The following is a 57,671-nucleotide window of genomic DNA, read 5'->3' on the forward strand; positions in this document are numbered from 1 at the left end:
GTGGGGTCTCGTCTTTCTCGCATTCCCACAGGAGTCTACGTGTATTCAGTCTGCTGAGTACATCTTCTCCCATTTTTTTACGTAAAAAACAACAAACTTTGAGAAAACAGCCTTCCAAAAAAAGGGCGGTCCATCGTTACAATTAAACGATAATCTGCCCTCTTTTTTATGTATTTAACTGGAATTGATTTGCGCAGTTTTCCAATGATTCCACAAGCTGCGCTAATTTTATGCTGACGTCCGCATACGTTTTAACTTCTTCCTGCTGAAGTTCAGCAATTGTTGTCATTTCATCAGAGCTTGCTAAAGTTTGTTGGCTAATGGAGGTTAAATGCAGCGAGGAATTCTCCATTTTAGGTAGAAGTGATTGCAGTTCCAGCAGCTTCTCCTGATTATCTACAATCCCATTATTTACGGTTGTTATTCCTTGTAATAAATGATCTATCGACTGACTGCTTTTTTCGGAAATATTCTCACAGCTTGTAAATTCTTTTTGAATTTTTTCTATATCCTTTGACGCATTTTCAGCAATCAAATCCATCTCTGCCGTAAATGCTTGTATCTCCTCTGTAGCATCTGATGATAACATCGCTAAATTTCTTACTTCCTTTGCAACAACAGCAAATCCACGGCCATTTTCACCTGCTCTAGCAGCTTCTATTGAAGCATTTAATGCTAATAATTTAGTTTGTTCCGCTAAACCGCGAATCAAGTCTACGATTGCCCCAATGGATTGGGAATGTTTTTTTACGTTTAAAATCGTATTTGTAATATGTATAAATTCAGCCTGTAAGGAATCCAATGAGTGAAATAAACTCTTCATATTTTGCTCCCCTTTTTGTGCTGCTCCATTCATCGCCTCTGTTTTATGATTCATTTCATTCATACTCAAATCAATTTGTTCAATCGTATGTTTCATTTCCTGAAATATTTGTATGGCTGTTTCTGAACTGCCTGCTGTTTCATCTGCCCCTTTTTTTACAACCGTAATAATTTCTGATAGGGTCGAATTTCTTTCCATAATAAATCCAGACTGTTCTTGTAACACATTACCTGTGTTGCTTAAATGATTACTTGTCGATTTCATTTCCGTTAAAACCATTTTCATTCTGTCAATCATAGTCGTATAGCTGCGCACTAATGATTTTATTTCAGGAACAGATGTTTTTATGGTTGGATGAATAAATAAATTGCCTTCCCTTACTTCCTTCATCTGGTTTCTTAATACATTTAATGGCTTTACAATACTTCTTACAAAATAAACAATAATAATCAATGTAACGAAAATACTTATAATAGATACCATAATAATTAAATTTTGTATGTCCTGCACCTTTTGTAAGAAATCTTCTTGAGGAACAGCAATAACATAAATGCCTTTTAATTCTTGAATCTTTTGAAAAGCAATGGAATATCGCTGCTGCCCTATCGTTTTTTGGAGTACACCAAATTCTTTTTGTTTTATTTCCTGTATCGTATTAGCAGATATTTTTAATGTTGTCGTCTTATTGACTTGAAAAAGCGGATCTACTTGATCAGTAACTAAATAAAATTGTGCATCTATATTATCTTTTAAAAAATTTGCATCTTGATCACGAACTACTTGGTTCATTTTCTTTTGAAATTTGTCTTCATTTCCTATATATGTAAGCATCATATTTTGTGCCATCACATAAGTTGTTTTTACTTCTTGTTCCAGTCGTTGATGCATCAGCTCAATCGCCATTTCTTTTGATTTTTTTACAGCAACATATGAAACTGTTGAAACCGTTGCTATTAGAAGTGTCATCATAAGCAACAACAGTCTTTTCTGAATGGTAAATTCAATGGATATAAATTTTTTTATTCTCATTAAAGTCATCCTTTCTCTACGTTTATATTTTGGCAAAAATATATTAAGCCTTTGTAAAGGAAAGGTTAATTTTTCATAAAACTACATCTTTTTCCCTATCCCTTTTTTCCTATATGCTTCACCTTTGATTTTTTGAATAATTAGTAACTCAAACTTCGCAGTTATAAATTCCTCTTCATGTATTGCCATAACTTGGTTTAGAGCAATTAGAAAAGAGTGATTGTATAGTCTTTTAGGGTGTTTTTTTTGCAAACATTATTCCTTACAAATAGGGGCTTGCTTTCCGTTTCAGGATGCTCGCTTTCCGTGGGGCGTGCGATGAGCCTCCTCGGCGCTTGCGCCTGCGGGGTCTCATCTAACCCGCTAATCCCACAGGAGTCTCGCACCTTCCACTTCAATCAAGCCGTTTTATCAATTAGTTGCTGTCGCTGAACTGGTGAAAACACCCACCTTATAGAAATAGACTCAAGCGGCACATTTTGGTAGAACAACGTTGAATGATAACATGAAAAAAATCAACGCTACTATTGTTTAGCAATAATACCTTGTAATAAAATTCGAAAACAAGAACTTATTTTAAAACAAGTTGCTTGTAACGGAGGGTGCGAAGACTCCTGCGGGAAATGTGGGAAGGCTGAGACCCCGCAAGGCAAAGCCGAGGAGGCTCAGCTCCCACCCCGCGGAAAGCGAAGCAACCCGTAGTGGAAAGCAACCTCAACAATAAAAAACAAGCCTTACTTTTTATTGTTCTAAACCAAGTCTTATCAAGATTTGCAAACGAATTCGAAGGTGCGAAGTTTGAATTAGTAAATAATCAGGTATAAGAACAATTGGACAAGCATATGCATGTAACAAATCACCCTATTTCTAATCAATTACATAGGAGGCATACTATGAAAAGGCTCTTTACCATCTTTCTTGTCCTTATAACCATTTATGTTATTTATTTTGATTTAAACCATGGTACTCTTACCTCTCCCCAAGAGCCTGTAATAGAAGTAGCTGGTGCTCCAAACCAATCCATTCCAGCATTTCAGCAAAAAGTAAAAACCGGTGATACCGTCCTTCTGATTGTGGAAAGGGAATTGCATAAAAATTTGCCCGTCAGCATTGACCAACTAATAGCCGATTTTAAAAAATTAAATGATAATTTATCACCTGAAGATATTCAGGTCGGCAAAATCTATCATTTCCCTGATTATCAACAAGTTCCATAAGAAAAGCGCAGGCGCCTTGCTCAGCCCCGAAGAAAAATGTTCTCTTGACTCAAAAAGTGTTTTTTACTTTTAGAGGCAAGAGGTTATCTTTCACAGGGGCTAGGCGCCGAAGCTAGACACTAAACTAGTTCGAAATTTTATACTTTCTTATCTTTGAACAAAAGTGCAGGCGCCTTGCTCAGCCCCGAAGAAAAATGTCTGTTCCTATTTCCTAACGCACATTTTTTCCAAATAGGATTATGTAAAATAAAACAGACTGTAAAAATCAGCAAGTTCCTTGTCAATCTTTATGATTCATTGTTACAATAAGAAAGTAGTTTGACTACTATATATTTGGCGTGTCCAATGTTTAAAGGAGCGAATCACCATTGAGTGAAATAATACATCGTACTAAAACCCGTCCAATTAAAGTTGGCAATTTAACAATTGGGGGAAATAATGAACTTGTTATTCAAAGTATGACAACAACTAAAACACATGATGTTGAAGCTACTGTTGCAGAAATAAAACGTTTAGAAGAAGCAGGCTGTCAAATTGTTCGTGTTGCGTGTCCAGATGAACGTGCAGCAAATGCAATTGCGGACATAAAAAAACAAATTAATATTCCCCTTGTTGTCGATATTCATTTTGATTATCGCCTAGCTCTTAAAGCAATTGAAGGCGGTGCCGATAAAATCAGAATTAACCCTGGTAATATTGGCAAAAGAGAAAAAGTGGAAGCTGTTGTAACAGCTGCTAAAGAAAAAGGAATTCCTATTCGAATTGGTGTTAATGCTGGTTCACTTGAAAAAAGAATTCTTGAAAAATATGGGTATCCAACAGCGGACGGAATGGTTGAAAGTGCACTTCATCATATTAAAATTTTGGAGGATTTAGACTTCCATAATATTATCGTATCTATGAAAGCTTCTGATGTGAATTTAGCTATAGAAGCATATGAAAAAGCAGCAAAAGCATTTGATTATCCATTACATCTTGGGATTACAGAATCTGGAACGCTATTTGCCGGTACGGTGAAAAGTGCTGCTGGATTGGGAGCCATTCTAAGTAAAGGAATTGGAAACACTCTTCGTATTTCTTTAAGCGCGGACCCTGTAGAGGAAGTAAAAGTAGCACGTGAATTGCTAAAATCATTTGGATTGTCGTCCAATGCAGCTACCCTTATTTCATGCCCAACTTGTGGCAGAATTGAAATTGATTTAATTTCCATTGCAAATGAAGTGGAAGAATATATCTCGACAATAAAAGCTCCAATTAAAGTTGCCGTACTTGGTTGTGCTGTTAACGGTCCAGGTGAAGCAAGAGAAGCAGATATTGGAATCGCAGGTGCTCGTGGTGAAGGATTATTATTCCGCAAAGGAAAAATTGTTCGAAAAGTTCCAGAAGAAACAATGGTAGAAGAATTGAAAAAAGAAATAGATATCATTGCCGAAGAATATTTTGCAAAAAAAGCGGCAGAAGAAGAAGCGGAAAAAATAAATCAATAAAGAACAAAAGCGCAAGCGCCTTGAACAGCTCTGAAGAAAAATGTTCACATGCCTCTAAAAGTGCTTTTTACTTTTAGAGGCATGTGAACATTTTTCTTCAGAGCTAGGCGCTGGAGCTAGATGCGGACACAACCGCCGAGTTATCCACAATCCCATTTCGTTTATAATTTCCTAGACGATTAGAAAAGCGGAAGCGTCTTGTTCCGCCCCGAAGAAAAATGTTCTCTTGGCTCAAAAAGTGCCCTTTACTTTTTAGAGACAAGAGGTTATCTTTTACAGGAGCTAGGCGTTGAAGCTAGACACTCGTCTATCTTCAGAAAATCTATACCTTATTTCCTATTAAGAAAAACCGTCTAAAAGCTTAAGCCTTTAGACGGTTTTTTCATTATCTAAAAGAACGGAGCAATAAAAATTCCAATAATTACAGCGATTGCCCCTAGCGAAATAGCCCAAGTGCCAAGGGTTGCTGCTCCTCTTCTTCTAGCAACAAACCCTAATACTATACTTACTGCTCCTAATATAATCGGCCATACAAATAAAGAGATGATGGATAAGATTAACGCAGTTATGCCTATCCCTCTCCCACCATCTACTCTTTCCTTCCGGCGATCATTATCGTAAGTAATAGGGCCTGCAAATTCAGCTGAAGTTTCTTCTAAATAATCTTCTCTTTTAATATCTTCTTGCTCTCTATCTCGAAGATCGTATCCTTCATTGCCTAGATTATTTGCCATGATGAATCCCTCGCTTTCATTAATAGGAGCATTTATTATCATCACCGATTTCCCTTTTTTTATTAATGTTAATGTTTTACTGTATTAACATTTTTTCTTGGTCCTGTATATAACCACATTACTAGTAGTAAACGACTTTCACGTAAACAGTGGGGATTTACAGACAAACAAGTAAACAATAAATTGTTATAGCTGTTTTCTCAAAGTTTGTTGTTTTTTACATAAAAAAACATTTGAAAAGTGTTTCTTAGCAGCCTGAATACACGTAGACTCCTGTGGGAATGAGTGAAAGACGAGACCCCACAGGAGCGTATGCGACGAGGAGGCTCGACGCTCGCTAAACGGACGAAGTGTATTCAGGCTGCGCGTTTAAAAGCAACAATCTATACGAAAACAGCCATTGTTATAAACGAAAACCTTTCGATATGGATGTTATTTTGTTAAGCTTATAAATAGGATACATAGTTCCTATAATAATGTTTGAATGATCATACCGTTTACAAATAAGCTACCATTAACAAAGGAGTACAAGATGAAGAAATTACGATTTGGAATTGATATTGATGGTACTGTTACTTGCCCTTCCACATTTGTACCATATTTAAATGAAAGTTTTCAGTTAAATATTACGTTAGAGAATATTAAAGAATATGATTTATACCCACTTGTAAGTGTGTCAAAAGAAGAATTTAACCAATGGTTTATTGATAATGAATCACGTATTTATGCAGCTTCCCCACTTGCTGAAGGCGCTAATGAAGTATTAATAAAATGGGCGCAAGAGTTTGAATTATACTTTATTAGTGCAAGAAGTACGCATCTTATGGAAGTGACAAAAAAATGGTTTTCTGAAAATGGACTTTCCTTTGATCATATCGACTTAATTGGTTCCCATCATAAAATTGCGGCAGCAAAAAATTACGAAGTCGATATATTCTTTGAAGATAAACACGATAATGCTGTTATGATTCATGAAGAATGCGGCATTCCTGTGATTTTATTTGATACGCCATATAATAGAGACCCTATTCCAGACGGAGTAATAAGAGTCGCTAATTGGAGTGATGCGTATAAATGGGTTAACAATTGGGCTAAATCTTCCTTAATATCGAAGTAATAAGAAAAGCGAAAGCGCTTGGTTCAGCAAGGCGCTTCCGCTTTTCTTTTTTACTGAATACAATCAGGACATCTTCCATAAATTTCGAATTTATGTCCAGAAACATCATATCCTTTTAAATTATCTGTTAATTCTTCCATTGGGCATGTGATGATTTCTTTTGTTTTTCCGCATTCTAAACAAATAAAATGATGGTGATGCTGTTGATGAGGGCATGTAAATCGGAAGTGTTTTTCTCCATTTAACTCTGTCATTTCAAAAATATTCAATTGAGCAAATAAGGATAAATTGCGGTAAATAGTGTCAAAACTTAAACCAGGATAATCATGTTTTAATCGATCCAGCACTTCTTTGGCTGTTATATATTTGTTGCTATGTGCAAATAATTCCAGCATTTCTTCTCTTTTTCCAGTATGTTTGTACCCTTTTTCTTTTAAAATTTCTAAAGCTTGCTGTACATTCAATTCTCCCATCTCCAATTTTTTCTATATTTAGCTTTACGGATGCTCCTTGCCAGTATTTTTAAAATTTAGTAATGGTTACGATTTATCTAAAATAGTATACAAGAAGAGTTTATAGAAAGCAAGTTGCACTTCTTTTCAAAAAAGTTAGCACAATTCACCCATTTTGTTCATATGTTAGAGTGGGGAGTGATGAAATGAAAATTTTTGAAAATATTATCAACCATAAAATAAGCAACATAACTTCAACTGAGTTATTAAAGTATAGTAAACAATTTAAAGTTGCTATTTCGGACGATGAAGCGGTAAAGTTAGCAAAATATTTAAATGGAAAAAAAATCAATATCTTTAATCCAGCGGAAAGAGCGGACCTTATAAGAGAAATTTCCAAAATTACCAGTCCCACAACAGCTAAAGAAGTGAATCAACTGTTTACTCTTTTTGCAAAATAACTGAATTTTCGCCTGTTGAACATATAGATAACCAAAATACATGTTGATTTTTGTGCCTTCTGTTCTAACAAACCTTTTTGTTTTCGGTAGTTTACTTATTCCATTTAACCAAAATAAGGACCTTCTGAATCTGAAGGTCCTTATTTTACGAATGTTCCAAACTGATTAAACTATTTATCCCATTAATATTTCGTCTAATAAATTGCTATTAAATGTTTGTTTTTTGAACATGTCAATTTCATGCTTATATGGTGCTTTTTTATTTTTTTTATCTTCTCCAACATATGGTGTTTCTAAGATTTTTACAACATCCATTAGCTGCGGGTGATGAACAATATGATTTAATGCAGCAAAACCAATATGGCCGTATCCGATATTTTCGTGACGGTCCTTTCTCATACCTTGAGCGTTTTTACTGTCATTAATGTGTAGAACCTTTAGCTTTTCTATCCCAATAACACGATCAAATTCATTTAATACACCGTCAAAATCTTCGACAATAGGATAACCTGCATCATGTGTATGACATGTATCAAAACATACGGATAGTTTTTCATTATACGTTACACCATCCATAATCATTGCTAGTTCTTCAAATGTTTTTCCACATTCTGATCCTTTTCCAGCCATCGTTTCTAATGCTATTTGAAGATTTTCTTTTCCGGTTAAAACTTCATTTAATCCTTCGATAATTTTTTTTATGCCGACTTCCGTTCCAGCTCCAACATGAGCCCCTGGATGCAACACAATTTGTTTCGCTCCTAAACTTTCTGTTCGTTCAATCTCAGAACGCAAGAAATTGACACCAAGTTCAAAGGTCGCTGGATTGGTTGTATTCGCAATATTGATGATATATGGAGCATGAACAACTATCTCAGCAATCCCATTTTCCTCCATATGAAGATGACCTGCTTCAATATTTAATTCTTCGATTTTTTTTCTTCTTGTATTTTGCGGTGCACCTGTATAAATCATAAACGTATTGGCACCATATGAAACAGCCTCTTCACTTGCCGCTAAAAGCATTTTTTTGCCGCTCATGGAAACATGTGAACCAATTTTTAACAACCTAATCTCTCCTCTTCTATGATGCAGCTTTATTTTCTTTTACTTTTCATTCGTCTTTCTCTCTTTTTAATACTTTCTACTTCACGCTGCATTTTCTTTTTATAGCCTGGTTTTACTTTTTTCGGTTTTTTAACTAACGATTTTGCTTTTGCATCTACTTCATCCGCTTGTTTTTGACGTTTTTTACGACGATTTCTATCTTCAATAGAGATCCATTCTCCATTTTTTAAATCCATGTTTTTAAATTCAATACCCTTTTTTTCAAGCTGATTTAACGCATCTTCATCTGATGTTTCATAAATGGTTAAAGCAATGCCTGAATAGCCTGCACGAGCGGTTCTTCCTACTCGGTGAACATAAAAATCTAAATCAGAAGGAAGTTCATAATTAATAACATGACTAATTCCTTTAATATCAATTCCTCTTGCTGCAAGATCGGTTGCGATAATGTATTGAAATTCTAAGTCCAATATTTGTTTCATTACTTTTTTTCTTTCTCTAGGACTTAAACCGCCATGCAGTCTTGCTACCTTTAACCCTTTGTTAGCAAGGCCCATTGCCACTTCTTCACACATCTGTTTTGTATTTGTGAAAACAATCGCCAAATAAGGATTAAAACTTTTCAGTGCTTCATAAACTGTTGTTACTTTATCCCGATGTCTTGATGGGATAAGTACATGGTCAATTTTAGCTGCTGTCAGCTGTTTTGGCTCAATATGAATAAAAGTTGGATTCTCTAAATATTTTTTTAAAAACGGCTTCAATTTTTCTGGAATGGTTGCAGAAAAAACAAACATATTTAAATCTTTTGGCATTCTTGCTGCAATTTGATCCACATCCTCAATAAAGCCCATATCTAACATGAGATCCGCTTCATCCACAATTAAAGTTGATGCAGTAAATACCATTAATGCTTGTTCTTGTACTAAGTCGTTTATTCTTCCTGGTGTTCCAACAACAATATGCGGCTGTGCTTTTAATTTTTCGATGGTTCTTTGCTTATCTGTTCCCCCTATAAATAATCGGGACGTAATAGCATCAGCATGTTTTGTTATTTTTACAATTTCTTGATGGATTTGCGCTGCTAGTTCTCTTGTTGGTGCTGTAATAACAGCTTGTACTTCTTGTTTTTCCGGGACAATTTTTTGCAAGATAGGCAATAAATAAGAATGGGTTTTTCCCGTACCTGTTTGGGATTGCCCAATCGCACTTTCGCCTTTTAATATTAACGGCATTACTTTCGCTTGTATTTCTGTTGGTTCATAAAAACCTAATTCTTCAACAGCTTTTATAATAAACGGTTTTAAATTGTATTGATTAAATTTTGTTTCACTCATTTTTATAACTCCTTCATAGTAATGCAAATGATAGATATCCAAACAGAACTATTGTCAGACAAATCAAGAGGGTTAAGATAAAGCCTGAATCATCCTGTTTATTCATTTATTCGCTTACTTGTTCATCATGTTATTATAATAAAGATTTGCACAAAAGACCACTTATATATTTATTAGTTTAAACGTTATAGCTGATTTTTAGTATGTCTTCCTTTTATGAAATTAGCTTTTTGATTTTACTTTCTTCCGCATAATTCCTAAACAAAAATCTTGCTTCTGCATACGCTATACAGTAGCAAATGTGAAAGGAGGCAAAAAAATGCCACCAAGACCACGCATTCCTTACCAAAGAGGCATGATGGGAGGGAGAATGATGCAGCAAGTCCCCCCTAATTTCCGAAATCCGATGATGGGCAGAGGAGGAGCTCCAACCAGAAATGGTGGTGGAGGCATTCTTTCTAAATTACTTGGCAGAAACAATAGAGGTGCAGCAGCAAATGCTGCAGGAAATGTCGCAAATGCTGGTGCAAGAAGTGCTAGTTCTGGCGGTGGGATTCTAAAAGCAATCACAAATCCAGCTTCCATTAATGGATTTCTTGCTAACTCACAAAAGTTTCTGAATACTGCGAGTCAAATAGGTCCAATGATAAACCAATACGGTCCAATGGTTCGCAACATTCCTGCGATGTGGAAATTATATAGAGGATTAAAAAATGCTGATTTCTCTAATGAAGATACTTCCAATGCAAAAGATACACCTACTAAAAAAGAAAAAACTCCTAAAAAAACTACTTCCAAACATATATCTGTTGACGATACAGGAATTGAAGAATGGGAAACAACAGATGCTCCAGAAAGAACAAAAGGTCCTTCTGTACCAAAAATGTATATATAATAAGAAAAGTGGAAGTACCCTTGCTCATCGACGGAAAAAGCTGGACTGAATCGAGTGAGATAAAGGAAACACGAAGAGCGAAGCGATTCGATGTTGACTTATCGTAGACGAGGTGAGGGAAGTGTTGATGTCGATAGGGTGCTGGAGCTAGACACTCGTCTAAGTTCAAATTTTTTTACTTTCTTTAATTTTGATAAAGCTTCAGTCTGATCAAAAGCATTAATTGATAACCTGAAGCTTTTACTATTTTTTAATTCTTTGTCATCTGTACATAAGTTATATATAATAGAAATATTGCATGATTTACATTCATATAGTCAGATTATTTTTTAGCTGACCAATGAATAATAAAGAGAAGAAGTGCGTGGCGGGAGGAATAAAAATGAAAGTAATTAAAATTGCCCCAAGGGGTTATTGTTATGGGGTAGTTGATGCAATGGTTATTGCCCGAAATGCGGCTTTAGATAAAACATTACCACGACCAATTTATATTCTAGGCATGATTGTTCATAATAAACATGTAACTGATGCCTTTGAAGAAGATGGTATTATCACATTAGATGGACAAAACCGAAAAGAAATATTGGAAAAAGTAGAAAAAGGGACTGTCATATTTACTGCACATGGTGTTTCTCCTGAAATAAGGGAAATCGCCAAACAAAAAGGTCTTGTCACATTAGATGCAACATGCCCTGATGTCACAAAAACCCATGATTTAATAAAAGAAAAAGAAAAAGAAGGCTATTTTATTATATATATTGGAAAGAAAGGACATCCAGAACCAGAGGGTGCGGTTGGAGTTGCTCCACATGCTGTTTCGTTAGTGGAGACAATTGATGATGTAGAAAAATTAGAAATTAACCAAACAAAAATCCTTGTCACCAATCAAACGACCATGAGTCAATGGGATGTCGCGGATTTAATGGAAGCTATTAAAACTAAGTTTCCTCATGCAGAATTTCATAAAGAAATTTGTTTGGCAACACAAGTTCGTCAAGAAGCAGTTGCAGAACAAGCGGGTTCTGCAGATGTCTTAATTGTAGTAGGAGATCCCAAAAGCAACAACTCTAATCGATTAGCACAAGTTTCAGAAGAAATTGCGCATACTACAGCATATCGTATTGCCGATATTTCTGAACTAGAGCTTGATTGGATTAAAGATGCTAATGTAGTGGCAGTTACAGCTGGCGCTTCCACCCCTACACCAATTACAAAAGAAGTAATAAACTTTCTTGAACAATATGATCCTGCAGATGAAAGCACATGGAATCGAGAGAAAAAAGTTCCATTGCATAAAATCCTGCCTAAAGTTAAAAGGTAAAAAGAAGATCAAAAAGCACCCTTTCAAGGTGCTTTTTGCTTTTTTACGCGTATCAGAATTTATAGGTTTCAAGTTTGATTACTATCTAGCTCCTGCGCCTAGCCCCTGTGAAAAATAACCCTTTGCCTCTAAAAGTAAAAAGCACTTTTCGAGTCAAATGAACATTTTTCTTCGGGGCTGTTCAAGGCGCCTCCGCTTTTCTATATTACACAAACTGAAATGGATCAGTATGAATTTCAGACGGGAAAATATGGACATCATAACCTTTTTGACTACACATCGTGGTTAATACATGTGCAACGCCTTTTTTCATTACTTTTTCAACATTATGTCCTGGATCGATTATATTTAATCCCAGTGCTTTTGCATCATGTGCAACATGATAATACATATCACCTGTTATATACACATCTGCGCCTTTAAAAAGAGCATGGGAATAATATTTATTTCCATCTCCACCTAAAACGGCAACTTTTTTTATTTTTGCCTGTAAATCTCCTACTACTCGAACAGCATCTACTTCTAACGCTTTTTTAACATGATTGGCAAACTCAGAAAGTGTCATTTCTTCTACCTTTCCAATTCTACCTAATCCTAATTGTGCTCCTTTAAGTTGGAGTTCATATATATCATACGCAACCTCTTCGTATGGATGTGCCTTTAGCATTGCTTTTATTATTTTTTTTTCTAATGATGCAGGAAAAACAGTTTCTATTTTTATTTCGTCTACTACTTCTAATTGATTAGCTTCTCCGATATATGGATTTGTTTCTTCGCCTGGTTTAAATTGACCTTTTCCCTCTGTTGCAAACAGGCAATGTGTATAGTTTCCAATCGCACCAGCTCCAGCATTACCTAAAGCAGCTTTGACTTCATCAGCACTTTCCCCCGGCACATAAACCACTAATTTTTTTAATTTATCTTCATACGTTGGTACAAGCACTTCGGCATTTTTTAATCCCAACGTCTCACTTAATAAATCATTTACCCCACCTTTTGCTACATCTAAGTTTGTGTGGGCTGCATAAACGGATATATCGTGTTTAATTAATTTTTGCATTAATTGTCCAGATGGATTATCACTTGTAATTTTCGATAAAGGACGAAATATTGGTGGATGATGCGCAATAATTAAATCTACCTTTTTAGCAATCGCTTCTTCCACTACTTCATCCAACACATCTAATGCAACCATGACATTTTTTACCGGCCGGCTAAGGTCCCCCACTTGCAGGCCGATTTTATCCCCTTCCATCGCATATGCTTTTGGAGAATATTGTTCAAATAAAGAAATGATCTCATATCCGTTTATTTGTTTCATCTGCCAATACCTCCTTCACCATATTTATTTTTGATTCTAATTCCTGCTTTTTTGTTTGATTTTCCTTTGAATCAGGTGCGGATGAAAGCTGTGCCATAATTCTCTCCCAGTTTTTTCGCTCAGCTAACCATTTTTTTTGAAAAGCTTTATTTTTCTCTTTCATAAGAATAGGACCTAATAATAATTCAGTATCTATATTAGCTGTATACGGATCTTTTGCTATTCCTTGTTCTGCTACTAATATTTCATAAATCTTTCCATCTTCTTCAATAATTTCTTCCTCTATTAATTTCCAGCCATTTTCAAGCAGCCATAGGCGAATAGAAAATGCATGAATATTTGGCTGAAGCACTAATCTTTTTACAGTAGAAAGCTTGTGCTTGCCTTGTTCAAGAATGGTAGCAATAAGTGAACCACCCATTCCTGCAATTGTAATACAATCGACTTCTCCCAGGTTAATTACTTCTAATCCATTTCCTTTTCTTACAGCTATAACGGATGCTAACCCTTCTTGTCTTACTTGTTTACAAGCAGATTGAAATGGTCCTTCTACAACTTCACCTGCTATTGCGAAGGAAGCTTTCTCTTTTTTCAGCATATAACAAGGTAAGTAAGCATGATCTGAACCAATATCTGCAAATTTAGATCCAACTGGTATATATTTTGCCACCGCTTCTAATCGTTGCGATAATTTATCTGTATTCATTTTACCCCCACATTTCATTTTATCTTTTTTATATTTATATCTGCCTTATCAACTACTAGTATAATTTTTGTTGAATCAGGATGCAAAAAACCATGTGATTCTTTTTATACTATTTTCATTAAGAATAACCAACATAATAACACGAATCCTACAACCGAAGAAATTGTAAAATATAATAACTTATATCTTTTTCCAACAATAAACCAACAAACACAATTTATACTTAAGACAATAGATAAAAATAATAAATTATTTGAAAAAAAATATAAAACAACGTACGTACTTGTAATTAAAACAATTAATGCTGCCACCGCAGCTGGAATATGAACGGAGCTGTTTTTATTTTTATAAAAATACATACTAATGATACAAAAAGTTAGAAAAATTAGGGAAATAGCTATTTGCAAAATGAAAGACAATTCAGTAAAATATAATAAAACTACTGTTAAAGGAATGAACAATAAAAAAAGACTACTGGACATAACCGATGTTTTTTTCGTTGTTTCTTCTACTGGTTGGTTTCCTTCCGTATATAGTGATAACAAATAATCACAATAATGCTCTGGAAGCATACGACTTTTCTTCCAATAGATGATTTCTTTAACAATTACTTTTTTTCTATTTTCATCCATTTTTTTCACATCCTTATGTATAACAAAAACATATAAGGAGACTCATACCTCGTCTCCTTCATCTAACAAGGAAAAGGCAGTTTTTAACCTAATAAAGGTGGTGTGAACGGAGCTACTCTTTTTCTCATAGGAATAAGCAACAACATACAAAGCACCATCGTTCGTGTATTTCTATATAAAACGGCGCAGTTCCGCCCCTTTTCAAAAAAAAGAAATAGCTACTTCCAATGTAAGAAGTAAACTATTTCTTTACAATCCGTTCTTTCACGTTGCGAACAATTTTCTTACTCTAAGAAATCTTTTAATCGTTTGCTTCTGCTTGGATGTCTTAGCTTTCTTAATGCTTTTGCTTCAATTTGACGAATGCGCTCACGTGTTACACCAAACACTTTACCTACTTCTTCCAAAGTACGTGTACGACCGTCATCAAGACCGAAGCGTAATCTTAACACGTTTTCTTCACGATCTGTTAAAGTATCGAGAACATCCTCTAATTGTTCTTTTAACAGCTCATATGCTGCATGCTCTGATGGTGAGGTTGCATCTTGGTCTTCAATGAAGTCGCCTAAATGCGAATCATCTTCTTCCCCAATTGGTGTTTCTAATGACACTGGCTCTTGAGCAATTTTAAGAATTTCTCTTACTTTATCAGGAGTTAAGTCCATATCCTCGCCAATTTCTTCAGGAGTTGGTTCACGTCCTAAATCTTGAAGAAGTTGTCGCTGCACACGAATTAATTTATTTATCGTTTCAACCATGTGAACGGGTATACGAATCGTTCTTGCCTGATCTGCTATTGCTCTTGTAATAGCTTGACGAATCCACCAAGTAGCATACGTACTAAACTTATATCCTTTAATATAATCAAATTTTTCTACTGCTTTAATTAAGCCCATATTTCCTTCTTGAATAAGATCAAGGAACATCATTCCACGTCCAACATATCTTTTTGCAATACTTACAACTAAACGTAAGTTTGCTTCTGCGAGACGTCGTTTTGCTTCTTCATCGCCTTCTTCAATTCGTTTAGCTAAATTAATTTCTTCTTCAGCAGATAATAAATCCACTCTGCCAATTTCTTTTAAATACATTCTAACTGGATCATTTATTTTAACGCCAGGAGGAACACTTAAATCATTTAAATCGAATTCTTCCTCCCCTTTAGCTAGTTCTTGAACATTAGGAGCTTCGTCTTCTGTATCCCCAATAAGTTCTACACCTTGGTCTCCTAAAAACTCATAAAACTCATCCATTTGATGGGAGTCTAATTCAAAACTGGATAATTTTTCAGCAATATCATCATATGCTAAAACACCTGTTTTTTTACCTACTTCTGTTATTTGTTCCTTTACCTGATCAAGGGTCAATTCCGTTTCAACCTCTTTTGAACGGGCTGACTTTTCAGCCATATGTCCCCCTCCTTCCAAAAAATCAAGACAAATCCATTTTTATTATTTCAGCGCTTTTTCTAACTCCAGAACTTCCATGCCAATTTGCGCTGCCCTACCAAAGTCCTGTTGCCTTTCGGCGTCTTTTTGTAATGCCTTTTTTTCTTTTATCACTTGCAGCTTTTCATAATTTAATAGTTGTTTCAAGTAGTCCAATAATTCTTGATCACTTATTTCATCGTTAATATCCATCATTTCAATATCTACTACCATCCGCTTTAGTTCATGATCATCAACGAAATTAATAAATGAACTTGTATCAGAGCTTTGCCCCTTTTCATAATAAGCTAACAGGTACGTAAAAATCGCCTGATGTTCATCAATATTAAAGGTTTTCCCTTGCAAATTATCCTGCACTTTAAAAGCGGTATCTTCACTTTTAAGCATATGCGCAAGCAGCCTTCTTTCTGCTGTATGAAATGCGGGTAATAAATTTTTCACTTGTTTTCTTACACTATATTGCTTAACTGGTGTAGTAATGCTTTTATTTGAATCATTTCTTTTTATTGATTCTGCAACTTGTTTCTCTTGCTGCAGAAGCGCTTCTAAAGAGATAGAAAATTCAGAAGCTAGCTGTCTTATATAGAAGTCTTTTTCAACTGCTTTCTCAAGCTTAGCAACTTCTCCTATTACTTCTTCTATATACGTTAGCTTATCTCCTTCATTTTGAAGATTTTTCCCTCTACGATAATAAAGTAATTTAAAACTCATAAAAGGAATACTGCTATGAAGGATTTCATGTTGCAATTTTTCTTCGCCAAATTTGCTGACAACATCATCTGGATCCATTCCATCTGGTAATAAAGCCACTTTAACGGTGCAGTTTGCTTTTATTAAAAGCTCTCCTGCTCGATTTGCCGCTTCAATTCCAGCAGAATCTGAATCATAACAAATGGTTACGGTTTGAGCATTTCTTTTTAGAATACCAATATGCTCGTTTGTTAAAGACGTACCCATAGTTGCAATACCATTTTCTATCCCTGACCTAAAAGCCGCGATACAATCGGCAAACCCTTCAAAAAGAACGGCATGTTGTAACTTCCGAATGTTTGGCCTCGCCATATGAAAATTATAAAGTGTACTACTTTTATTAAAAATTGGAGTTTCAGGGCTGTTCAAATATTTGGGATGGGACTCCCCTAGTGTACGCCCTGAAAAAGCAATTGTATGACCATTACGATCCGTAATTGGAAAGATAATTCGATCCCTAAAACGGTCAAAATACTTATTTTCCTTTTCACTTTTAATAATTAGTCCTGCTTTTTCCATCAATGGAACATCATATTTTCTTTTTCCTAAAAACTTTACTGCCAAATCCCATGTTTCCATAGCATATCCTATTTGAAATTTTTCAATAACAGGAAGAGTAAAGCCTCTATTTAGTAAATATTCTAAAGCATGTTGACCATCCTTTGTATTTACTAATAAATGATGATAAAATTTTGTTAACAAATCATGAGCGTCAAGCATTTGCTGTAAATCATTAGGAATGCTTTTTTTCTTTTCTGTATCGGTCCATTCCGAACCAATCTCAATATTCGCCCTTTTTGCTAACTTTGCAGCAACTTCTTGAAAGGAAAATCCTTCTAAATCCATTAAAAAAGAAAATACATTGCCACCTGCATTGCAGCCAAAACAGTGAAAAATTTGCTTTTCAGGAGAAACGGAAAATGATGGCGTTTTTTCTCCGTGAAACGGACATAATCCTAAAAAATTACGACCTTGTTTTGTTAATTGAACATGTTCGCCAATAACATCCACAATGTCAACTGCTTGTTTTATTTGATTAATTTTTTCTTCAGGAATAAGCCCAGCCATTTAAGACATCTCCCCTACTAACTTGCCTAAGTGAGGTATTCGACATTAATTGTTAAACTCCTTCAATTTTCGACAAAATCCTCATTAAATTTTTCCTAAATCTTTGACGGTCGTCATCAATAAAAGGTTTTGGCCCCTTTCCATATACACCTCTTCTTCTTGCTTTTGCAGATAAATAGCGCATATGTAACGCTGTATGGATATCCTTCTCTTCTATTACAATTCCCCTGGGAGAAAGAACATACACTTCTTTTAACAAAAGAGTAGAGGCTAAGCCTATATCTTGCGTGATGACAATATCCTGTTTTTTTACTTTATTCATAATAAATAAATCAACTGCTTCTTTGCTATTATCAACATATTTCCAATTCATGTTCTCCTGCTCTTTTTTCATATGAGCATAAGAAGCGACGAAAAGTGTTTCTACACAATAGCTTTTAGCAATTTCGACAATTTCCTGCTTAACTGGACAAGAATCAGCGTCAATATAGATGGTTTGATTCCCTATTGTACTACTTATTCTACATCACTCCACATATTCCTTCTTCTAAAAAGGTTTTCATTGAAAGAAATATTGTCGAAAATTATTTATCCTTTATTCTTGACTTCTAACAATAAATAGTTTATTCGTTAACAGTCAACTCTAAACCTAAAATATAATACTTTTTTATCACAATTTTTTATTATAGTACAGAAACAAAGGAATTTCCATTGTTTTTTTTAGAAGCAAACTAAATTTAAAAGCGCAGGCGCCTTGCTGAACCCCAAAGAAAAAATGTTCTCTTAGCTCAAAAAAGTATTTTTTACTTTTAGAGACTAGAGGTTATTTTTCACAGGGGCTAAGCGTTGGAACTAGACAGTTATATAACTTGAGACAAATAAAATTCTGATATTATTATAAGCGCTGTTTTCTCAAAGTTTGTTGTTTTTTACGAAAAAAAATGGAAGAAGAAGTACTCAGCAGCCTGAATACACGTAGACTCCTGTGGGAATGCGAGAAAGACGAGACCCCACAGGAGCGTATGCGACGAGGAGGCTCGACGCTCGCTAAACGGACGAAGTGTATTCAGGCTGCGCGTTTAAAAGCAACAATTTATACGAAAACAGCCTATTAAAATAAGTATAAGTCCAAAGATCTTCTACTACATATAGGAAGACTTTGTCATCAAATAGACAAAGCCTATTTTTTATCTTATGATTAAATTAAGAAGGATGTTTTGTTCGATAATAGAGATTAAAAATAATATTAGCTGTTTCTTCTACTGCTTTATTTGTTACATCAATAACAGGACACCCAATTTTACTAACAATTCGATCAAAATATTCAATTTCCTCTTGAATCCTCTCAATGCGTGCATAACTTGCACTATCACTTAATCCTAAAGAAATTAAGCGTTCTTTTCGAATATTATTCAATTTTTGTGGACTGATTTTTAATCCAAAACATTTGTTTGCGGGCTGTTGAAATAGCTCTTTTGGAGGATCTACTTCAGGGACAATCGGAACATTTGCAACCTTTACTCTTTTATGTGCAAGAAATTGAGAAAGCGGTGTTTTAGAAGTTCTTGATACACCAATTAAAATAATATCTGCTTTCTCTAACCCTCTTGGATCCCTGCCATCATCATATTTAACGGCAAATTCAATTGCCTCAACTTTTTTAAAATAATCTTCATCTAATTTTCGAACAAGTCCTGGTTCAAATAAAGGCGTTTTTCCCCAGAGCATTTGAAACTGATCAATCATTGGACCAATAATATCACAAGCATATACACCTACTTCTCTTGCCAATTCACTCATATATTTTCTCATTTCGGGCTTTACTAGTGTATATGCAATCATTCCGTGTTCTATCTTAGCTTGAAGAACGACTTCATGTATATTTGATCTATCCTCAACGAACGGAAATCTTTTTATCAGTACATTTACATTACGACCAGAAAATTGACTGATTGCCGCTTTCGTTACAAGTTCTGCAGTTTCTCCTACAGAGTCAGACACAACATAAATGATTTGTTTTTCTTCCATTTACTACTTCCCCCTCTTATTAGTGTATGAACATCCTCTTATTACCATTCTTTATCTGCAAGAGCAACTAAAGCTTTCGTAATATTCGTTTTTGTCACTCGTCCTATTACAACTAGCCCCTTATCCGTCTCCTTTACAACGGGAAGTGCATCTATTTCTCTTTCGATTAATTTCTTGCCAACTTCCACTAATAAATCATCTAAAGAACAATACGTAATATTCGGCATTCTTGTCATCATAATCGTAACTGGTAGAGAGGTTAATTCTTGTTTCCCAATACTCGCTCGTAAAAAATCCTTCCGTGAAACAACGCCTACTAATATAGAATGATTATCTACAACAAAAACAGTTCCAACATCTTCGGTAAACATCGTAACAATTGCATCATAAACCGATGTATTATCATGCACGACAACAGGTCTAGAATGAAAATCTTTTACAAATAACTTTTGGATATTTTCAGTCAATGATTGCACAGATGGTTGTCCAATATAAAAATAGCCAACACGAGGTCTGGCATCTAAAAAACCAGACATTGTTAATATAGCAAGGTCTGGACGTAAAGTTGCTCGGGTTAAATGCAGTTTATCTGCAATTTGTTCCCCAGTTATCGGGCCATTTTCTTTCACAATCTCCAAAATCCGCGCTTGCCTTTTGTTTAATTCTATTTTTAATTCACCACCTTAACAAGAGTTTTCACTCGCAAACTATATGGAAATGAAACTTTGTATAATTGGAAAGCTTTCACTAAATTTTTTTTAGTGAAAGCTTTGTTCAAGTGAATCTTTTCTTATTTTAGAATCCTCTTATGCTTCTATTTAACAATAACTTCATTTACATTTGCAAATAACTTAATTAATTCAGCTAATTTCACCATTTGTTTTAAACGGTTTTCTTTCACTTTTTCCTCTTCTGCCATTACCATCGTATGATCAAAATAGTTTGAAATACTTTCTTTTAAGGAGAAAAGCAATTGGAAATATTCTTCTTCGTTATTTGTATTCTCTAATTTCTCTTTTACAGATAAAAAGCTGTTATATAAGGAGATTTCATAGTCATTTTCAAATAAGCTTTGTTCTACCTCACCAGCTGTAGCTGCTTTACTGGAAATATTGATCACGCGGCTTAATGCTTCCATTCCTTCTTTAAAGCCTTCTTCTTCTTTATGAGCTTCTAACACATGTGCTTTTCTTATTAAACTGGCAATATTGCCAACATCATTCCCAAGAACAGCTTCAATTAAATCATAACGAATGCCCTCTTCTTGCAGAATATGTTTAATGCGAAGTTTAAAGAAGCTGATAATTTGTTGATACACTTCCTCTTTGGATACTTTAAATGTATTAGTACAATTGCTTATGCAAATGTTAATCAGCTCTTCTAGAGACAGAGCCCAATTTTTATTCTTTAATGTTTGTACAATACCTGTTGCTTGTCTTCTTAGCGCATATGGATCTTGAGAACCGGTTGGGATCAATCCTATACTGAAGAACGCAACAATCGTATCTAATTTTTCTGCAATGGAAAGGACGGCCCCTTCATTGCTAGGTGCAGTGTCATCCTCTGCATGACGCGGCATATAATGTTCGTAGATCGCTTTGGCAACCTCTGCTTTTTCTCCTTTTTGAAGAGCATACTTTTCTCCCATTAAACCTTGCAATTCAGGAAATTCGTATACCATATTGGTAACAAGGTCAAACTTAGCAATTTGTGCTGCTCTTGCTGCATTCTGTTTTTCTAGTTCGTTTAGCTGCAGCATGTCTGCCATTTTATTGGTTAATGTACGAACCCTGTTCACTTTTTCAGCTAATGTACCAATTTCTTCATGGTAAACAATGGACTGCAATTTTTCTAATAATGTCTCAATCTGTAATTTTTGATCTTCTTTGTAGAAAAATGCTGCATCGGCAAGTCGTGCTCGCAACACTTTTTCATTCCCTTTTGCCACTTTTTCTAAGTGTTGGTGGTCACCATTTCTTACGGTAACAAAAAACGGAAGTAGTGTTCCTTGTTTTGATTTCACTGGAAAATATCGTTGGTGTTCTTTCATACTTGTAATAAGGACTTCATTAGGCAGCTCTAAAAAAGACTCTTCAAATTTCCCAAATAATGCTGTTGGATATTCAACTAAATTTGTTACTTCCTCTAATAAATCTTCATCTATTGGAATAACCCAGTTATTTTCTTCTTCTAATTTTTTAATTTGCGATACAATTGCTTTTTTACGTTCTGCAGCATTTGCCATCACAAATTGACCTAATAATACTTCTTCATAATCACTAGGACGTTCGAATGTAATTTCTTCTCCAAGAAAACGATGACCTAAAGATGTGTTGCTTGTAGTAACATTCGTAATAGTAAAAGGGATGACTTCTTTTCCAAATAAAGCAACTATCCATTTGATTGGACGTATATAACGAAGATCATTATTTGCCCAACGCATATTTTTCGGGAAAGTTAAGCTTAAAATGATATCTTTTAATTCTGCCAATAATTCATTTGTCGCTTGCCCTTTAATGAATTTTTTGACATGTGCATATTCAATGCCATTTATTTCTTTAAAGAATATATCTTCAACTGTCATTTGTTGGCCTCTTGTAAAACCAACAGCAGCTTTTGACCATTCCCCTTGTTCATTAAGGGCAATTTTTTTTGCTGGTCCTTTTGCTTCTTCTTCTACATCCTTTTGTGCTTCATCCAACTCGCTTACAAGCACAGCTAATCTTCTAGGTGTAGAAAAAGCTTGAACACCAGTGTATGCTAATTGTTTTTCATTTAACCATGCTTCGACTTTATCTTTTAATGCATTCGTACTGCTTGTTACAAATCGTGCCGGCATTTCTTCTAGACCAATTTCTAATAACAAGTCTCTTTTGCTCATATTATTCAGCCTCCTTGCTTTTTAAAATTGGGAATCCTAACTTTTCTCGTTCTTCATAAAATGTTTTCGCAACTTTACGAGCCAAATTACGGCATCGTGCAATATACCCCGTTCTTTCTGTTACAGAGATAGCCCCTCTTGCATCCAGTAGATTAAATGTATGTGAACATTTTAAAACATAATCATAGGCAGGGTGAACTAAACCTTCATCCATTTGTCTGTGCGCTTCTTTTTCATAAATAGAAAATAAGTTAAACAGCATCTCCGTATCTGATGTTTCAAAAGTATATTTACTGTGTTCATATTCCGGCTGATAAAAAATGTCTTTTATCGTAAAGCCATCCGTCCATTCTAATTCAAAAACATTTTCTTTATCTTGAATATAAGAAGCAAGTCTTTCAATTCCATATGTTATTTCAACGGAAACTGGTTTACATTCTAACCCACCAACTTGTTGAAAATAGGTAAATTGGGTAATTTCCATTCCATCCAACCAAACTTCCCAACCAAGACCGGCACATCCTAACGAAGGATTTTCCCAGTTATCTTCTACAAAACGAATATCATGTTCCAACGGATTAATTCCTAACGCTTTTAATGAATCCAAGTATAATTCCTGGATATTATCCGGTGACGGCTTCATAATCACTTGAAATTGATGATGCTGATATAAGCGGTTTGGATTTTCTCCGTATCTTCCATCTGCTGGTCTTCTAGATGGTTCTACATAAGCAACATTCCATGGCTCTGGACCTATTGCTCGTAAAAAAGTATAAGGGCTCATCGTTCCCGCACCCTTTTCAACATCGTATGCCTGCATTAAAATACAACCATAATCTGACCAATGTTTTTGCAATGTTAAAATCATGTTTTGAATATTCATTGCTTGTCTACACCTCCAAAATAATCAACAAAAAATAATTAAGTAATAGCATAAGAGCTAATAGAATTTTTCATCTCTAAAATAGGATAAAAAACAAAAAACTCTCGTCCCTATGCTAAAACTATTAGCATAGGGACGAGAGTTAACCCGCGGTTCCACCCTATTTGCTGCAAAAAGCAGCCACTTTCCGTTAATGTTGCTCCATGAACGCCTTCCTTAATGCTTTTGCACCTAGCTTTCACTATCCTAGGCTCGCTTACCCAAAAGGTAATTAAGTACTACTTTCTTTTCAACGCAACTATTTTAATACCAAGAATATTAACGAAAAAATTTTCTATTGTCAACCTCTATTCTAATTGCTTGCCAAAGTCTTTCAAAGAGTTAAGGAATTTTTTTGTTTTTAAAAATAAGCCCGAATACTCCTCATAATAAGCAGAAATAATCATATTCAATTCTTTTTTTGTTTCTGGTTTAATAGAGATATTGCCAAGTCTCGCCAAATCAAAATAATAAAAAACTCTTAGTAATTTTATGGTTGCTTGAGAAATTTTAAAATGATATGGATCTTTGTCTGTACAGCGATGACAAATTAATCCGCCTTCCCGAATAGAAAAAGAAAAATGACCATCAACTGCACCGCATACACTGCATTTATCAAGTATCGGATATAAACCAAGCACATTGACCATTTTCATTTCGTAAATAAAGGCTAAAACCTCAGCATCATACCCTTCGTTTATATATTGAAGTGTTTGATAAAGCAATTCAAACTGGTATGGATTCGGTTTTTTTTCGTCGACACATTTATCGGTAAGTTCAACAATAAAACTTGCATATGCTGTTAAAAAAATATCTTCTTTTAACGAACGCATGCTTGTGATCATTTCACCTTGCTGCATTAGTCCAAGACCAATGCTTTTTTGGACTAAATAATATCCATATGTAAAAGGTTGGGTAACAGCAGAAAGTCTGCTATTCGCTTTTCTCGCCCCCCTTGCCATTACTCCAACCTTTCCCCATTCACGGGTATATAAAGTCACTACTTTATTCGTTTCGCCATAATTGGTTGTTTTTAGTACGATGCCTTCACATTTTTCTAGCATCAAAACTCACCATCCCTAATAAGCACGTATTCAAAAAGAAGGATAACCTGATCTTTTTGAACAACCTCTAATAAGAGACAGTTCTATGAGATGGGGAAATCAAAATTTGCTAGCTCCTCATCTTGAGGTTCTGGTATTTCATGATTATCCTTTTCTAATTCTTTAAAGAGTAGATAAGTATCAATATTACCTGTTTGAGAAAAAACTTTCCAGGTAAAGTCTAACATCATAAACCCACCTTTCAATTTTAAAAACTAGCATTTTATAGCTTTAACCTTATCATAGCCTGTCTTTTCAAAATCATAAGACGAAAATATTGCTAATTAAAAAAATGTATAAAACAGAAAAGCGCAAGCGCCTTGATCAGCCCCGAAGAAAAATGTTCATTTAACTCAGAAAGTGATTTTTACTTTCCAGCGAATTCGCATAAAAAAAATTAATATTCGTCTTCTCTAAAGCCAAAGTCCCTTAATTGTGTCATTTTATTTCGCCAATCTTTTTGAACTTTCACCCATAGTTCTAAGAAAACTTTCGTTCCAAGCAGATTTTCAATATCTATTCTTGCTCTTTTGCCAACTTCTTTTAACATGCTGCCTTGCTTCCCGATTACAATGCCTTTTTGCGAGTCTCTCTCCACTACAATTGTCGCCATTACATGCACAATATCATTTTGCTTTTTTTCCATTTTATCAATCACAACTGCTAATGAATGCGGAATTTCTTCTCTTGTTAAGTGCAGTGCTTTTTCTCTGATTAATTCAGATACAATAAAGCGTTCTGGATGGTCTGTTACTTGATCTGCTGGATAAAACTGCGGTCCTTCTGGCATATACCCCTTAATTTGCTCCAATAATTTTTCTACATTATTACCTTCCAATGCAGAAATTGGCACAATCTCTTTAAAAGGATATTTCTCTTTATACGAATCAATAACCGTTAGTAATTTGTCAGGATGAATCGTATCAATTTTATTTACGACAAGAAAAATAGGCGTTTTAATATTTTGGAATTTCTCAAGAATAAATTCTTCTCCTCTTCCAAACCCTTCTTCCGCGTTTACCATAAATAAAATCAAGTCCACTTCTTTTAGTGTATTCTGAGCCACTTTCATCATAAAATCGCCAAGACGATGCTTCGGTTTATGAATGCCTGGTGTATCAATAAAGATCAACTGTGAATCATCTGTTGTTAAAACCCCTTGAACCTTATTTCGAGTCGTTTGAGGCTTATCACTCATAATGGCGATCTTTTGTCCAATTACCCTATTTAAAAAAGTTGATTTTCCTACGTTCGGTCTTCCAATAATACTGATAAATCCTGATTTATGTTCATTGCTATTATTTATGTTCATTTAAATCCTCCGATGAAAATGCTAGTGGCAGTAATTCTCCTACTGTTGTTGTTAAAATTTCTCCTTGCAAATTGGTTAGTACAACCTGCATGTCTTTTGGACAAAATTCTGAAATAACCTGTCTGCAAACTCCACATGGCGATACTGGTCCATTTGTATCAGCTACAACTGCTAACATAGTAAAAGTAGTGTCGCCTTCAGAAACTGCTTTAAAAATGGCTGTTCTTTCTGCACAATTTGTTGCACTATAAGATGCATTTTCAATATTGCAACCATGGTATACTTCTCCATCTGCAGTTAAGAGGGCAGCACCAACTTTAAACTTTGAATAAGGAACATACGCTTTTTCTCTTGCTTTTTTTGCTTCTTCTATTAATTGTTTTTCATTCAATGATCATCCCTCACTTCATTTTACCTTATTAAGATAGTTATTTTTAGTTGTTTTGTTAAAATTTTAGAATTTAGTGGTTTTGCCCCACAGGAAATTCCCTTTTTACTTCCATCCAGTGGTTGAAAAATATTTTATAGTAAAAATATAACGTTTTCAATAAATCGACTATTTTTCATAAAACATCATCTGACGCGAAGCCAGATTAGAAAAAAATACAATCTCTTTAACAAAAATACTATATAAAAATTATATACTATATCCTATGTCCAATAAAGGGATGAGAAAAAAACAGGTTTTACCCAGTACAAAATTTATTGTTCAAAGCATAAAAAAAGAAATTTGCAATGGATAGCACATCTTCTATACCAAAACAAATTTCCTTTTTCATTTAGGTTTTCTGTGAAAATTTATGTAATTTATCCACCTGCAAATATTTTTGGGATAAAAATAATCAAGCCAATCACAATTGATAGTAATGCAGCAATAAACACAGCGCCAGCTGCAATATCTTTTGCTTCCTTAGCGAGGGGATGATATTCTTTTGTTACTAAATCAACAACGCGTTCAAGAGCAGTATTCATAATCTCCATCGCTATAACCAATCCCATCACGATAAAAAGAACAATCCATTCCGTAACAGATACATTGTAATAACTGCCAAGCACTATAACAATAATCGAGATAATGAGGTGAATTTTTACGTTTCTTTCTGATATTATTGCAGTTTTTATTCCTGACAAAGCTAAGCGAAAGGAGGATAATTGACTGTTTTTTATGATTCGTTTATCTTTTGAGCCCAAACTCATCTAAAATTTCCTTTTGAAGTGAGAACATTACGTCTTCCTCCTCTTTTGTAAGATGGTCATATCCTAATAAATGAAGAAATCCATGTACAGCTAAAAAACCAAGTTCTCTCATATAGGAATGGCCATATTCTAATGCTTGCTCTTGAGCTTTGTCAATTGAAATGATGATATCCCCTAATACTCTTGGCATATTAACACCTACTAATTGTATTTCACCTTCTCCAAGCTCTTCCATTGCAAAAGAGATAACATCAGTCGGCTGATCTTTTTCTCGGTATTCTTTATTTATTTCCTGAATTCTATCATTATCCACAAACGTGACAGACATTTCTACATCGCCTTCTAATCCTTGTTTTACAGCTGCAAATTGAATTAGCTCTTGAATTGTGCTTATGTCCTTTTCTTCGACTTTATCTGTTTCATCCATAAAATCAATTTCGATTTTCATATTTGTTCGTCCTTTACTTTTTCATATCTGGATACTCAATCCTTGAATGAAAGATTCCTTTTAATGTTTCACAAAGTGTATTTCTGATTATTTCTAGCTCTTTTAATGTTAAATCACAATCATCTAATTGGCCATCCTGCAATCGATCGGAAATAATATTTTTAATTAACCCTTCAATTTGTTCTGTTGTAGGAGAAGTTAAACTTCTAACAGCGGCTTCTACACTATCAGCAATCCCGATAATCGCGACTTCTTTCGTTGTGGCTTTTGGTCCAGGATAACGAAAATCCCCTTCCTTTACATCTAACCCTTTTTCTTTTGCTTTAAAATAAAAATATTTTAAAAGCGATGTACCATGATGCTGTTCCGCAATATCTACAATTTCTTTCGGCATTTTATGCTTCCTTAACAATTGTGCTCCGTCCACAGCATGCGCTATTATGATGTTTTTACTAGCTTGCGGCGGCAATCGATCATGTGGATTCCCCATACTCATTTGATTTTCAATAAAAAAATGCGGCCTTTTTGTTTTGCCAATATCATGGTAATAACAACCAACTCTAGCTAATAAACCATTTGCTCCAATTGCTTCACAAGCAGATTCTGCTAAATTGGCAACCATCACACTATGATGATACGTTCCAGGCGTCTCTGTTAAAATTTTCTTTAATAACGGATGGTTCGGATTAGACAGCTCAATTAATTTCATCGTGGATATAATGCCAAAACCAGCTTCAAAAAATGGCAATAAACCAATCGTCAGCACAGCTGAGGCAATTCCAGAAATAAAAGCTGTCATGATATAAAAACCATACTCCTTCGCACCGTATTGACCATTTTGCAAATAAAGCATAGAAAGGATGTTAATGATATTTATAAAGGAAACAAACAGCCCCGCTTGCAAAATATTAGAGCGCTGATTATGTTTTTTAAGAAACAAGATTGCCCCCATGCCTCCAGCAATAATATACACACCCATGGCAACATTAAACGTCCCGGAAACACCTTCATTAAACATAATCATTCCACAAACGCCAAGTGTTACAGTTACAATAATAGCAAATTTCTCTTCAATAAGTATCTTTATTAACATGACAGCCATGGCCGCTGGAAAAATATACCCAATCTCTGTAAATTGAAACTGTTGAAAGATGCTGATTGTTTTCATTAATAAAATACTGAGCAGAAAAATAAGACTGAATATAATCGTATACGTTTGTTTTGTTTCCTTTTTAACATCGATAACTAATAAATAATAATATAGAAGCGAAAGAATGGCTACAATAATCATTCCAAGCCCTATAAATGGCTGAATTGAGTTTTTACTTGCCAATAAACCTACCAATTCTAATTGGCGGTACACTTCTCTGCTTATTAATTGACCTTCTTCCACGAGAATTTGACCTTGTAATATTTTAACCGGATCAACGTTATCAACCGCTTGTTGTCGCAATTCTTCCGTAGCAGAAGGATCATAAAATTCATTTTGAATAATGGCAAATCTGCCTAAATCAACAGAAGCACTTTTTAAATCTGAACTTAGGCTGTAATTACTCTTTAATTCTTCTTCTATACGCTTCTTGGCATTTTCAACTTCATTTGAAGGAATTTTATTATTCATCACCCTATTAATGGCTGTGACGGTAATATCTTTTGCTATGTCTAAATCTTCTTGAGAGTAGGAAAGAAGCGTTTTCAAGGATGTATCCAATACTTCCTTTAGGACATTATCTGTTAACTTTCCCTTTAAGAGATCGAGTTTTTCATTTATCGAAGGTTCTGAAACCTTCTCCTCTCCGTTATCATTTTGTGCATTTTTTTTCTTTTGTTCTTCGATATTTTTTGCCACTTCGTTATTTACTTCTGTAGCAGAATCAAAAATAGATGAGATTAAATCTACTCTATTTTGCGTAATTTCCTTATTAACAACATATACATCTTGAACTTGATTTTTACTATCTTCTTTTTTCTTTTCCGTACTTACTTTATCTTCGACTGTAATCGGAGATCGGATCGTTTGGTCTGCTACTGTAAATAAACTGACATTTAATTTTTCGGGTTTTACATTACTAAACATCGAAAAAAATAACACAGCACCAATCAATACAAATAAAATTATTTTCATGATGCTAGCATTCATTAAGTTTTTTATGCTTTGAACAAAATTACGAAAGAAATTCATAATAACCTCCTATCTTTCGTAAAAATATACCGCCCGTATTTTGACGTAATATGTAAAATCATAACAGTTTTTTCGGTCGTTTTCATCTTTTTTTCCAATTTTCGTGCATAATTATCTATTCATTCCTTTTTAAACAACACTTTAAAAAGCCGATTCTCCCTATATCCTCTATTAAAGACGGGAGATTCGGCTGTTCTATCTATTTTTTTCAGCTCTCTTGTTCTTTATAAGCCAGTACTATTTTTCCTACTAATGGATGCCGGACTACATCGCTTTCTTCTAGATGCACAAAAGCAATATCTGATACTTTTTGTAATATCCTTTCCGCAACAACAAGACCAGATTTAACCCCTTTTGGCAAATCAATTTGTGTTTGATCACCTGTAATCACCATTTTAGATCCAAAACCAAGCCTTGTTAAAAACATTTTCATTTGCGCTTGTGTGGTGTTTTGCGCTTCATCTAAAATGATAAATGCATCTTCAAGAGTCCTTCCCCTCATATACGCTAAAGGTGCGACTTCAATCGTATTTCGCTCTATTAAACGTGCCGTATGCTCTGTACCTAAAACATCATGGAGGGCATCATAAAGCGGTCTCAAATATGGATCAACCTTTTCTTTTAAATCACCTGGTAAAAACCCTAAACTTTCCCCAGCCTCCACCGCAGGCCTTGTCAAAATAATCTTATTCACTTTTCCATTTTTTAATGCATTAACCGCCATAACAACAGCTAAATATGTTTTACCAGTTCCAGCAGGACCAATTCCGAACACAAGGTCCTTTCGTTTAATCGCACGAATATATTCGCTTTGACCAATTGTTTTTACTCGAATCGATTTGCCTTTAATCGTCTTAGCAATCTCTTCATCATATAATGAATCAAAATATTCTAACGTCCCTTTTTTCGCTAATGAAATGGCGTAAACAACATCCCTTTGACTAATGGATATGCCTTTTCGGATAACATACAATAGCTTTTCCACGATGTCACCAACAAGATCAATACTGTCAGGATTTGTGGATGAAACATGCAATGTCTCTCCTCTTGTTACGATATTACAATCCAATTCCTTTTCTAATACTTCTAGATTGCTGTCTCCATTTCCTAGTAATGCTACGGCTTCATTAGGGCCATTTAATTTAACATTCATTGTTTTTAAATCTTCTGTCATTCCAAGTCTCCTTGAGTTATAGGTTGTTCTTTCGCGATATTTTCTATGGTTGTATAATCTATTGTTATTATTACTTTACCATTCTTTATAGTTTGGCGCAAAATTTTTTCTTCCTTTATTTTCCCGTCTTCCCCTATTTTAGCTAATACATCTTTTCTAGCCATTTCTTTGCCTTTTTCCACCGCTTCTTTTTTTGTATAGGTTCTGATTACTTCTTCCTTTTCTCTATATGTTTTATTCACCATATAGATTGGCAGATCCCATTTTAAAAACTTTATTTTCCTTTCGTTTTCTTCCAATTCATATTTTTTATATTTTATTTTTCCAAATCCCCATATCGGGATATGAATATCTGCTATTTTTACATAATGCTTTTGTTTTTCATTCCCATTAAATACTTGGAACTTGCTTTCTAATGGAATCGTAACATCAGATTTATACCATGTCTCTCCCCATATCTTCCCTTTTGCTGCAACAATGCGCGTATTTTCATCCTTTCCTATCGTACCTGTCACAAGGAGCTGCCCTTTTTTTACGACATCATTCACGTTAAAAACTTTTTCTCCTTCTTCAATGAAATAAGTCACAATAGTAGCTTTTTTTTTCGCAATCAGATTTTGCGGACTTGTTTTCTCTATTTTTTCCGGCTCATTTTTTTCCACTACTTGAAAATGATAAGTTGTCCCTTTTAATTCCACACCTACCCATGTAATATCATTAATGCTATTCGTCAGCTCAGCCTGAATGGCATCTAATTCTTTATTAAAGAATTGAAATTTTCCGATTTTAATATCCATTTTATCAAGCTGCTTTCGGATCTTGTATTCTGTTGCTGGGTTGGCTCCTTTTATTTCAATACCCCATACCATATTGGATAAAGCAAAAACTAGTCCAAAAAAAAGGAAAATCCCTATTACAAAACCACTATTTTTCATTAATCTTTTATAAAGAAAGGGAGCTCCAGACTTGTGCTGGAACTCTATTTTACAGCCGCTGCCTCGAATAATAGGGCGTAATTCCTTTATCTTGCGTAGGTTCATTTGAAATGTGATCGTTTTTGTACCATGTTTTTTTACATTCCAAACAGATATATCGTTCCGCATCAATTGATTTAGCAGCCTCTCCAACCCTTTTCCTGTTACCTTTACTGTTATAATGCCTGTAAAAAATTCTATCCAATGATTTTTCATAGCTTCCTCCCAAGTTAATCATTTATGTACATTACGTGATCTATTTTTCCTTCTAACAATATTTCTTCAGGCATAATTGTTTTAATAACAAATCCTTTTCCTTTTATTAAAAGCTGTCCTTGTTTTAGCAGCAGCCTTAATTCGTTATCAGAAAATGTAATCAATCCACGGTGGTTCTCAATATAAATATGAATTTGACCAATCATCGTAATCCTAGGTAAGTCCATCATGACATCTTGAGGAAGCTCTAAGTTTTTTATTACCCAGTTCCGCAAGCTGTATCCCCATTTTTTAGCCATAAAAAAAGAACCCCCTTTCCTCTCATATGTATGAGAAAAAAGGAGGTTCTAGCACCTATTTCATGCAAAAGTTTATTCTTTGCCTTGAAGAAATGCTCAGGATATCAACCGGGTGAAAACATACTGCTAGAGCGGTGCGTTTTACTGTATTTATTCATTTGGCTCTGTTAAATTCCATTGTTGATTTTCAAAAGGTCAGGGAATCCACTCCCTTTTCCGCGGACATTCTTTCAAGCTTCCTCGCTCGTACCTTACTGCAGGTCTTGTAAACCCGTTTTTCCGCAGGAGTCTCCCAGATTCCCTTCCTATAAACAACATTATCGTTTAACAGAGCCATTTATTTTATGGCCGTTTTTTGCTCTTGGAGGAGAAATCACTTCTGATAGAATAACAGCATCTATTAGCTTATCCTTTGAAAATAAACCGTCTCCAGATTTTTTTGAGTTAAAAGTATCTTTTGTCATCTTTTTGTTATACAATTCGATGCTTTTAAGTTTTTTCTCCAATAGGGCTTTTTCTTTTTTTATTTGTTCTAATTCAGTTTCAACTGTGTCCACTATTTCTTCGGTATTTTCATAAATGTTTTTTTCTGTAAAAACTTCATCTTCCGGCAGTGAAAACGGCTTTTGCTGATTAGTTTTGTTTTTCGGACTAGATTTTTTCTCTTTTTGCAGCATGGAAAAAATAAATCCTACCACTATAGCAATGATTGAGATATATTCCAAAGAGTTTACTCCTCTCTAGATTTTCTTTACTTATTTGTCGTTCTTATCTTTTTCGTTAGTCAACTTGCCGATAGACCCTCTCATTTCCGTATCAGCTGTTATATTTTGCAAGTTCATATAATCCATTACGCCAATATTGCCTGAACGGAGAGCATCTGACATTGCCATAGGCACGGTTGCTTCTGCTTCAACCACTTTTGCCCGCATTTCTTCTACTCTCGCTTTCATCTCTTGTTCTTGGGCAACAGCCATTGCTCTGCGTTCTTCTGCTTTTGCCTGCGCTATCTTTTTATCCGCTTCTGCCTGTTCTGTTTGTAATTCTGCACCGATATTTTTACCGATATCCACGTCTGCAATATCAATCGATAGAATTTCAAATGCTGTACCTGCATCCAGCCCTTTTGATAAAACTGTTTGGGAAATTAAATCAGGATTTTCTAATACTTTTTTATGGTTATCAGACGAACCAATCGTGGATACTACCCCTTCGCCGACACGGGCAACAATTGTTTCTTCTCCTGCTCCCCCAACCAGTCTTTCAATATTGGCACGCACCGTAATTCTCGCTTTTGCTTTCATTTCAATCCCATCCATTGCCACACCAGCAATAAATGGCGTTTCAATTACCTTTGGATTAACACTCATTTGCACTGCTTCTAAAACATCACGACCTGCTAAATCAATGGCAGCACATCTTTCAAATGTTAGTTCAATATTGGCACGATGAGCAGCAATTAATGCATTAACTACCCTGTCTACATTCCCGCCTGCTAAATAATGGCTTTCCAGCTGATTGATGGTTACTTGAAGGCCTGCTTTATGCGCTTTAATAAGCGGGTTTACAACACGACTTGGAATAACCCTTCTTAAACGCATTCCTATAAGTGTAAAGATGCTTATTTTAACACCTGCAGCCAATGCGGAAATCCACAGCATAATAGGAACAAATGTTAACAGTACTCCTAATAAAATAACAGCCAATACAATAATGGCAACCCAAAAAATTTCGAAACCAAACATTTCTTATCCTCCTTTAATATCTGTATCTGCTTCTCGAACGACTATTCTTGCACCTTCAGCTTTTACCACTTTCACTTTCGTATTTTTTTCAATGAAAATACCTTCACTTACGACATCAATCCGCTCCTCTTTTATTACTACTGTTCCAGCAGGACGAAGCGCCGTTAATGTTGTACCGATTTTTCCGACTAAATCCGTCCGATTTTGATTCGAAACATATCCACTTTCTGTATTGGTGGTATCTGTTAAAATCATTTTTTTAAAGAACTTCATTCTTTTACCCAACACCTTTACCATTATAATAGATGCAAGGATGGAAATTCCTATTGCAATGAGTATGCTTATTCCCATTTGAACAATATTTCTACCTGCAAGAAATAAACTCGTAACAATCGCAATTCCACCTAAAATGCCAACAATTCCACCTGGAATAAATAACTCTAAAAACAGTAAAACAATTCCAACTACAAATAATAGGATCGTTTCATATCCGGCAAGGCCAGACACTATATGTCCATAATAAAATAATAAGAACGAGGTGAGAGCTACTAATCCCGGCAGACCAAATCCATGAGTAAATAATTGAATCATTAGTCCTAAACATCCTATCGTTAATAATAGGGTAATAATATAAGGATTAGTTGCAAACCTTGCTATTTTATCCGCAGCCGTTTCCTCCAGCGCAATCTTATAGACAATTTGCCTACCACTTGCAAAAGCAGTACTAGGAATGAAGGATAATAAAAAAACAAAAAGAAATTGTGCAAATAATCGTAAATTTCTTCCCATGTTTACCTCCTTTCTTCGTTCGTTAAATCTTTCTTTATGTATGTTTACGGTGAAAAATGAAAAAAGTTTCATTTTTGTGACAGGACAAAACTTAGGTCTTTTTATCTTTAGTTTGTCCTTGATAAACCCTTTATGAAAATCAAAAGGGACTTCCTAATTATTTTTATTAAAACCAACAGTTTCATAAGATAATTGCAAGCGCCTCGCTCCTGTACACCCCAAGCTACCTAAGTAAAAAATTTTATCTTACGTAAAAAGGCTGCAGTTTCTACTGCAGCCTTAAAACAAAATCAATTTATGAAAGGTGTTGTTGTACAAGTTTATTTACTAGTGAACCATCTGCTTTACCTTTAACCTTTGGCATTAAAGCAGCCATCACTTTTCCCATTTCTTTCTTGGAAGAAGCATTTGTTTCTGCAATGACAGAAACAACAATTTCTGATAGTTCCTCTTCAGAAAGTTGTTTAGGCATATATATTTCAACATGTTGTAACTCCGCACGTACTTTGTCAACAAGATCTTGACGACCTGCTTTTTCAAACTCATGGAGGGAGTCCTTGCGTTGTTTTACTTCGCGAGAAAGGACAGATAACTCGTCGTCTTCAGAAAGTTCACTACCAATCTTAATGCTTTCATTTTGAATGGCAGCTTTTAACATTCTAATAACAATGAGTTTATCTTTTTCTTTGTTTTTCATCGCTTGCTTCATATCGGTATTTAAACGTTCGAGAAGACTCAATTAATACACCCTCTCATTAGAACTTACGTTTTCTTGCTGCTTCTGATTTTTTCTTACGCTTAACACTAGGTTTTTCGTAGAATTCGCGCTTTCTAGCTTCCTGCAAAGTACCAGTTTTTGATACTGAACGTTTGAAGCGACGAAGAGCATCTTCAAGCGATTCGTTTTTACGAACGACGGTTTTAGACATTCTCTTTCCCTCCCTCCGAACACAACACACTAACATTCAACATGGTTTACATGTACTTTGACATTATAATATATCAACGAATCAAGGTCAACTGTATTTAGCCTAGTACTTGTAAATGTTTTTAAGAAAACAGTAAAAAATTTGATTTCTTACTGTCTTTTATTATTTTCTGTCACAAAAGATATTCTATACTTTTATTTCAAAACGGCATGTCCTTCCCTTTCCAGTCATATAGTTTCTTGAGGGAGTGAAAAAAAATGATATATATGGTTCTTTTTATCTTATTAATTCTTTTATTTATCTTCGGAATGACATTATTGCGCACAGGTCTTTTTCATTTATCTTCCCAGTCATTAAAAATTTGGTTAGAACGGCTAACAGATAAACCTTGGAAGGGCATGATTATTTCCATTATCATAACATCTATTCTACAAAGCAGTTCCGCTGTCATGGTACTCACAATCGGGCTTATATCTGCAGGTGCCCTTACTTTTCCCCAATCAATCGGCATTATCCTTGGCACGAATATCGGCACTACATTTACAACTGAATTTATCACAGTTAATATAGATAATTTTCTTTTGCCATTAGCTGTAATAGGAGTCTTCTTTATTTTAGTAAATAAAAAGAAAATGAGAAGTATTGGATGTGTGTTATTTGGAATTGCAATCGTGTTCACGACGATGAGAGGTTTTAAATATTTCGCTAATATTGTCCAGCATCAACCATTTATTGAAAATTTTCTATTCTACCTGTCTGACCGAACTTTATTAGCCGTATTTGTTGGCATCATTTTAACCGCTCTTATTCAATCAAGTACAGCTACCATTGGAATCATCATGGGCTTTTTAACAGCTGGATTGCTTCCAATTGAAACGGGTATTGCCGTTATGCTAGGATCAAATATTGGTACATGTATTACGTCTTATTTAGCTTCCGTTGGAGCAGAAAGAGGAGCACGACTAAGTGCGTATGCACATATTTGGCTTAATATCGGTGGAGTAGTCCTTTTTTATCCTTTTCTATCACTATTAAAGCAGATAGTAGAAGCACTAACCCCAATAAAAGATGTTCAGCTTGCACATGCAAGTTTATTATTTAATGTTGTCACTTCCTTATTGGTTCTTCCTTTTGCACCACATTTCGGGAGATGGATCATGAAAATGCATAAATAAAGGGGCTGTCCCAAAAGGGTAAATCTATTGAAAATTAAAAAAAAAAGAATGTTGATATATCAGTGTTGAAAATAAAAAGGGGCATCCAATAGCCGAAATCGACTATTGAACAGCCCCTTTACCCATATTAATAATCACTGTTGCTTGTTAAGCCATTTACAATCGCAACGCCTGAACTTGCTCCAATTCTTGTAGCGCCTGCTTCGATCATTTTTTCTGTATCTTCACTGCTTCTAACCCCGCCTGATGCTTTTACGCCAATATCAGGACCAACAGTCTTTCTCATTAATTGAATATCTGCAGCAGTTGCTCCACCTGTAGAAAATCCCGTAGATGTTTTCACAAAATCAGTACCTGCTTCAACCGCTAAACGACAAGCAGCTTCCTTCTCTTCATCTGTCAACAAACTTGTTTCAATAATCACTTTTGTCAACGCTTTTCCATCTGCAGCTTGAACAACTGCTTTAATATCTTCTTTAACAAGAGCATAATTATTATCTTTTAATGCGCCGATATTAATTACCATATCTACTTCTGTTGCTCCGTTTTCGATTGCATCTTTTGTTTCAAATGCTTTGACAGCAGATGTAGTTGCCCCTAAAGGAAAACCAATAACGGTACAAACTTTTACATTTGTTCCTGCTAATAACTCACTTGCTGTTTTTACCCAAGTAGGATTGACACAAACAGAAGCAAATTCGTATTGTTTCGCCTCTTCACATAATAGCTTGATTTGGTTTTCGATCGCATCTGCTTTTAATAATGTATGATCAATCATTTTTGCTATATTTTTGCTCATTATTATTTCTCCTTTATATAAAAGGTCATCTAAACGATTGCTTGTTCTTGATCGACAACATCCATTACCCGAACAAATTGTCCTTCGTTTACCGGATATCCAGCTTTAGTTATTTTTACTTTCACAATTTGTCCGACCATTTCTTCATTTGCAGGAAATACTACTTTTAAATAATTGTCCGTATAGCCTACATACAAATTACCATTTTCTTTATAAACTTCCTCTGGAATAACCTCAACTACTTCTCCTTCATATTGAGAAGCATATTCTTTTGCTAATTGATCAGACAATGCAATTAAACGGTGAACACGTTCATTTTTAATCTCTTCGTCTATTTGGTCTTCCATTCTCGCTGCTGGTGTACCTGTACGTTTTGAATACGGGAATACATGTAATTCAGAAAATTTATGTTCTTTTATAAACTGATACGTTTCCATAAATTCTTCTTCCGTTTCACCGGGGAATCCCACAATTACATCAGAAGTGACAGCTAATCCTGGCAGTGCTTTTTTCAAACGAGTAATTCGTTCTGCAAAAAACTCCATTGTATATTTTCTTCTCATTCTCTTTAATACAGTGTCTGAACCGGATTGAATTGGAATATGAAGATGATTAACAACAATATTAGATTGATCCAATACTTCAATTACTTCATCTGTAATTTGACTAGCCTCAATTGAAGAGATGCGAAGACGTTTCAGCCCTTTTACTTGTGCCTCTAAGTCACGAAGAAGACTTGCTAAATTATAATCCTTCATATCTTCGCCGTAGCCGCCTGTATGAATTCCTGTTAAAACAATTTCTTTATATCCAGCATCAACTAGTTTCTGTGCTTGATTAATAACTTCTTTTGGATCTCTTGAACGCATTAATCCTCTCGCCCATGGAATAATACAGAAAGTACAGAAATTATTGCACCCTTCTTGTATTTTTAAAGATGCTCTCGTTCTATCGGTAAAAGCAGGAACATCCAATTCTTCATACACACGATTTTTCATAATATTCCCAACCGCGTTAATTGGTTGTCTTTCTTGTTTATATTGTTCAATATACTCCAACATCTTCACTCGATCTTGTGTACCTACGACAATATCCACACCAGGGATCGCCATAATTTCCGCTGGAGATGTTTGAGCATAACAGCCAGTTACACAAATCACTGCATTTGGATTTTTACGAACGGCACGTCGAATAACCTGACGGCTCTTTTTATCGCCTGTATTCGTAACCGTACAAGTATTAATAACATATACATCTGAAATGTTTTCGTACTCTACTCGTTCATATCCTTGTTGTTTAAATAATTGCCAGATAGCTTCCGTTTCATAATGGTTTACTTTACATCCTAATGTATGAAAAGCAACAGTTGGCATGTTTATTCACCTCAATAGTTCAAAATGATAGGAAACAGCAGATAATAAATATAATGGTGCTGTTTCTGTTCTTAAAATTCTTGGGCCCAATCCACAAGTCTGAAACCCATTTTCCTTAAGTAAGGATACTTCTGTGTCTGTTAATCCACCTTCAGGACCGAATACAACTAATATAGACTGCCCTTTTTCTAATGATGATAAATTTTGTGCCAGAATAGAAGTTTCTCCTGATTTCGCCTCTTCTTCATATGCAATTAATTTTACATCATAATTTTTGCCCAATTCTACAAGTGATGTTAGTTTAATTGGTGCAGAAACTTCTGGAATTCTTTTACGATGGGACTGTTCTGCTGCTTCTTTTGCAATTTTATTCCAACGAACAAGCTTTTTATCTGCTTTTTTGTCATCCCATTTAACAACGGAGCGAGTTGCAATAAAAGGGATAAACTGATATGCACCCAATTCTGTCCCTTTTTGAATAATCCATTCCAGCTTATCCCCTTTTGGCAGTCCGCTCACAATCGTAACAGAAACAGGTAGTTCGATTTCCTCTTCTATCCATTGTACCACTTGCGCAATAATTTGGTTTTCGGTAATTTTTTCTATGCAACAACGTGCCATTTGCTGATCGTTATTCACACAGTAAATTTCATCACCTATTTTCATTCGCATCACTCTTACAATATGATGGTAATCTTCTTTTTCAATGATAAAATTATTGTCAATATTATTCGCAAAATACCGCTGCAATAGAAAAACCTACCTTTATTGGATATTCAAAATCACTAATTTCTTTTAACTTAGTAGTGGAAGTTTTCGTAGAATCATCGAAAACTCCCTCTTTTTTTACATAATCAGAATTTATATCTAAAGTTAGATAGCTGTCTAGCTCCGACGTACAAGTGCCGGCATTGCCACAGGAAGTGGCGTATTTAGCCGGCCAGCGCCTAAGCCCTGTGAAAGATAATCTCTTGGCTCTAAAACTTTTTGAGCCAAGAGAACATTTTTCTTCGGGGCTGAACAAGGCGCTTGCGCTTTTCTTACTGTATTTTTTTCGCCGTTATGCTGACCCAGTCTTCCATTTGTACCGTTTCAACAATTTCTAAACCTGAGGCGATAATGGCGCATTTTACTTCTTCTTTTTTCTGCAAAATAATACCAGACGAAATAAAGTAGCCATCCTTCTTTAATAAACGGTATACATCATCTGTAAAGCGGACAATCACTTCAGCTAAAATATTGGCCACAATAACGTCTGCTTCTATATCAATGCCGTCGAGCAGATTATTTTGCTGTACGTTTGCTACTTCATGTACTTTATTTAACTTCAGATTAAGCTTAGCAGAATTTACTGCTACTTCATCCAAGTCAAGGGCAAGGACGGACTTTGCTCCAAGCATGGCTCCAGCAATGCTTAAAACACCTGAACCTGTTCCTACATCTATGACAACATCTTCTTTTTTTACTATTCTTTCCAACGCTTGAATACATAATACAGTAGTTGGATGAGTTCCTGTTCCAAAAGCCATTCCAGGATCCAATTCAATAATCAGCTCATCACTATTTACTGGTGTATAATTCTCCCATGTTGGAACGATCGTAAATTTTTCAGATATTTTGACAGGATGATAATATTTTTTCCATGCCGTTGCCCATTCTTCTTCGTTTACTTCCATGATAGAAACTTTATTTAAACCTATATCAATATTAAAAAGAATAAGGTTATTTATGGCTTCTTTAATTTCTTCCACCGTTTCACCAAGGAAGCTGTTAATCGGTAAATACGCTTTTACAACTACACCTTCTTCAGGATAATCATCAGGATTTAATTGGTAGATTTCGCCGAAGCGGTCTTCTCTTTCTTTTAATAATTCAAAAGGATCCTCAATGACGACCCCGCTTGCTCCAGCTTCATGCAAAATATTAGAAATAGGTTCAATCGCTTCATTTGTTGTATGAATACTGATTTCAGACCACTTCATGTTCTACCAACTCCAATCATTATTCACCTTTAAAGGCTCTTTTTACTTTTGAGAAAAAACTTTCTTCTTCTTCTCCTTGTGGAGAAGCACCTGTAACTTCTGCAAACTCTTGCAGCACTTGCTTTTGCTTATCTGTTAGTTTTGTTGGCGTAATTAATCGAACAATCACGTGTTGATCTCCTACACCATAACCACGTACATTTGGTATCCCTTTTCCTCTTAATCGGAATTTCGTACCAGTTTGTGTTCCAGCTGGAACTTTTAACTTTACTTTTCCATGCAGGGTAGGAATCTCTACTTCATCGCCAAGTGCGGCTTGAACGAAAGTAATCGGCATTTCACAGTATACATCTTCTCCGTCTCGTTCGAAGAATTCATGTGCTCGAATTTGGAACACAACATATAAATCACCTGCTGGTCCGCCGTTAACACCTGGCTCTCCTTGACCGCTTACTCGAAGCTGTTGACCATCATCGATTCCCGCAGGAATTTTCACAGAAATTTTTCTGCGTTTTTTCACTTTACCTGCTCCACCACAAGTTGAACACTTATGTTTAATTTCTTTTCCTGTTCCATTACAATAATTACATGTTCTTCTATTTACAATTTTTCCAAATGGTGTGTTTTGTTCCACGTTTAATTGTCCAGAACCATTACAATGCTTACATGTAACAGGTTTTGTTCCTGGTTTAGCACCAGATCCATTACAAGTTTCACAAGTTTCTTCGCGTGGGATTTCTATTTCTGTTTCTTTGCCAAATGCAGCTTCTTCAAATGACAATGTCATCGTATACTGCAAGTCTGCTCCTTGTCTTGGAGCATTTGGATCACGTCTTCTGCCGCCGCCTCCGCCAAAGAAACTATTAAAAATATCTTCAAATCCACCGAAGCCGCCAAAATCTGCGCCGCCTCCACCAAATCCTTGATTTGGATCTGTATGGCCAAACTGATCATAATGAGCACGTTTTTGATCATCGCTTAATACTTCATATGCTTCTTTTACTTCTTTAAATTTCTCATCCGCATCTGCTTCTTTGTTAATATCCGGATGATATTTTTTTGAAAGCTTTCTATATGCTTTTTTTATTTCATCCTTAGAGGCTGTTTTAGCTACCCCAAGAACTTCATAGTAATCTCTTTTATTCATGATTGATTACCACTCCCCGATTCTTTTCACATAAATTCTATTGTATCAGTTCACTATTCTAAAATACAACCTTTTTGAACACATATTTTATATAACATTCATGCTAATTTCTGTTTATCGTTAAGGCTCTGTTAAATTCCATCATTGATTTTCAAAAGGTCAGGGAATCCACTCCTTTTCCGCAGACATTCTTTCAAGCCTCCTCGCTCGTACCTCGATGTCACTGAAAAAGTAAATGCTATAAAATATAGGTAGTGACAATCCAAACAACGAAGAAGTTTTCGTTCGGTTTTCCGAGGCTTACCACACGCTTTCCGCGGGGCGAGCGCCGAGCCTCCTCGTCGCTTTGCTCCTGTGGGGTCTCGCCTGTCTCGCTAATCCCGCAGGAGTCGTGCGGACGCCTCTCCTAACCAACATGATGGTCGTTTTCAAACTCTCTATACCATTTTTACCCTAATAAAACACTTTTTCAGTGGCCTCCGTACCTCACTGCGAGGTCTTGTCAGTCCGTTTTTCTGCAGGAGTCTCGCAGATTCCGTTCCTACAAACAACATGATCGTTTAACAGAGCTATTGTTAAAAAAAGAAAAGCCAAAGCCAAGAATAACCTGACTTTGACTTTTTCGGACTGTTAGATGTTTATTTGTCGTCTTTTACTTCTTCAAATTCAGCATCTACTACATTATCATCTTTTCCAGCACTTTGGCCTTCTGCACCTTGTGCAGCCTGCGCTTGTTTAGCCGCTTCTTCGTATAACTTCATAGAAAGATTTTGTACGATTTCTTGAAGAGCATCTTTTTTCGCTTTGATTTCTTCTAAATCGCCTTTTTCAATCGCTGCTTTTAATTCATCTTTTGCTTCGTTTGCTTTTGTTACTTCGCTTTCTTCTACTTTACCTTCAAGATCTTTTAACGTTTTTTCAGTAGTGAAAACAAGTTGATCTGCTTCATTGCGCAACTCTACTTCTTCTTTGCGCTTTTTGTCAGCTTCTGCATTTTCTTCTGCTTCTCTTACCATTTTATCGATTTCTTCATCAGATAAACCTGTAGAAGATTTAATTGTAATAGTTTGTTCTTTATTTGTACCAAGATCTTTAGCACGAACATTTACAATACCGTTTTTGTCAATGTCAAAAGAAACTTCAATTTGTGGAATTCCACGTGGAGCTGGAGGAATATCCGTTAATTGGAATCTTCCTAATGTTTTGTTGTCAGCTGCCATCGGGCGTTCCCCTTGAAGTACATGAATATCAACAGCCGTTTGATTATCTGCAGCTGTAGAGAATACTTGTGACTTCGAAGTTGGGATTGTTGTATTGCGATCGATTAATTTTGTAAATACAGCACCCATTGTTTCAATACCAAGAGATAGTGGTGTAACGTCAAGCAATACAACGTCTTTTACGTCACCAGTGATAACTCCACCTTGAATCGCAGCACCCATTGCTACTACTTCATCTGGGTTAACCCCTTTATGAGGCTCTTTACCTGTTTCTTTTTTAATTGCTTCTTGAACAGCTGGGATACGAGTTGAACCACCAACTAGAATAACTTTATCAATTTCAGCAGCGCTTAATCCAGCATCTTTTAGAGCTTGACGAGTAGGACCCATTGTACGCTCTACTAAATCAGCTGAAATCTCTTCGAATTTTGCTCTTGATAAAGAAACTTCTAAATGAAGCGGACCTGCTTCACCAGCAGTGATAAATGGCAACGAAATTTGCGTAGATGCAACGCCGGATAAATCTTTTTTCGCTTTTTCAGCTGCATCTTTTAAACGCTGCAACGCCATTTTATCTTTGCTTAAGTCAATGCCATTTTCTTTTTTGAATTGCTCTACTAAGTAGTCGATAATTACTTGGTCAAAGTCATCTCCACCAAGACGGTTGTCACCAGCAGTAGATTTAACTTCAAATACGCCGTCGCCCAATTCTAGAATAGATACGTCAAACGTACCGCCGCCAAGGTCATATACTAGGATTGTTTGATCTTCTTCGGTTTTATCAAGACCGTATGCAAGTGCTGCTGCAGTAGGTTCGTTAATAATACGTTCTACTTCTAAACCAGCAATTTTACCTGCATCTTTTGTTGCTTGACGCTCCGCATCGTTGAAATAGGCAGGAACAGTAATAACCGCTTTTGTTACTTGTTCACCTAAATATTCTTCTGCATAACCTTTTAAATATTGAAGAATAATAGCAGAAACTTCTTGTGGTGAATAATTTTTGCCTTCAACTTCTACTTTGTAATCTGTACCCATATGACGTTTAATAGACATAATTGTATTAGGGTTTGTAATAGATTGGCGTTTTGCTACTTCCCCAACTTGTCTTTCTCCGTTTTTAAATGCTACAACAGATGGAGCAGTACGGTTTCCTTCTGGATTTGGAATAACTTTTGGTTCTCCGCCTTCTAGCACAGCAACACATGAGTTTGTTGTACCTAAATCAATACCAATAATTTTACTCATGGAAATATCCCTCCAATTTTTTTATGTAATGCTTTTTACTGACTTACTTTTACCATCGCAGGACGAATAACTCTATCTTTTAGTTTATATCCTTTTTGGAACTCTTCCACCACTTTATTAGGCTCCGTTCCTTCTACTTCTTCCTGCATTACTGCTTGATGAAGATGTGGATCAAATTCGTTGCCAACGGATTCAATCGGCTCAACACCTTCTTTCTTAAGTGCATCTAACAAACCTCTGTAAACCATTTCCACTCCCGTGTATAAGGTTTGGGATTGCTCTTCACTTGCTTCGATTTTAAGTGCTCTCTCGAAATTATCAATAGCTGGTAACAAATCTAGTACTAAGCTTTGTGCTCTATATGTTTGCGCCGCTTCTAAATCAAGCCTTGCTCTGCGACGGGAATTATCGAAATCTGCTTGAAGTCGAAGGTAACGATTCCCTTCATTTTCAAGTTTTGTTTCTAATTCAGCAATTTTAGCTTCTGCTGCTTTCATATTTTCTTCAAGTGTGTTTTCTTCATTAGAAGGAGCAGGTTCCACTTCTTCTAATACGTCTTCCACGATTTCTTCTTGAGTACCAGGTTGTTGTTCTAATTCTTCGTTGCTTGTTGTTTTTTCTTCTGCCAAAATATTCACCTCCCTTAAAGGATGTTCAAAAAGTCAACAAATTAAAGTCTAATGGTTGCCTTTTTGAACTCAAACTTAAATCATTTATCAATAACAGTAAATCACGGTTCACTAATTTCCATTTAATCACTATTTCCATCATCACTATTTTTGATACAAATTTGTTAATACTTTTGTTAAATCATGTGTTAAAAATCGCAATAGACTAACGACTCTGGAGTATTCCATTCTTGTAGGCCCTAAAATAGCTATAGATCCTATTTGTTCTTCCCCAATATTATATGAGGCAGAAATAAGACTGCAATTTTCCATTGCGCTAATATTATTTTCTCTTCCAATTTTAATATTGATATCTGTTGAAGTGTTACGTATCAGATCATGTATTCCTTCTTCTTCATCAATCATATTTAACAGTTTTCTGATTTTATTTACATCATGAAACTCCGGCTGACTCAGAATATTGGTTTTGCCGCCAAAAAACAATTTTTCATGGTGATCCACTTTCATTGTTTCGGACAGAGAATGCAGAAAATAATCATAGTGACTGATATGCTGCTGTAATATAGTCGCAACTTCTTTGTATATTTTATTATGCAATTTATCCAGTGATACACCAAGCAGTCTATCGTTTAAAATATTTACTACTTTTTCAATTTCACTTGCATCAATCGATCCTGGCAAATGGAACATTCTATTTTCCACATGTCCTGTATCTGTAACAATGATAGCTGTTGCCGTATGCTCATTTAAAGGAATGATTTGAATCTTCCTCAACTTATTTTCTTTCATTGCCGGCCCAAGAACTATAGTAGTATAATTGGTTAAATCAGACAATATTTTTGCTGATTTTTGCACAATTTTTTCTAATTCATATATTTTTTCTGCAAACACAGAATTTATTGTTGCTATGTCTTTCTTATGAAGCTTTTGTGGCGCTAGAAGATGATCAACATAAAAACGATATCCTTTTTCTGAAGGAACTCTGCCAGAAGAAGAGTGCGTCTTCTCTATATACCCCGACTCTTCTAAATCAGCCATCTCATTTCTTATGGTTGCCGAACTAAAAGTAATATCAGCTTTTTTCGACAAACTTCTCGAGCCAACAGGTTGTGCTGATAAAATAAAATCATCAACAATTGCTTGTAATATAAGTAATTGACGATTTGTTAACACATTCATCACCTCTGTTAGCACTCTCTCGCAATGAGTGCTAATTCTATTTATAAATTATCAAATAAACGGGGAACATGTCAATAATTTGGTTCTTTTTATCGAAGAAAAAATCGTTTTCACTTATGATTTCTTTGTTACTTTTAGCATTCCAACATATTTTAACCGTTTAAGCAAGCTTTCCAAAGATTAAAAGCGCAAGCGCCTTGAACAGCTCTGAAAAAAAATGTTCTCATGACTCAAAAAGGGTTTTTTATTTTTAGAGGCATGAGGTTATTTTTCACAAGAGCTAGGCGCTGGAGCTGGACATTCATCTAACTTCAAAAATTTTATCCTTTATCTTAAAAAAAACTGAAATACTTCATTTCCTAAAAAGCGGCCACGCTCTGTCAATTGAAGTGCATTATCTTTTATTACCAGCAACTCTCTGTTTATTAATTCGTCTATTTCTTTATTAAAAAGGGATAACGGAGTTTCATTATATTTATTCTCAAACAGGCTAATATTTACTCCCTCATTTTTCCTTAAACCTAAAAACATTTCTTCTTCCATTTTTTCACTTTTTGTTACTGAATAATTTTCGAGTAATGGAAGCTGATTTTGCGTCAACGGTTCTATATATTTTTTTAGCGGTCCATAATTGGAACGTCTAGAACCTGCTACATATCCGTGTGCTCCTGCTCCAAAGCCGAAGTATTGTTCATTATTCCAATATGTTAAATTGTGGAGGCTTTTATAGCCCGGTTTTGCAAAGTTGCTGATTTCATACTGTTCGAACCCATGTTTATGCATTTCTTCTAACAACACCTCATACATTGCCGCTTCTGCATCTTCACCTGGAGTCGGAAGTTTTCCTTTTCTTTGCAAGTTGTAAAAAACCGTTTTTGGCTCGATAATAAGGGAATAACCAGAAAAATGCTCAATATCCAATGTAAACGCTGTTTCTAAAGTTTGTTTAAAGTCTGTTAATGTTTGGCCAGGTAAACTGTAAATTAAATCGACACTAATATTGCGAAAGCCAATTTTTTTTGCTGCTTCTATAGAAGTAAACACATCTTCTGCTTTATGGGTTCTGCCAATTCGTTTTAGCAGTTCATTATTAAATGATTGAACACCAAAACTTAAGCGATTTACCCCTCCATTGTATAATGCTTTTAATTTATCTTCTGAAAGATCACCCGGATTTGCTTCAAACGTGTATTCTAGTGTTTCATCCATAACTAATTGCTCGTTAATGATTTGACAAAGTCTTTCTAACTGCTTCGCACTCAACGCGGTAGGTGTGCCTCCACCGACAAATATAGTCGAAAGTGGATTTTTGCCGAATTGTGCAACTGTTAAGTTTATTTCCTTTTCTAACGCATCTAAATACTCATCTACTGGCTGACCTTTTAAAAATACTTTATTAAAGTCACAATAATGACAAATATGTTCACAAAAAGGAATATGGAGATATGCTGCTTTTATCAATTTTTCACAACCTTTACAAAAAGCGCAAGCGCCTTTAATAGTACATCCTGTACGTCGGATTAAGACACTCGTCTAATTTCAAAATTTATATTACCTTAACTTATAAGAGATTATATTCATAAGAAATGTTTCTACCCCAAAAATAACATTTAATCACCATGCAAAATTACCATAGAGACTCATGCCCAGGTTCCTAACCATCTAATAAGGAAAAGGTAGATTCTAACTTAATAAATAGCGAAGCTCCGGCCCCTTTTCATACAAAATAAGAAAAGAGGTTAGCCGCAAGTAGCAGCCTAACCCCATTTGTTATCTTATTTTTTCGTATCGCTATCATCCATTTTTAATACAGCCATAAACGCTTCTTGCGGAACTTCCACAGATCCTACTTGTTTCATTCGTTTTTTACCTTCTTTTTGTTTTTCCAACAATTTACGTTTACGAGAAATATCTCCACCATAACATTTAGCAAGGACATTTTTCCGCATTGCTTTAATAGTGGAACGGGCAACAATCTTTTGACCTACTGCCGCTTGTATCGGAACCTCAAACTGCTGACGAGGAATTAATTCTTTTAATTTTTCCACGATTATTTTTCCACGTTCATAAGCAAAATCTTTATGCACAATAAAACTTAATGCATCTACTTGTTCACTATTTAAAAGAATATCCATTTTAACAAGTGTAGATGGTTGATAGCCGATTAATTCGTAATCAAAGGAAGCGTACCCTCTAGTATTCGATTTTAACTGATCAAAGAAATCATAAACGATTTCAGCTAATGGAATTTCATACACAATTTTCACACGTGTTTCATCCATATATTGCATATCAATAAATACACCGCGTTTTTGTTGGCATAATTCCATTATAGCACCAACGTATTCATTTGGAGCCATCATCGTTGCTTTTACATACGGTTCTTCCACTCGATCAATTTTTTGTGGATCCGGCATTGCAGACGGATTATCAACTTTTATTTCAGATCCATCCGTCATAATGACGTGATAAATTACACTCGGTGCTGTTGTAATTAAATCAATTTTAAATTCACGCTCAATACGCTCTTGAATGATTTCCATATGCAAAAGTCCTAAGAAACCACAGCGGAAACCAAATCCTAACGCTTGAGATGTTTCCGGCTCAAACTGAAGAGCAGAATCATTTAATTCTAATTTTTCCAACGCTTCACGAAGATCATTAAATTTCGCGCTGTCTATTGGATATAATCCGCAATACACCATCGGATTTAATTTTCTGTAGCCAGGCAGCGCTTCTGTTGCGCCATTTTTTGCATTGGTGATCGTATCACCGACACGAGTATCTCCTACATTTTTAATAGCAGCTGTTAAGAAGCCTACATCACCAACGGATAATTGATCTGTATTAACTGCTTTTGGAGTATATACCCCTACTTCTATTACTTCAAATTCTTTTCCTGTAGCCATCATTTTAATTTTATCACCAGGTTTTACCGTTCCTTCGACTACACGAATGTAGGTAACAACCCCTCTGTACGCATCATACAAACTGTCAAAAATAAGTGCTTTTAACGGCGCTTCAGGATCACCTTCAGGTGCAGGTACTTTTTCTACAATTTGCTCTAAAATATCTTCAATACCGATGCCAGCTTTTGCGGATGCTAGTACTGCATCTTGAGCATCCAATCCTATTACATCTTCAATTTCATTTCGCACTCGTTCAGGATCGGCACTCGGCAAATCAATTTTATTAATAACCGGAACAATTTCCAAATCATTATCAATCGCTAAATAAACGTTTGCCAATGTTTGCGCTTCAATTCCTTGTGCTGCATCTACTACTAATACTGCTCCTTCACATGCTGCTAAACTACGAGAAACCTCATAAGTAAAATCGACATGTCCAGGAGTATCAATTAAATGCAGTGTATAAATTTCTCCGTCTTTTGCCTGATATTTTAATTGCACAGAATTTAGTTTGATCGTAATTCCGCGTTCTCTTTCTAAGTCCATCGAATCAAGAAGCTGATTTTTCATTTCACGTGCAGTAAGTGCATTCGTTTTTTCTAAAATTCTATCAGCTAAAGTTGATTTTCCATGATCTATATGAGCAATAATCGAAAAATTACGTATTTTAGATTGTCTTTTTAGCATTTCTTCTCTGTTCATCTTGTTCACTCCTACAATAATCGCACAATGTACACTATTTTTGATTATAGCAGTGTGAAGAATAAGATTCAATCAAAACTAAAGATGAAAAGCAAATCCTGTTTGTTATCGTCTTCTTAAAGTCTAGTCAATTCGCTAGGACTAACATACTAGTTTTCCTTTTGCTTATCACTATCATCCATCACACTTCCAACAAGGTCTACTCCTTTTTGGGCAAGGGAAGACATACTATCTGCAACCCCTTTTCCGATATTTGAAAATAAATTAAATGCATGTAGCTCTTCTAATTTCTCTTTCTTTTTTTGCAAATCATGACTCGTAACATCTTGTCCAAGTACAGAAGCTTCTAATTGGTCATCTTTTTTTTCAATGGATAAAGCGCTGGAAAAATTTTTATCTTCATAACCTTTCATATCTCGAATGCCGCTATATGCTTGCTGCATTCCAAACAAAACACATAAAAACATTATGATTGCAATACCGATAGCTCTAAACGTAAACATCTTCACCTGATTTCACCCCAATTCTAATAAAGTATGTTTACCTATCCTAGCAAGTCTACTAAATAGTATGTAATTGCTAGGAAAGATAGAACCAGTTGATTCGTTTTAATAAAGGTTATCTCACAAACGTTCGCTTCAACCAGTTCTCCTATTTTTGTTTAAAATGAAAATTAATGTGTATTAAACCCGACATTGTCTTGATTAATCGCTTTATGCAGAGCGGCATTTAACCCATTCGCCAGAAGATTGGACATATCTTCTATAAAAACATCGACTTCTTTCGGTGTAACCATTAAATTATGTCCAATAGGCGATAATACTTCATAAATCAGCTTTCTTTTTTCCTCCTCTGGAAGTGTTCCGATAATGCCTAGAAATGTGTTCCGATGTTGTTCTTCTGGTAAATCTTCGTCTTTCAACACTTTCTTTTCGCCAAAGTTTAATCCTGCAGGAGCTAATGCTCTAGAAGGTTTATTTCCTTCTTTTAGCTCTTTTCCAAAATGTTTTAAAATATAGTCTATCGTATCACTTGTAATCGAAACAGCATCCACAACAGTCGGAACTCCGATTGCGATAACCGGTCGATCTAATGTTTTTTCGCTTAACTCTTTCCTTTTATTCCCTACTCCAGATCCTGGATGTATGCCTGTATCCGAGATTTGAATGGTAGAATTTACTCTTTCAATGGATCGGGAAGCCAATGCATCCACAACAATAACAAAATCCGGGTTCGTTTTTTCCACTACTCCTTTAATGATATCGCTCGTTTCAATCCCTGTAAGCCCCATTACTCCTGGAGCAAGCGCACTAACCGGCCGGTACCCTTCTTCTACATTTTCCGGCTGCAATTCATATAAATGTCTTGTTACTAAAACATTTTCACAAACTTGAGGTCCTAAAGCATCCGGAGTTACATTCCAATTTCCTAACCCTACCAATAAGCAAGATGCATTTTCTGCAATTTGTTTTTGTTTAAGAAATTGAGAAAATTCTGTTGCAAATACCTTTTCTACTTCACTTTGCAGTTTACTGTCCTGTTGTCTAATACCGATTACTTCAAGCGTTAAATACTTTCCTCTTTTTTTGCCTATCAACTGCTCCCCTTTTTCTGTTACTTCCAAATAAGAAACTTTAATCCCATTTTCCTCTTTTTCTTTAATAATAACGCCATCTAGTTGTGACTGATTAGGCTGCTTTTGAATTTGACTTTCTGATTGCAAAGCGATTTCCTTTGCCTCAATTGCTAAATCAGTTCTAAGCGAATACATGCTTAAATCTAAATTTTCTTTCATTCCAGTCCCCTCCCAAAAATTAAAAAGATTTATTCTTATCTTTTCCTATTAAAAAGAAAAACATTCGAAGAAAATAACTAGATTTATGATCAAAAAGGATGCTAAGATAGAAAAGGATTGATGTTTTATGCAAATTAAGTGGATAGTATTGCATTATTACTTCTCGTTTGATAAAATATCTTTTGTTCTTTAAGTTTGTTTTAGGAATGTAAAATCAGGTGAAAAGAAGAACCTGATGCTTCTTTTTAGGAGGTGAACGTAAATGCCAAATATTAAATCCGCTATTAAACGTGTAAAAACTAGTGCTGCTCGCAACGCTCAAAACACTACAGTTAAATCTGCAATGCGTACTTCTGTTAAAAAGGCTGAAGCTGCTATTGCTCTTAACGACGCAACTGCTGCAAATGAAAGTTTTGTAGAGGCTGCTAGTCAATTAGACAAAGCTGCTGCAAAAGGTCTTATTCATAAAAATGCTGCTGCTCGTAAAAAATCTCGTTTAGCTAAAAGAAAAAACGCTTTAAACGCTTAATGAGTTAAACACAGGCTATCATGATATGATAGCCTTTTGTTATGCAGAAAAGCGGAAGCACCTTGATCAGCCCCGAAGAAAAATGTTCTCTTGGCTCAAAAAGTGCTCTTTACTTTTAGAGACAAGAGGTTATCTTTCACAGGGGCTAGGCGCCGGCCGGCTAAATGCGCAAAAAAGATAAATCGACTAACTACGCAACGTCCTGTTGCAACGTCGATTGACTCGCATCCTGCAAGCCTGTGGCAACTCCGGCACTTGTACGTCCTGTACGTCGGAGCTAGACAGTTATTTAACTTGAAACATATAAATTCTGATAAAAGCAAAAAACCCGTTCATTAACGGGTCAGATTGTCGAAAAAGTAAGACTGCAAACTTTCAGGCTGATTGAAAGCGTTTGTCTATCGAGGAACGACCCTTTTTGAGGAGCGGAGTTACCGTTTTTGGGGTAATGAGCACCGCAAAAAACGGGGAGTGACGAAGAGAGCGAACGTTTTTCAACAGCCTGACCCGTTCATTAACGGGTTTTCAGACTGTAGACACCCCCCATTTAAGGGATAAGGGAGTTGCCTACAGTCTTTTTTGTTTTAGGCTCTCTTAAACTTGGCTGTTAATTTCCGCTCCAGGCGTTCGCTTTCCGCGGTCGGTCCGGGAGCCTCCTCGTCGCTTTGCTCCTGTGGGGTCTCCCTTTGACTCGCTTATCCCGCAGGAGTCTCACGCCTTTCGCTCCAATTAACTAGTACTAAAATCAACAATATAATGGAACACAGCCTTGTTTTAAAATAATAGTAAATAAATTTTTTGAGGTGACGACAAGCTTTCCAAACATAATTCTATCCAAAGGGATCAACTAGAAATGATCGCTTAAGATCAACTGGTACCACAAAATCATAAAATAGAGGCTGCCCTTGATTTCTCATTTATTTATGATTTGGTAAAAGACATGTATTCAGAAGTAGGACGACCCAGTATCAATCCAGTTATTTTAATTAAAGGCTGTTTTCTCAAAGTTTGTTGTTTTTCACATAAAAATGGGAAAAGAAATACTCAGCAGACTGAATACACGTAGACTCCTGTGGGAATGCGAGAAAGACGAGACCCCACAGGAGCGTATGCGACGAGGAGGCTCGACGCTCGCTAAACGGACGAAGTGTATTCAGGCTGCGCGTTTAAAAGCAACAATCTATACGAAAACAGCCTTAATTTTAAAAGGGTTCAGAATGAGACCATTCTGAACCCCTTTTGTCGACAACCTGAAAAACCGTACATTAACGGGCTTTGCTGTCAACATTCATTTTTTCGACTTGACAAATTCGTTAAATAATGTGCTTTTTTTAATTCTTTTTCCAATCATGATGCAATTGAAACAAGATCATTTCAATGATCATATTTTTATGCATTCCGCCTGTCTTCATTTGATAATCTGCTTCTGCAAATAAATTAATGCATGTCATCAATTGTTCTTCTGTAAATTTTTGGGCTTGTCCTGCTGCTAATTTCACACGAAACGGATGGACCTTTAACACAGAAGCAATTTGCTGTTGGCCATACCCTGTTTTCGCCATTCCTTTCACTTGATAAATAAGACGAAACTGATTCGTAATGATTGCCAGAATTTTTAATGGTTCTTCATTCTGTTTTAACAGATCGTAATAGATACGAAGTGCTTCCTCCATCTTTCTTGAAACAATTTTATCCACTAATGTAAAAATATTTTGTTCTAAAGATTTCGCTACTAGTTCTTCGACTATTTCCTTCGTAATTAATTTAGATTCTTGAACATACAGCGCCATTTTATCTACTTCACTCGTTAATAAAAATAAATTAGTGCCAGCAAGCTGCAGCATTGAATCAAGTGCTTCTTCATCCATTTCCACATGGTTATATGCCGCTCTTTGCTTCATCCAGTTTTTTAATTCTGCTTCATTTAATTTTTTTGCTTCTAAAATTGAAGCAGTTTTCTTTAACTCTTTTGTTATTTTTTTGCGGTCATCCAATTTTTCGCAATTTCCAATAAACACTAAAATTGTATAAGGAGATGGTTCCTTTATATAAGCTTCTAATTTTTTCACATCATGCTCTACTTTAGATTTTGTTTTTTCAGCTGTTAAAAATGTCGGGTTATGTAATAAAACAACTTTTCTTTCACCAAAGAATGGAATCGTTTCCGCATCTTCAAGTGCTGCTTCTATCGGCGTTTCTTCTAAATCATAGGAGCTTAAATTAAAATCTTCTTCGTTAATATCAACAGCAGCGTGTACAATCAATTGTTTTGTTTCATTTATTAAAAAAGCTTCTGACCCATACAGTAAATAAATGGATGAAAACTGTTTATTCTTTATATTTTTCCATAAATTTTGTATCAATTTTTTCTCTCCGTTCTATCATTATCACCTGATCGAAACCATGATTTCGATTCACTTTTATTAAGTGATATTACTCACCAGCATTCATTCTTCTATAATCCTAAAGAAGCTTTGCCATTTTGACAAGTAACAAAGCTCCCATGAAACCTCGTGCTTCGTTTCCACTATATAACATGGAAAAGGCAGTTTCTAACCTAATATAGGCGGCGCGAGCGGAGAAAACCCTTTATTCATTCGAATAAAAAACAAAATATTGCGTACAGAACCGTGTTTATTTCCATTTAAATCACGTAGCTCCGAACCCTTTTCCATACAAACAGAAAGAGGAAGTCCATTTCGGAATCTCCCCTGAATTATTTTACAAGTTCGATTCTTTTACGGATTCCTCTTTTGATCTATAATGAACATTACTTAATAAGGCCTAGGATACTTATCAAGCAACGGTACACTTATTTAAGTATAGTGTTTCCTTGTGCCGTTAAACTATTTGTGTCAAGTCTTGTCAGCAAAAGAAACTAACGTACATAAACACATTATAAAAAAGAAAAAGAACCTTCTCAGATTTCTTTTTCTTACAATCAAAGCAGCTTAATAAATCAATTCGTTAGGAGGAAAAGAATTTCTATTTTTTTATTTCTGCAATAGTTTATGGTATTGCAAAATAAAAGGTGCCTTCATTTTTAAAAAATTTATACGTAATCGCTCCATTTTTATCTGTTCTCCAAATGGTAATCTTTTTTTCCTGCAACCGTTCTAACACTTCCTTATGTGGATGGCCGTAACGGTTAATTTTCCCTACAGAAATGATGGCAGCCTTTGGATGTATCGTGTTCAAAAATAAAGATGACGTAGACGTTTTGCTTCCGTGATGTCCCACTTTTAAAATATCTGTTGTTAACATTGGGTACTTTTGCAATAATTTTTTCTCTCCTTCTTCTTCTAAGTCACCAGTAAATAGCCAATCCAGTCCTCCAATCCTGCCCTTAATAACGATACAACCATCATTTTTATTTTCCGTTTCTTTATCAATAGGTGATAAAATAGAAAACGAATCGTTGCCGTTTTTCCATAATTGTCCAGACTTCACATAGGTGACCGCTATTCTTTTTTTCCTAGCTAGCGCGGTAATTTCTTTCTCTTCCTTACTTAGTTCCGCCCAAGTAAAAGGCAAGACTATTTCTTTTACATGTATCGATTTTAATACGGCAAGACTTCCCCCAATATGGTCTAAATCACCGTGGGTAAGAATTAACTTGTCAATGGAGCTAATCCCTTTGCTTTTTAAAAAAGGGACAACAACATCTTTTCCTACTTCATACGGATTGTTTTTTATTTGCCAATCTTCTTTGTCCCATTCAATCGTACCTCCTGTATCAATTAAATATACTCCTTTATGAAATGGCTCTTTAATCAGAATACTGTCCCCTTGCCCTATATCTATAAAGGTTACTTCTCCATATGGGTTATAGAAATTTCCTATATAATGAATCAGCAATAGCATAAAAGGAAGAATATATAAGCGTTGTCGACGTATAGGTTTTTTTTCGTACAAAAAGAAAAAAAGAGGAAGGATCATAATCATCAGCATGAGGATAAAAGGAGGCGGCTTTCCGAAAATAATCGTACTAAAAGGAAGTCTAGACAGTGCCATTACTATTTGATCCGAAATTTTTATTAATAGATCAATTGGCATTAATAAGACGGGTACGATGGCCGGAAGAAGAAAGGAAATAACAAAAACGGCAAGAAAATAAGGTAGCACAATAATAGAGTAAAAAGGAATAAAAATCATATTCGCCAATAGAGATAATGTGGGCAATTCGTAAAAATAATATAATATAATCGGCAATACGGAAAATTCTGAAATAAACGTAGTAAAAATCATGGTTTTTAACGGATGGGAGGATGCTTGTAAAAGCATCGAAGAAGATAAAAGCAAAAAAACACATACTGTAAAAGTTAATAAAAAGCCGACATTAAACAGTACTTTCGGTTCGTAAAAAAGATACAATAGGAACACGACGCTGATTATATCAACTGCAGATAGTGAAGAAAGCATTCTCCATTTTCTTTTGACTAGAATCAGCATTGACATCAAAACGGCACGGATAACGCTCGGACTTAATCCAGTAAGAACAGCATAAACAGGCAATATACATAATAAAATAGTGATAGCATTTTCTTTAGTTACGCCAAAACGAATAAGCAGAAAATATGATAAGCCAACAATGACAATAATATGAGAGCCTGATATCGCAAGCAAGTGAATAATTCCTAATTTTTGATAGGCAGTCTGTACGTCATGTTCTATCCATTGTCTATCACCGAAAATAAGCGCAATTGCCAATGCTTTCGTTTCATTCGAAAAATGCTGCTCAATCCATTCACTTCCTGTTTGTCTTATTGTTTTTAATTTTGTAATGACATTAGATTGTTTTTCTGAACAATTTTGAATTGGGAACTGACCTGCTTCCAACTGCCAATAAATGGATTTACCTCTTAAATACTGTTCATAATCAAAACCATTTTCATTTGTTGCAATGGCAGGTTTTTCTA

The 57,671-nt window shown here is 35.3% G+C and carries 51 protein-coding genes, 2 pseudogenes and 1 other annotated feature (1 of these 54 running past the window's edge); of the genes and pseudogenes, 9 read left to right on the top strand and 44 right to left on the bottom strand.

Features of this window, described 5'->3' with window-relative positions; translation table 11 throughout:
- Window positions 1-166 precede the first annotated feature (166 nt).
- The gene (locus ACTYA4_RS17290) at window positions 167-1,852 is read right to left on the bottom strand and encodes a methyl-accepting chemotaxis protein (protein WP_443482965.1); all 1,686 of its coding nucleotides are present in this window, start codon (window positions 1,850-1,852) and stop codon (window positions 167-169) included.
- A gap of 893 nt (window positions 1,853-2,745) precedes the next feature.
- Between ACTYA4_RS17290 and yqfZ the strand changes: the two genes are divergently transcribed.
- Window positions 2,746-3,069, top strand: a complete 324-nt coding sequence (yqfZ, locus tag ACTYA4_RS17295) for a protein YqfZ (protein WP_443482964.1) — start codon at window positions 2,746-2,748, stop codon at window positions 3,067-3,069.
- A gap of 377 nt (window positions 3,070-3,446) precedes the next feature.
- The gene (ispG, locus tag ACTYA4_RS17300; RefSeq protein WP_443482970.1) at window positions 3,447-4,556 is read left to right on the top strand and encodes a flavodoxin-dependent (E)-4-hydroxy-3-methylbut-2-enyl-diphosphate synthase; all 1,110 of its coding nucleotides are present in this window, start codon (window positions 3,447-3,449) and stop codon (window positions 4,554-4,556) included.
- A 389-nt stretch (window positions 4,557-4,945) separates the two neighbouring features.
- On the opposite strand, the gene ACTYA4_RS17305 is transcribed toward ispG, so the two are convergent.
- Window positions 4,946-5,290, bottom strand: a complete 345-nt coding sequence (locus ACTYA4_RS17305) for a DUF4190 domain-containing protein (protein ID WP_443482963.1) — start codon at window positions 5,288-5,290, stop codon at window positions 4,946-4,948.
- 532 nt (window positions 5,291-5,822) lie between these two features.
- Between ACTYA4_RS17305 and ACTYA4_RS17310 the strand changes: the two genes are divergently transcribed.
- Window positions 5,823-6,407 carry a 5' nucleotidase, NT5C type gene (locus tag ACTYA4_RS17310; protein ID WP_443482962.1) on the top strand — a complete coding sequence of 195 codons (585 nt, stop codon included), beginning with the start codon at window positions 5,823-5,825 and terminating at the stop codon, window positions 6,405-6,407.
- 50 nt (window positions 6,408-6,457) lie between these two features.
- Here the strand turns inward: ACTYA4_RS17310 and zur are convergent, their stop codons facing one another.
- The gene (zur, locus tag ACTYA4_RS17315) at window positions 6,458-6,871 is read right to left on the bottom strand and encodes a zinc uptake transcriptional repressor Zur (RefSeq protein WP_443482961.1); all 414 of its coding nucleotides are present in this window, start codon (window positions 6,869-6,871) and stop codon (window positions 6,458-6,460) included.
- A gap of 194 nt (window positions 6,872-7,065) precedes the next feature.
- Here zur and ACTYA4_RS17320 point away from each other — a divergent pair, with 194 nt between their 5' ends.
- On the top strand, window positions 7,066-7,320 hold the full coding sequence (locus tag ACTYA4_RS17320; protein WP_443482960.1) for a DUF2624 domain-containing protein: 255 nt from the start codon (window positions 7,066-7,068) through the stop codon (window positions 7,318-7,320).
- 174 nt (window positions 7,321-7,494) lie between these two features.
- Here the strand turns inward: ACTYA4_RS17320 and ACTYA4_RS17325 are convergent, their stop codons facing one another.
- Together ACTYA4_RS17325 and ACTYA4_RS17330 are read right to left on the bottom strand one after the other, a co-directional pair.
- Entirely contained in the window at window positions 7,495-8,388 is an 894-nt protein-coding gene (locus ACTYA4_RS17325; RefSeq protein ID WP_443482959.1) for a deoxyribonuclease IV, read from the bottom strand.
- Window positions 8,389-8,417: 29 nt separating this feature from the next.
- Window positions 8,418-9,725, bottom strand: coding sequence for a DEAD/DEAH box helicase (locus tag ACTYA4_RS17330; protein WP_443482958.1), 1,308 nt, complete (start codon window positions 9,723-9,725; stop codon window positions 8,418-8,420).
- A 319-nt stretch (window positions 9,726-10,044) separates the two neighbouring features.
- Between ACTYA4_RS17330 and vrrA the strand changes: the two genes are divergently transcribed.
- Together vrrA and ACTYA4_RS17340 are read left to right on the top strand one after the other, a co-directional pair.
- Window positions 10,045-10,620 carry a VrrA/YqfQ family protein gene (gene vrrA, locus ACTYA4_RS17335; protein ID WP_443482957.1) on the top strand — a complete coding sequence of 192 codons (576 nt, stop codon included), beginning with the start codon at window positions 10,045-10,047 and terminating at the stop codon, window positions 10,618-10,620.
- A 382-nt stretch (window positions 10,621-11,002) separates the two neighbouring features.
- A complete protein-coding gene (locus ACTYA4_RS17340; RefSeq protein WP_443482956.1) occupies window positions 11,003-11,941 on the top strand; it encodes a 4-hydroxy-3-methylbut-2-enyl diphosphate reductase in 939 nt (312 codons plus the stop codon).
- Window positions 11,942-12,146: 205 nt separating this feature from the next.
- Here the strand turns inward: ACTYA4_RS17340 and ACTYA4_RS17345 are convergent, their stop codons facing one another.
- The 25 genes and pseudogenes from ACTYA4_RS17345 to rpsU all read right to left on the bottom strand — a co-directional run bounded on the left by ACTYA4_RS17345 (window position 12,147) and on the right by rpsU (window position 36,065).
- Window positions 12,147-13,262, bottom strand: coding sequence for a Nif3-like dinuclear metal center hexameric protein (locus ACTYA4_RS17345; RefSeq protein ID WP_443482955.1), 1,116 nt, complete (start codon window positions 13,260-13,262; stop codon window positions 12,147-12,149).
- Window positions 13,240-13,968: a tRNA (adenine(22)-N(1))-methyltransferase gene (locus ACTYA4_RS17350; protein ID WP_443482954.1), complete on the bottom strand. Its 729-nt coding sequence runs from the start codon at window positions 13,966-13,968 to the stop codon at window positions 13,240-13,242. Before ACTYA4_RS17350 ends, ACTYA4_RS17345 begins: the two co-directional genes overlap by 23 nt.
- Window positions 13,969-14,072: 104 nt before the next feature.
- Window positions 14,073-14,600 (bottom strand): hypothetical protein, encoded by a 528-nt coding sequence (locus tag ACTYA4_RS17355; RefSeq protein WP_443482953.1) that lies wholly within the window; start codon window positions 14,598-14,600, stop codon window positions 14,073-14,075.
- A gap of 284 nt (window positions 14,601-14,884) precedes the next feature.
- A complete protein-coding gene (gene rpoD / locus ACTYA4_RS17360) occupies window positions 14,885-16,009 on the bottom strand; it encodes an RNA polymerase sigma factor RpoD (protein WP_443482952.1) in 1,125 nt (374 codons plus the stop codon).
- A 42-nt stretch (window positions 16,010-16,051) separates the two neighbouring features.
- On the bottom strand, window positions 16,052-17,866 hold the full coding sequence (gene dnaG / locus ACTYA4_RS17365; RefSeq protein WP_443482951.1) for a DNA primase: 1,815 nt from the start codon (window positions 17,864-17,866) through the stop codon (window positions 16,052-16,054).
- 52 nt (window positions 17,867-17,918) lie between these two features.
- Window positions 17,919-18,353 (bottom strand): YaiI/YqxD family protein, encoded by a 435-nt coding sequence (locus tag ACTYA4_RS17370; protein ID WP_443482969.1) that lies wholly within the window; start codon window positions 18,351-18,353, stop codon window positions 17,919-17,921.
- A 716-nt stretch (window positions 18,354-19,069) separates the two neighbouring features.
- Complete coding sequence (locus tag ACTYA4_RS17375) at window positions 19,070-19,894, bottom strand: pyruvate, water dikinase regulatory protein (protein WP_443482950.1); 825 nt, start codon at window positions 19,892-19,894, stop codon at window positions 19,070-19,072.
- A 41-nt stretch (window positions 19,895-19,935) separates the two neighbouring features.
- Entirely contained in the window at window positions 19,936-20,562 is a 627-nt protein-coding gene (ccpN, locus tag ACTYA4_RS17380) for a transcriptional regulator CcpN (protein WP_443482968.1), read from the bottom strand.
- 146 nt (window positions 20,563-20,708) lie between these two features.
- Window positions 20,709-22,775: a glycine--tRNA ligase subunit beta gene (glyS, locus tag ACTYA4_RS17385; RefSeq protein ID WP_443482949.1), complete on the bottom strand. Its 2,067-nt coding sequence runs from the start codon at window positions 22,773-22,775 to the stop codon at window positions 20,709-20,711.
- 1 nt (window position 22,776) lies between these two features.
- Complete coding sequence (gene glyQ, locus ACTYA4_RS17390; protein WP_443482948.1) at window positions 22,777-23,658, bottom strand: glycine--tRNA ligase subunit alpha; 882 nt, start codon at window positions 23,656-23,658, stop codon at window positions 22,777-22,779.
- 128 nt (window positions 23,659-23,786) lie between these two features.
- Window positions 23,787-23,960: a binding site (T-box leader), on the bottom strand.
- 45 nt (window positions 23,961-24,005) lie between these two features.
- On the bottom strand, window positions 24,006-24,761 hold the full coding sequence (gene recO / locus ACTYA4_RS17395; RefSeq protein ID WP_443482947.1) for a DNA repair protein RecO: 756 nt from the start codon (window positions 24,759-24,761) through the stop codon (window positions 24,006-24,008).
- An 83-nt stretch (window positions 24,762-24,844) separates the two neighbouring features.
- On the bottom strand, window positions 24,845-24,988 hold the full coding sequence (locus tag ACTYA4_RS17400) for a YqzL family protein (protein WP_443482946.1): 144 nt from the start codon (window positions 24,986-24,988) through the stop codon (window positions 24,845-24,847).
- 209 nt (window positions 24,989-25,197) lie between these two features.
- Window positions 25,198-26,112, bottom strand: coding sequence for a GTPase Era (gene era / locus ACTYA4_RS17405; protein WP_443482945.1), 915 nt, complete (start codon window positions 26,110-26,112; stop codon window positions 25,198-25,200).
- Window positions 26,099-26,503 (bottom strand): cytidine deaminase, encoded by a 405-nt coding sequence (locus ACTYA4_RS17410; protein ID WP_443482944.1) that lies wholly within the window; start codon window positions 26,501-26,503, stop codon window positions 26,099-26,101. Before ACTYA4_RS17410 ends, era begins: the two co-directional genes overlap by 14 nt.
- A 416-nt stretch (window positions 26,504-26,919) precedes the next feature.
- Window positions 26,920-27,309, bottom strand: a complete 390-nt coding sequence (locus ACTYA4_RS17415) for a diacylglycerol kinase family protein (RefSeq protein ID WP_443482943.1) — start codon at window positions 27,307-27,309, stop codon at window positions 26,920-26,922.
- Complete coding sequence (gene ybeY, locus ACTYA4_RS17420) at window positions 27,287-27,757, bottom strand: rRNA maturation RNase YbeY (protein WP_443482942.1); 471 nt, start codon at window positions 27,755-27,757, stop codon at window positions 27,287-27,289. The genes ACTYA4_RS17415 and ybeY overlap by 23 nt, the downstream gene beginning before the upstream one ends.
- Before the next feature lie 13 nt (window positions 27,758-27,770).
- Entirely contained in the window at window positions 27,771-29,939 is a 2,169-nt protein-coding gene (locus ACTYA4_RS17425; RefSeq protein ID WP_443482941.1) for an HD family phosphohydrolase, read from the bottom strand.
- A 208-nt stretch (window positions 29,940-30,147) separates the two neighbouring features.
- Window positions 30,148-31,113: a PhoH family protein gene (locus tag ACTYA4_RS17430; RefSeq protein WP_443482940.1), complete on the bottom strand. Its 966-nt coding sequence runs from the start codon at window positions 31,111-31,113 to the stop codon at window positions 30,148-30,150.
- Complete coding sequence (gene yqfD, locus ACTYA4_RS17435) at window positions 31,110-32,303, bottom strand: sporulation protein YqfD (protein WP_443482939.1); 1,194 nt, start codon at window positions 32,301-32,303, stop codon at window positions 31,110-31,112. The genes ACTYA4_RS17430 and yqfD overlap by 4 nt, the downstream gene beginning before the upstream one ends.
- Before the next feature lie 14 nt (window positions 32,304-32,317).
- Window positions 32,318-32,602 (bottom strand): sporulation protein YqfC, encoded by a 285-nt coding sequence (gene yqfC / locus ACTYA4_RS17440; protein ID WP_443482938.1) that lies wholly within the window; start codon window positions 32,600-32,602, stop codon window positions 32,318-32,320.
- A 317-nt stretch (window positions 32,603-32,919) separates the two neighbouring features.
- Window positions 32,920-33,327 (bottom strand): YqfB family membrane protein, encoded by a 408-nt coding sequence (locus tag ACTYA4_RS17445; RefSeq protein WP_443482937.1) that lies wholly within the window; start codon window positions 33,325-33,327, stop codon window positions 32,920-32,922.
- 30 nt (window positions 33,328-33,357) lie between these two features.
- Window positions 33,358-34,347: a flotillin-like protein FloA gene (floA, locus tag ACTYA4_RS17450; protein WP_443482936.1), complete on the bottom strand. Its 990-nt coding sequence runs from the start codon at window positions 34,345-34,347 to the stop codon at window positions 33,358-33,360.
- 3 nt (window positions 34,348-34,350) lie between these two features.
- Window positions 34,351-35,025, bottom strand: a pseudogene (locus ACTYA4_RS17455) (NfeD family protein); the annotation flags it as partial.
- Window positions 35,026-35,431: 406 nt separating this feature from the next.
- Window positions 35,432-35,875: a GatB/YqeY domain-containing protein gene (locus tag ACTYA4_RS17460; protein WP_443482935.1), complete on the bottom strand. Its 444-nt coding sequence runs from the start codon at window positions 35,873-35,875 to the stop codon at window positions 35,432-35,434.
- Window positions 35,876-35,891: 16 nt separating this feature from the next.
- Window positions 35,892-36,065, bottom strand: coding sequence for a 30S ribosomal protein S21 (rpsU, locus tag ACTYA4_RS17465; protein WP_003152957.1), 174 nt, complete (start codon window positions 36,063-36,065; stop codon window positions 35,892-35,894).
- 257 nt (window positions 36,066-36,322) lie between these two features.
- Between rpsU and ACTYA4_RS17470 the strand changes: the two genes are divergently transcribed.
- Window positions 36,323-37,240 carry a Na/Pi symporter gene (locus ACTYA4_RS17470; RefSeq protein WP_443482934.1) on the top strand — a complete coding sequence of 306 codons (918 nt, stop codon included), beginning with the start codon at window positions 36,323-36,325 and terminating at the stop codon, window positions 37,238-37,240.
- Window positions 37,241-37,367: 127 nt separating this feature from the next.
- Here ACTYA4_RS17470 and deoC read toward each other — a convergent pair whose 3' ends face one another.
- From deoC to gpr, 12 genes are all read right to left on the bottom strand, one after another.
- Window positions 37,368-38,039 (bottom strand): deoxyribose-phosphate aldolase, encoded by a 672-nt coding sequence (deoC, locus tag ACTYA4_RS17475; RefSeq protein WP_443482933.1) that lies wholly within the window; start codon window positions 38,037-38,039, stop codon window positions 37,368-37,370.
- Between the two features lie 29 nt (window positions 38,040-38,068).
- Window positions 38,069-39,412 carry a tRNA (N(6)-L-threonylcarbamoyladenosine(37)-C(2))-methylthiotransferase MtaB gene (mtaB, locus tag ACTYA4_RS17480; protein ID WP_443482932.1) on the bottom strand — a complete coding sequence of 448 codons (1,344 nt, stop codon included), beginning with the start codon at window positions 39,410-39,412 and terminating at the stop codon, window positions 38,069-38,071.
- A gap of 6 nt (window positions 39,413-39,418) precedes the next feature.
- Complete coding sequence (locus ACTYA4_RS17485; protein ID WP_443482931.1) at window positions 39,419-40,162, bottom strand: 16S rRNA (uracil(1498)-N(3))-methyltransferase; 744 nt, start codon at window positions 40,160-40,162, stop codon at window positions 39,419-39,421.
- 290 nt (window positions 40,163-40,452) lie between these two features.
- Entirely contained in the window at window positions 40,453-41,394 is a 942-nt protein-coding gene (prmA, locus tag ACTYA4_RS17490) for a 50S ribosomal protein L11 methyltransferase (RefSeq protein ID WP_443482930.1), read from the bottom strand.
- A 19-nt stretch (window positions 41,395-41,413) separates the two neighbouring features.
- Window positions 41,414-42,541 carry a molecular chaperone DnaJ gene (gene dnaJ / locus ACTYA4_RS17495; protein WP_443482929.1) on the bottom strand — a complete coding sequence of 376 codons (1,128 nt, stop codon included), beginning with the start codon at window positions 42,539-42,541 and terminating at the stop codon, window positions 41,414-41,416.
- A gap of 638 nt (window positions 42,542-43,179) precedes the next feature.
- The gene (dnaK, locus tag ACTYA4_RS17500) at window positions 43,180-45,009 is read right to left on the bottom strand and encodes a molecular chaperone DnaK (RefSeq protein WP_443482928.1); all 1,830 of its coding nucleotides are present in this window, start codon (window positions 45,007-45,009) and stop codon (window positions 43,180-43,182) included.
- Window positions 45,010-45,044: 35 nt separating this feature from the next.
- The gene (gene grpE / locus ACTYA4_RS17505) at window positions 45,045-45,638 is read right to left on the bottom strand and encodes a nucleotide exchange factor GrpE (protein ID WP_443482927.1); all 594 of its coding nucleotides are present in this window, start codon (window positions 45,636-45,638) and stop codon (window positions 45,045-45,047) included.
- A 144-nt stretch (window positions 45,639-45,782) separates the two neighbouring features.
- On the bottom strand, window positions 45,783-46,811 hold the full coding sequence (gene hrcA / locus ACTYA4_RS17510) for a heat-inducible transcriptional repressor HrcA (RefSeq protein ID WP_443482926.1): 1,029 nt from the start codon (window positions 46,809-46,811) through the stop codon (window positions 45,783-45,785).
- 333 nt (window positions 46,812-47,144) lie between these two features.
- A complete protein-coding gene (gene hemW / locus ACTYA4_RS17515) occupies window positions 47,145-48,278 on the bottom strand; it encodes a radical SAM family heme chaperone HemW (RefSeq protein WP_443482925.1) in 1,134 nt (377 codons plus the stop codon).
- Window positions 48,279-48,592: 314 nt separating this feature from the next.
- Window positions 48,593-50,428: a translation elongation factor 4 gene (gene lepA / locus ACTYA4_RS17520; protein ID WP_443482924.1), complete on the bottom strand. Its 1,836-nt coding sequence runs from the start codon at window positions 50,426-50,428 to the stop codon at window positions 48,593-48,595.
- Window positions 50,429-50,577: 149 nt separating this feature from the next.
- On the bottom strand, window positions 50,578-50,931 hold the full coding sequence (locus ACTYA4_RS17525) for a YqxA family protein (protein ID WP_443482967.1): 354 nt from the start codon (window positions 50,929-50,931) through the stop codon (window positions 50,578-50,580).
- Window positions 50,932-51,101: 170 nt separating this feature from the next.
- Window positions 51,102-52,223, bottom strand: coding sequence for a GPR endopeptidase (gene gpr, locus ACTYA4_RS17530; protein ID WP_443482923.1), 1,122 nt, complete (start codon window positions 52,221-52,223; stop codon window positions 51,102-51,104).
- A gap of 262 nt (window positions 52,224-52,485) precedes the next feature.
- Between gpr and rpsT the strand changes: the two genes are divergently transcribed.
- A complete protein-coding gene (gene rpsT, locus ACTYA4_RS17535) occupies window positions 52,486-52,752 on the top strand; it encodes a 30S ribosomal protein S20 (RefSeq protein WP_443482922.1) in 267 nt (88 codons plus the stop codon).
- Window positions 52,753-53,623: 871 nt separating this feature from the next.
- Window positions 53,624-53,758, top strand: a pseudogene (locus tag ACTYA4_RS17540) (transposase); the annotation flags it as partial.
- A 325-nt stretch (window positions 53,759-54,083) separates the two neighbouring features.
- On the opposite strand, the gene holA reads toward ACTYA4_RS17540, so the two are convergent.
- Window positions 54,084-55,115 (bottom strand): DNA polymerase III subunit delta, encoded by a 1,032-nt coding sequence (holA, locus tag ACTYA4_RS17545; RefSeq protein WP_443482921.1) that lies wholly within the window; start codon window positions 55,113-55,115, stop codon window positions 54,084-54,086.
- Between the two features lie 646 nt (window positions 55,116-55,761).
- A protein-coding gene (locus ACTYA4_RS17550; protein ID WP_443482920.1) for a DNA internalization-related competence protein ComEC/Rec2 crosses the window boundary here: on the bottom strand, window positions 55,762-57,671 show its 3' portion. Its footprint extends 436 nt past the window's final position; 1,910 of the gene's 2,346 nt are visible here — the last part of the coding sequence; the start codon falls outside the window, past its right edge; it ends in the stop codon at window positions 55,762-55,764.

The organism is Niallia yueguangensis (assembly GCF_052663115.1).

Excerpts from the sequence above, each read along its gene's own strand:
- ACTYA4_RS17290 (WP_443482965.1), bottom strand. The coding sequence starts at position 1,852 with ATGAGAATAAAAAAATTTATATCCATTGAATTTACCATTCAGAAAAGA.
- yqfZ (WP_443482964.1), top strand. The coding sequence starts at position 2,746 with ATGAAAAGGCTCTTTACCATCTTTCTTGTCCTTATAACCATTTATGTT.
- ACTYA4_RS17305 (WP_443482963.1), bottom strand. The coding sequence starts at position 5,290 with ATGGCAAATAATCTAGGCAATGAAGGATACGATCTTCGAGATAGAGAG.
- ACTYA4_RS17310 (WP_443482962.1), top strand. The coding sequence starts at position 5,823 with ATGAAGAAATTACGATTTGGAATTGATATTGATGGTACTGTTACTTGC.
- ACTYA4_RS17320 (WP_443482960.1), top strand. The coding sequence starts at position 7,066 with ATGAAAATTTTTGAAAATATTATCAACCATAAAATAAGCAACATAACT.
- ACTYA4_RS17330 (WP_443482958.1), bottom strand. The coding sequence starts at position 9,725 with ATGAGTGAAACAAAATTTAATCAATACAATTTAAAACCGTTTATTATA.
- vrrA (WP_443482957.1), top strand. The coding sequence starts at position 10,045 with ATGCCACCAAGACCACGCATTCCTTACCAAAGAGGCATGATGGGAGGG.
- ACTYA4_RS17340 (WP_443482956.1), top strand. The coding sequence starts at position 11,003 with ATGAAAGTAATTAAAATTGCCCCAAGGGGTTATTGTTATGGGGTAGTT.
- ACTYA4_RS17345 (WP_443482955.1), bottom strand. The coding sequence starts at position 13,262 with ATGAAACAAATAAACGGATATGAGATCATTTCTTTATTTGAACAATAT.
- ACTYA4_RS17350 (WP_443482954.1), bottom strand. The coding sequence starts at position 13,968 with ATGAATACAGATAAATTATCGCAACGATTAGAAGCGGTGGCAAAATAT.
- ACTYA4_RS17355 (WP_443482953.1), bottom strand. The coding sequence starts at position 14,600 with ATGGATGAAAATAGAAAAAAAGTAATTGTTAAAGAAATCATCTATTGG.
- rpoD (WP_443482952.1), bottom strand. The coding sequence starts at position 16,009 with ATGGCTGAAAAGTCAGCCCGTTCAAAAGAGGTTGAAACGGAATTGACC.
- dnaG (WP_443482951.1), bottom strand. The coding sequence starts at position 17,866 with ATGGCTGGGCTTATTCCTGAAGAAAAAATTAATCAAATAAAACAAGCA.
- ACTYA4_RS17375 (WP_443482950.1), bottom strand. The coding sequence starts at position 19,894 with ATGGAAGAAAAACAAATCATTTATGTTGTGTCTGACTCTGTAGGAGAA.
- glyS (WP_443482949.1), bottom strand. The coding sequence starts at position 22,775 with ATGAGCAAAAGAGACTTGTTATTAGAAATTGGTCTAGAAGAAATGCCG.
- glyQ (WP_443482948.1), bottom strand. The coding sequence starts at position 23,658 with ATGAATATTCAAAACATGATTTTAACATTGCAAAAACATTGGTCAGAT.
- recO (WP_443482947.1), bottom strand. The coding sequence starts at position 24,761 with ATGCTAGAAAAATGTGAAGGCATCGTACTAAAAACAACCAATTATGGC.
- ACTYA4_RS17400 (WP_443482946.1), bottom strand. The coding sequence starts at position 24,988 with ATGTTAGACTTTACCTGGAAAGTTTTTTCTCAAACAGGTAATATTGAT.
- era (WP_443482945.1), bottom strand. The coding sequence starts at position 26,112 with ATGAACATAAATAATAGCAATGAACATAAATCAGGATTTATCAGTATT.
- ACTYA4_RS17415 (WP_443482943.1), bottom strand. The coding sequence starts at position 27,309 with ATGAGTTTGGGCTCAAAAGATAAACGAATCATAAAAAACAGTCAATTA.
- ybeY (WP_443482942.1), bottom strand. The coding sequence starts at position 27,757 with ATGAAAATCGAAATTGATTTTATGGATGAAACAGATAAAGTCGAAGAA.
- ACTYA4_RS17425 (WP_443482941.1), bottom strand. The coding sequence starts at position 29,939 with ATGAATTTCTTTCGTAATTTTGTTCAAAGCATAAAAAACTTAATGAAT.
- ACTYA4_RS17430 (WP_443482940.1), bottom strand. The coding sequence starts at position 31,113 with ATGACAGAAGATTTAAAAACAATGAATGTTAAATTAAATGGCCCTAAT.
- yqfD (WP_443482939.1), bottom strand. The coding sequence starts at position 32,303 with ATGAAAAATCATTGGATAGAATTTTTTACAGGCATTATAACAGTAAAG.
- yqfC (WP_443482938.1), bottom strand. The coding sequence starts at position 32,602 with ATGGCTAAAAAATGGGGATACAGCTTGCGGAACTGGGTAATAAAAAAC.
- floA (WP_443482936.1), bottom strand. The coding sequence starts at position 34,347 with ATGTTTGGTTTCGAAATTTTTTGGGTTGCCATTATTGTATTGGCTGTT.
- rpsU (WP_003152957.1), bottom strand. The coding sequence starts at position 36,065 with ATGTCTAAAACCGTCGTTCGTAAAAACGAATCGCTTGAAGATGCTCTT.
- ACTYA4_RS17470 (WP_443482934.1), top strand. The coding sequence starts at position 36,323 with ATGATATATATGGTTCTTTTTATCTTATTAATTCTTTTATTTATCTTC.
- deoC (WP_443482933.1), bottom strand. The coding sequence starts at position 38,039 with ATGAGCAAAAATATAGCAAAAATGATTGATCATACATTATTAAAAGCA.
- mtaB (WP_443482932.1), bottom strand. The coding sequence starts at position 39,412 with ATGCCAACTGTTGCTTTTCATACATTAGGATGTAAAGTAAACCATTAT.
- prmA (WP_443482930.1), bottom strand. The coding sequence starts at position 41,394 with ATGAAGTGGTCTGAAATCAGTATTCATACAACAAATGAAGCGATTGAA.
- dnaJ (WP_443482929.1), bottom strand. The coding sequence starts at position 42,541 with ATGAATAAAAGAGATTACTATGAAGTTCTTGGGGTAGCTAAAACAGCC.
- dnaK (WP_443482928.1), bottom strand. The coding sequence starts at position 45,009 with ATGAGTAAAATTATTGGTATTGATTTAGGTACAACAAACTCATGTGTT.
- lepA (WP_443482924.1), bottom strand. The coding sequence starts at position 50,428 with ATGAACAGAGAAGAAATGCTAAAAAGACAATCTAAAATACGTAATTTT.
- ACTYA4_RS17525 (WP_443482967.1), bottom strand. The coding sequence starts at position 50,931 with ATGTTTACGTTTAGAGCTATCGGTATTGCAATCATAATGTTTTTATGT.
- gpr (WP_443482923.1), bottom strand. The coding sequence starts at position 52,223 with ATGAAAGAAAATTTAGATTTAAGCATGTATTCGCTTAGAACTGATTTA.
- rpsT (WP_443482922.1), top strand. The coding sequence starts at position 52,486 with ATGCCAAATATTAAATCCGCTATTAAACGTGTAAAAACTAGTGCTGCT.